Source organism: Streptomyces sp. NPDC032822 (assembly GCF_055578825.1).
Genome location: NZ_JBVIOL010000003.1, coordinates 1 through 56,788, shown reverse-complemented (window position 1 = coordinate 56,788; position 56,788 = coordinate 1). Strand labels below are relative to the sequence as shown.

General features: G+C 72.2%; 50 protein-coding genes and 1 pseudogene (1 of these 51 cut by a window edge). 22 read left to right on the top strand and 29 right to left on the bottom strand.

The genetic code is table 11. The annotated features are described in order from the left end of the window. The 4 genes from ACZ5VD_RS09365 to ACZ5VD_RS09350 all read left to right on the top strand — a co-directional run. Positions 1–491, top strand: partial view of an ROK family transcriptional regulator gene (locus ACZ5VD_RS09365; protein ID WP_468681748.1) — the 3' end only. Its footprint begins 682 nt before the window's first position; only the last 491 of its 1,173 coding nucleotides appear in the window; its start codon lies beyond the left edge, outside the window; its stop codon occupies positions 489–491. Between the two features lie 64 nt (positions 492–555). Next, positions 556–2,352, top strand: coding sequence for an alpha-galactosidase D (locus ACZ5VD_RS09360; protein ID WP_468681746.1), 1,797 nt, complete (start codon positions 556–558; stop codon positions 2,350–2,352). A 20-nt stretch (positions 2,353–2,372) separates the two neighbouring features. Beyond that, the gene (locus ACZ5VD_RS09355; RefSeq protein WP_468681744.1) at positions 2,373–4,739 is read left to right on the top strand and encodes a glycosyl hydrolase family 95 catalytic domain-containing protein; all 2,367 of its coding nucleotides are present in this window, start codon (positions 2,373–2,375) and stop codon (positions 4,737–4,739) included. A gap of 107 nt (positions 4,740–4,846) precedes the next feature. Next, complete coding sequence (locus ACZ5VD_RS09350) at positions 4,847–6,028, top strand: SGNH/GDSL hydrolase family protein (RefSeq protein ID WP_468682191.1); 1,182 nt, start codon at positions 4,847–4,849, stop codon at positions 6,026–6,028. Here ACZ5VD_RS09350 and ACZ5VD_RS09345 read toward each other — a convergent pair. The 5 genes from ACZ5VD_RS09345 to ACZ5VD_RS09325 all read right to left on the bottom strand — a co-directional run bounded on the left by ACZ5VD_RS09345 (position 5,998) and on the right by ACZ5VD_RS09325 (position 13,095). Continuing rightward, on the bottom strand, positions 5,998–8,985 hold the full coding sequence (locus tag ACZ5VD_RS09345) for an ATP-binding protein (RefSeq protein ID WP_468681742.1): 2,988 nt from the start codon (positions 8,983–8,985) through the stop codon (positions 5,998–6,000). The two genes, ACZ5VD_RS09350 and ACZ5VD_RS09345, sit on opposite strands and share 31 nt — an antisense overlap. 47 nt (positions 8,986–9,032) lie before the next feature. Continuing rightward, positions 9,033–9,392, bottom strand: coding sequence for a UBP-type zinc finger domain-containing protein (locus ACZ5VD_RS09340; RefSeq protein WP_468681740.1), 360 nt, complete (start codon positions 9,390–9,392; stop codon positions 9,033–9,035). Positions 9,393–9,449: 57 nt separating this feature from the next. After that, positions 9,450–10,904 carry an ATP-binding protein gene (locus tag ACZ5VD_RS09335; RefSeq protein ID WP_468553611.1) on the bottom strand — a complete coding sequence of 485 codons (1,455 nt, stop codon included), beginning with the start codon at positions 10,902–10,904 and terminating at the stop codon, positions 9,450–9,452. Further along, entirely contained in the window at positions 10,901–12,577 is a 1,677-nt protein-coding gene (locus ACZ5VD_RS09330) for an NAD(P)/FAD-dependent oxidoreductase (protein WP_468553612.1), read from the bottom strand. The genes ACZ5VD_RS09335 and ACZ5VD_RS09330 overlap by 4 nt, the downstream gene beginning before the upstream one ends. 164 nt (positions 12,578–12,741) lie before the next feature. Continuing rightward, complete coding sequence (locus ACZ5VD_RS09325) at positions 12,742–13,095, bottom strand: VOC family protein (RefSeq protein ID WP_468553613.1); 354 nt, start codon at positions 13,093–13,095, stop codon at positions 12,742–12,744. A gap of 63 nt (positions 13,096–13,158) precedes the next feature. On the opposite strand from ACZ5VD_RS09325, the gene ACZ5VD_RS09320 reads away from it, so the two are divergent. Beyond that, positions 13,159–14,031 carry a universal stress protein gene (locus ACZ5VD_RS09320; RefSeq protein ID WP_468553614.1) on the top strand — a complete coding sequence of 291 codons (873 nt, stop codon included), beginning with the start codon at positions 13,159–13,161 and terminating at the stop codon, positions 14,029–14,031. A 10-nt stretch (positions 14,032–14,041) separates the two neighbouring features. Here the strand turns inward: ACZ5VD_RS09320 and ACZ5VD_RS09315 are convergent, their stop codons facing one another. The 4 genes from ACZ5VD_RS09315 to ACZ5VD_RS09300 form a co-directional block, all read right to left on the bottom strand. Beyond that, on the bottom strand, positions 14,042–15,280 hold the full coding sequence (locus ACZ5VD_RS09315; RefSeq protein WP_468553615.1) for a DUF4032 domain-containing protein: 1,239 nt from the start codon (positions 15,278–15,280) through the stop codon (positions 14,042–14,044). A gap of 59 nt (positions 15,281–15,339) precedes the next feature. Continuing rightward, positions 15,340–16,086, bottom strand: coding sequence for an MBL fold metallo-hydrolase (locus ACZ5VD_RS09310; RefSeq protein ID WP_468681739.1), 747 nt, complete (start codon positions 16,084–16,086; stop codon positions 15,340–15,342). 49 nt (positions 16,087–16,135) lie between these two features. Further along, entirely contained in the window at positions 16,136–16,450 is a 315-nt protein-coding gene (locus ACZ5VD_RS09305) for a hypothetical protein (protein WP_468681737.1), read from the bottom strand. Positions 16,451–16,664: 214 nt separating this feature from the next. Next, entirely contained in the window at positions 16,665–17,291 is a 627-nt protein-coding gene (locus tag ACZ5VD_RS09300; RefSeq protein ID WP_468553618.1) for an alpha-ketoglutarate-dependent dioxygenase AlkB, read from the bottom strand. 126 nt (positions 17,292–17,417) lie between these two features. On the opposite strand from ACZ5VD_RS09300, the gene ACZ5VD_RS09295 reads away from it, so the two are divergent. Further along, positions 17,418–18,044, top strand: a complete 627-nt coding sequence (locus ACZ5VD_RS09295) for a TetR/AcrR family transcriptional regulator (RefSeq protein ID WP_468553619.1) — start codon at positions 17,418–17,420, stop codon at positions 18,042–18,044. 17 nt (positions 18,045–18,061) lie between these two features. Continuing rightward, complete coding sequence (locus ACZ5VD_RS09290) at positions 18,062–19,735, top strand: FAD-binding dehydrogenase (RefSeq protein ID WP_468553655.1); 1,674 nt, start codon at positions 18,062–18,064, stop codon at positions 19,733–19,735. Positions 19,736–19,773: 38 nt separating this feature from the next. On the opposite strand, the gene ACZ5VD_RS09285 is transcribed toward ACZ5VD_RS09290, so the two are convergent. Continuing rightward, a complete protein-coding gene (locus ACZ5VD_RS09285; RefSeq protein WP_468681735.1) occupies positions 19,774–20,124 on the bottom strand; it encodes a DUF488 domain-containing protein in 351 nt (116 codons plus the stop codon). 159 nt (positions 20,125–20,283) lie between these two features. Here ACZ5VD_RS09285 and ACZ5VD_RS09280 point away from each other — a divergent pair, with 159 nt between their 5' ends. The 4 genes from ACZ5VD_RS09280 to ACZ5VD_RS09265 all read left to right on the top strand — a co-directional run bounded on the left by ACZ5VD_RS09280 (position 20,284) and on the right by ACZ5VD_RS09265 (position 25,084). Beyond that, a complete protein-coding gene (locus ACZ5VD_RS09280) occupies positions 20,284–21,693 on the top strand; it encodes a M1 family metallopeptidase (RefSeq protein ID WP_468681733.1) in 1,410 nt (469 codons plus the stop codon). Positions 21,694–21,767: 74 nt separating this feature from the next. After that, positions 21,768–22,526 (top strand): hypothetical protein, encoded by a 759-nt coding sequence (locus ACZ5VD_RS09275; RefSeq protein ID WP_468681732.1) that lies wholly within the window; start codon positions 21,768–21,770, stop codon positions 22,524–22,526. 39 nt (positions 22,527–22,565) lie between these two features. After that, a complete protein-coding gene (locus ACZ5VD_RS09270; RefSeq protein ID WP_468553623.1) occupies positions 22,566–23,267 on the top strand; it encodes a response regulator in 702 nt (233 codons plus the stop codon). Further along, positions 23,264–25,084, top strand: a complete 1,821-nt coding sequence (locus ACZ5VD_RS09265) for a sensor histidine kinase (protein ID WP_468681730.1) — start codon at positions 23,264–23,266, stop codon at positions 25,082–25,084. Before ACZ5VD_RS09270 ends, ACZ5VD_RS09265 begins: the two co-directional genes overlap by 4 nt. A 19-nt stretch (positions 25,085–25,103) precedes the next feature. On the opposite strand, the gene ACZ5VD_RS09260 is transcribed toward ACZ5VD_RS09265, so the two are convergent. Next, complete coding sequence (locus ACZ5VD_RS09260) at positions 25,104–25,355, bottom strand: WhiB family transcriptional regulator (protein ID WP_468681728.1); 252 nt, start codon at positions 25,353–25,355, stop codon at positions 25,104–25,106. A 163-nt stretch (positions 25,356–25,518) separates the two neighbouring features. Further along, a complete protein-coding gene (locus ACZ5VD_RS09255; RefSeq protein WP_468681726.1) occupies positions 25,519–26,739 on the bottom strand; it encodes a saccharopine dehydrogenase family protein in 1,221 nt (406 codons plus the stop codon). Positions 26,740–26,909: 170 nt separating this feature from the next. On the opposite strand from ACZ5VD_RS09255, the gene ACZ5VD_RS09250 reads away from it, so the two are divergent. Further along, positions 26,910–27,614: a TetR/AcrR family transcriptional regulator gene (locus tag ACZ5VD_RS09250; protein WP_468553627.1), complete on the top strand. Its 705-nt coding sequence runs from the start codon at positions 26,910–26,912 to the stop codon at positions 27,612–27,614. Here the strand turns inward: ACZ5VD_RS09250 and ACZ5VD_RS09245 are convergent. Further along, a complete protein-coding gene (locus ACZ5VD_RS09245; protein ID WP_468682190.1) occupies positions 27,611–28,510 on the bottom strand; it encodes a LysR family transcriptional regulator ArgP in 900 nt (299 codons plus the stop codon). The genes ACZ5VD_RS09250 and ACZ5VD_RS09245 overlap by 4 nt on opposite strands. Before the next feature lie 69 nt (positions 28,511–28,579). Here ACZ5VD_RS09245 and ACZ5VD_RS09240 point away from each other — a divergent pair, with 69 nt between their 5' ends. Then, the gene (locus ACZ5VD_RS09240) at positions 28,580–29,194 is read left to right on the top strand and encodes a LysE/ArgO family amino acid transporter (RefSeq protein ID WP_468681723.1); all 615 of its coding nucleotides are present in this window, start codon (positions 28,580–28,582) and stop codon (positions 29,192–29,194) included. Between the two features lie 156 nt (positions 29,195–29,350). Beyond that, positions 29,351–30,647 (top strand): annotated as a pseudogene (locus ACZ5VD_RS09235) (MFS transporter). Between the two features lie 9 nt (positions 30,648–30,656). Here ACZ5VD_RS09235 and ACZ5VD_RS09230 read toward each other — a convergent pair. Continuing rightward, positions 30,657–31,112, bottom strand: a complete 456-nt coding sequence (locus tag ACZ5VD_RS09230; RefSeq protein ID WP_468681720.1) for a cyclic nucleotide-binding domain-containing protein — start codon at positions 31,110–31,112, stop codon at positions 30,657–30,659. 329 nt (positions 31,113–31,441) lie between these two features. Further along, positions 31,442–31,672, bottom strand: a complete 231-nt coding sequence (locus ACZ5VD_RS09225; protein WP_468553631.1) for a hypothetical protein — start codon at positions 31,670–31,672, stop codon at positions 31,442–31,444. A gap of 251 nt (positions 31,673–31,923) precedes the next feature. Here ACZ5VD_RS09225 and ACZ5VD_RS09220 point away from each other — a divergent pair, with 251 nt between their 5' ends. The 5 genes from ACZ5VD_RS09220 (at position 31,924) to ACZ5VD_RS09200 (ending at position 35,151) form a co-directional block, all read left to right on the top strand. Further along, positions 31,924–32,370 carry an ATP-binding protein gene (locus tag ACZ5VD_RS09220; protein ID WP_468681717.1) on the top strand — a complete coding sequence of 149 codons (447 nt, stop codon included), beginning with the start codon at positions 31,924–31,926 and terminating at the stop codon, positions 32,368–32,370. Between the two features lie 178 nt (positions 32,371–32,548). After that, positions 32,549–33,406, top strand: coding sequence for a SigB/SigF/SigG family RNA polymerase sigma factor (locus tag ACZ5VD_RS09215; protein ID WP_468553633.1), 858 nt, complete (start codon positions 32,549–32,551; stop codon positions 33,404–33,406). A gap of 11 nt (positions 33,407–33,417) precedes the next feature. Further along, positions 33,418–33,660, top strand: coding sequence for a DUF5133 domain-containing protein (locus ACZ5VD_RS09210; RefSeq protein WP_468681715.1), 243 nt, complete (start codon positions 33,418–33,420; stop codon positions 33,658–33,660). Between the two features lie 197 nt (positions 33,661–33,857). Next, a complete protein-coding gene (locus ACZ5VD_RS09205; protein WP_468553635.1) occupies positions 33,858–34,691 on the top strand; it encodes a DUF1206 domain-containing protein in 834 nt (277 codons plus the stop codon). A 28-nt stretch (positions 34,692–34,719) separates the two neighbouring features. Continuing rightward, positions 34,720–35,151, top strand: coding sequence for a hypothetical protein (locus ACZ5VD_RS09200; protein ID WP_468553636.1), 432 nt, complete (start codon positions 34,720–34,722; stop codon positions 35,149–35,151). A 36-nt stretch (positions 35,152–35,187) separates the two neighbouring features. Here the strand turns inward: ACZ5VD_RS09200 and ACZ5VD_RS09195 are convergent, their stop codons facing one another. From ACZ5VD_RS09195 to ACZ5VD_RS09150, 10 genes are all read right to left on the bottom strand, one after another. Then, complete coding sequence (locus ACZ5VD_RS09195; RefSeq protein ID WP_468681713.1) at positions 35,188–37,437, bottom strand: FUSC family protein; 2,250 nt, start codon at positions 37,435–37,437, stop codon at positions 35,188–35,190. A gap of 81 nt (positions 37,438–37,518) precedes the next feature. Further along, positions 37,519–38,886: an NAD(P)/FAD-dependent oxidoreductase gene (locus ACZ5VD_RS09190; RefSeq protein ID WP_468553657.1), complete on the bottom strand. Its 1,368-nt coding sequence runs from the start codon at positions 38,884–38,886 to the stop codon at positions 37,519–37,521. A gap of 96 nt (positions 38,887–38,982) precedes the next feature. After that, complete coding sequence (locus ACZ5VD_RS09185) at positions 38,983–40,701, bottom strand: PP2C family protein-serine/threonine phosphatase (RefSeq protein WP_468553638.1); 1,719 nt, start codon at positions 40,699–40,701, stop codon at positions 38,983–38,985. Continuing rightward, the gene (locus ACZ5VD_RS09180; protein WP_468681710.1) at positions 40,698–41,741 is read right to left on the bottom strand and encodes a SpoIIE family protein phosphatase; all 1,044 of its coding nucleotides are present in this window, start codon (positions 41,739–41,741) and stop codon (positions 40,698–40,700) included. Before ACZ5VD_RS09180 ends, ACZ5VD_RS09185 begins: the two co-directional genes overlap by 4 nt. Beyond that, positions 41,741–42,181, bottom strand: a complete 441-nt coding sequence (locus tag ACZ5VD_RS09175) for an anti-sigma regulatory factor (protein WP_468553640.1) — start codon at positions 42,179–42,181, stop codon at positions 41,741–41,743. The genes ACZ5VD_RS09180 and ACZ5VD_RS09175 overlap by 1 nt, the downstream gene beginning before the upstream one ends. Beyond that, on the bottom strand, positions 42,181–42,600 hold the full coding sequence (locus tag ACZ5VD_RS09170) for an STAS domain-containing protein (RefSeq protein WP_468553641.1): 420 nt from the start codon (positions 42,598–42,600) through the stop codon (positions 42,181–42,183). Before ACZ5VD_RS09170 ends, ACZ5VD_RS09175 begins: the two co-directional genes overlap by 1 nt. Further along, on the bottom strand, positions 42,597–43,496 hold the full coding sequence (locus ACZ5VD_RS09165; protein ID WP_468681708.1) for an STAS domain-containing protein: 900 nt from the start codon (positions 43,494–43,496) through the stop codon (positions 42,597–42,599). Before ACZ5VD_RS09165 ends, ACZ5VD_RS09170 begins: the two co-directional genes overlap by 4 nt. A gap of 54 nt (positions 43,497–43,550) precedes the next feature. Beyond that, a complete protein-coding gene (locus tag ACZ5VD_RS09160; protein WP_468553643.1) occupies positions 43,551–43,952 on the bottom strand; it encodes an STAS domain-containing protein in 402 nt (133 codons plus the stop codon). A gap of 121 nt (positions 43,953–44,073) precedes the next feature. Next, the gene (locus ACZ5VD_RS09155; protein WP_468682189.1) at positions 44,074–46,419 is read right to left on the bottom strand and encodes a SpoIIE family protein phosphatase; all 2,346 of its coding nucleotides are present in this window, start codon (positions 46,417–46,419) and stop codon (positions 44,074–44,076) included. Between the two features lie 208 nt (positions 46,420–46,627). After that, positions 46,628–50,908 carry a HAMP domain-containing protein gene (locus ACZ5VD_RS09150; RefSeq protein WP_468553644.1) on the bottom strand — a complete coding sequence of 1,427 codons (4,281 nt, stop codon included), beginning with the start codon at positions 50,906–50,908 and terminating at the stop codon, positions 46,628–46,630. 408 nt (positions 50,909–51,316) lie between these two features. Between ACZ5VD_RS09150 and ACZ5VD_RS09145 the strand changes: the two genes are divergently transcribed. Together ACZ5VD_RS09145 and ACZ5VD_RS09140 are read left to right on the top strand one after the other, a co-directional pair. After that, on the top strand, positions 51,317–51,688 hold the full coding sequence (locus ACZ5VD_RS09145; protein WP_468553645.1) for a PRC-barrel domain containing protein: 372 nt from the start codon (positions 51,317–51,319) through the stop codon (positions 51,686–51,688). A gap of 84 nt (positions 51,689–51,772) precedes the next feature. Beyond that, a complete protein-coding gene (locus tag ACZ5VD_RS09140; RefSeq protein ID WP_468553646.1) occupies positions 51,773–52,210 on the top strand; it encodes an ATP-binding protein in 438 nt (145 codons plus the stop codon). A gap of 56 nt (positions 52,211–52,266) precedes the next feature. Here ACZ5VD_RS09140 and ACZ5VD_RS09135 read toward each other — a convergent pair whose 3' ends face one another. Further along, entirely contained in the window at positions 52,267–52,701 is a 435-nt protein-coding gene (locus tag ACZ5VD_RS09135; RefSeq protein ID WP_468553647.1) for an ATP-binding protein, read from the bottom strand. A 198-nt stretch (positions 52,702–52,899) separates the two neighbouring features. Here ACZ5VD_RS09135 and ACZ5VD_RS09130 point away from each other — a divergent pair, with 198 nt between their 5' ends. Next, positions 52,900–53,076 (top strand): hypothetical protein, encoded by a 177-nt coding sequence (locus ACZ5VD_RS09130; RefSeq protein WP_468553648.1) that lies wholly within the window; start codon positions 52,900–52,902, stop codon positions 53,074–53,076. Between the two features lie 56 nt (positions 53,077–53,132). Here the strand turns inward: ACZ5VD_RS09130 and ACZ5VD_RS09125 are convergent, their stop codons facing one another. The 3 genes from ACZ5VD_RS09125 to ACZ5VD_RS09115 form a co-directional block, all read right to left on the bottom strand. Then, positions 53,133–55,040, bottom strand: coding sequence for an AMP-dependent synthetase/ligase (locus ACZ5VD_RS09125; RefSeq protein WP_468553649.1), 1,908 nt, complete (start codon positions 55,038–55,040; stop codon positions 53,133–53,135). 244 nt (positions 55,041–55,284) lie between these two features. Next, positions 55,285–56,373, bottom strand: a complete 1,089-nt coding sequence (locus ACZ5VD_RS09120) for a glutamate--cysteine ligase 2 (RefSeq protein WP_468681706.1) — start codon at positions 56,371–56,373, stop codon at positions 55,285–55,287. Between the two features lie 106 nt (positions 56,374–56,479). Further along, positions 56,480–56,788: alpha amylase C-terminal domain-containing protein (locus ACZ5VD_RS09115; RefSeq protein WP_468553651.1), on the bottom strand; the 309-nt coding region annotated here is incomplete at its 5' end.

Below are 56,788 nucleotides of genomic sequence, written 5' to 3'. Positions count from 1 at the left end.
TCGTGCACGGCCGGGTGGTCTCCGGAGCGCACGGTGTGGCCGGCGAGATCGGCCATGTGACCGTCGACCCGGCCGGCCCCCGATGCCACTGCGGCAACCGCGGCTGCGTGGAGGCCATCGCGGGGGACGCCGCGATCCTCCGGCGGATCCGCGAGAGCACGGGCGTCGACGTCACCGACACCGCGGAGGCCGTACGGCTCGCCCGGCAGGGCGTCCCCGGCGCCCGCGAGGCCTACGCGCGCGCCGGCGAGGCGATCGGCCGCGGCATCGCCACCGTGGCCAACCTGCTCGGCCCCGAGCGCGTGATCATCTCCGGCGAGGGCCTGGCCGCCCACGACCTGTTCGCCGAACAGATCCGCGACGCCTTCGCCGCGACCGCCTTCGGCTCCGCCGCGCAGTGCGACGTCCAAACCCGCCCGCTGCCCTTCGAGGAGTGGGCGCGCGGGGCCGCGGCCACCGCGATCCAGTCCTTCATCCGAGCCGACACCTAGAGCCTGATCCGCCGGACAGGCCCCGCCACACCCACCCGCAGAGCCGACCCGGGAGGTACGACCCATGCGGTCATCCTCGTACTCCGTCCTGCCCGCACGCGCCCTGAGAGCGACGGTCGTCCTGGCCCTCGCCGCGGGCCTCGCCACCACCGCCCCGGCCGCCCACGCCGCCGACTCCGCGCCCGCACTCGCCGCCAAGCCCTATATGGGCTGGTCGAGTTGGAGCATGCAGTCGTCCAAGTACCCCGGCCTCAACCCGGACGGCGACTACAGCTACCTGACCGAGGCGAACGTCCTCAAGCAGACGAACGCGCTCGCCGCCAAGCTCAAGAAGTACGGCTACGAGTACGTCAACATCGACGCCGGCTGGTGGATGGACAACGCCTGGAAGCCCGGGTTCGACCGGTACGGGCGCCAGCGGCCCGACCCGGTCCGCTTCCCCAGCGGCATGAAGGCCGTGGCCGACCGCATCCACGCCAAGGGCCTCAAGGCCGGCATCTACCTGCCCGTCGGCCTGCAGAAGGAGGCGTACAACGACGGGAAGACGCCCCTGTGGAACGCCGACGGCTGCACCACCGCCGACATCGTCCACGGCGACCTGCGCACCACCAACGGCTGGGACAGCGCCTACAAGATCGACTTCTCCCGCCCCTGCGCCCAGAAGTACATCGACTCCCAGGCGCGGCTGTTCGCCGACTGGGGCTACGACTTCCTCAAACTCGACGGCGTCGGCCCCGGATCCGGCAAGAGCGGCGACCAGTACGACAACGTTGCCGACGTGGCCGCCTGGCAGCGGGCCATCGCCGCCGCGGGCCGCCCGATCCACCTGGAGGTCTCCTGGTCCCTCGACATCGGCCGGGCCGCCGACTGGAAGAGGTACTCCCAGGGCTGGCGCATCGACACCGACGTCGAGTGCTACTGCAACACCCTTGTCAGCTGGGAGAACTCCGTCGACGACCGCTGGGACGACGCCCCGGCCTGGACCCGGCACGCCGGCCCGGGCGGCTGGAACGACCTCGACTCCCTCGACGTCGGCAACGGCGAGATGGACGGCCTGACCAAGGCCGAACGGCAGAGCTACGCCACCCTGTGGGCCATCGCCAAGTCCCCCCTCTACACCGGCGACGACCTCACCCGCCTCGACTCCTACGGGCTGTCCCTGCTGACCAACCGCGAGGTCATCGCGGCCAACCAGGGCGACACCCCGCCCGCGCGCCCCGTCACCGCCTCCGACCCCCAGCAGGTGTGGGCGGCGAAGAACCCCGACGGCACCTACACCGTCGCCCTGTTCAACCTCGCCGACAGGCCCGCCGCGGTCACAGCAGACTGGAGCACCCTCGGCTTCACCGGCAGGGCGGCCGTCCGCGACCTCTGGAACCACGAGAACCTCGGCCCGTACCGGAACAAGGTCACCCAGGCCCTGCCCGCCCACGGCTCACGGCTGTTCACCGTCACCCCGCACGGCAGCGCGCTCACCACGACCGCCTATGAGGCCGAGTCCCCGGCGAACACCCTGAGCGGCAACGCCACGCCCACCGACTGCGCGGCCTGCTCCGGCGGCAAGAAGGTCGGCAACCTCTACCTCGGCGGCAAGCTCCGCTTCAACGACGTCGTCGTCGCTCGGGCAGGCACCTACTGGATCAAGATCGCCTATGTGAGCGGTGATGCCCGCTCGGTCGACGTCTCCGCCAACACCGGCGCCACCACCCGCCACAAACTCCCCTCCACCGGCGACTGGGGAACCACCGGCACGGTCGGCGTGCCGGTCGGCCTGAAGGCGGGCAGCAACACGATCACCTTCGACAGCGGCACGGGATACGCCCCCGACCTCGACCGCATCGACGTCCCGAAGTCGTCCTGACCCCCTCCCAGGAGCCCTCCATGGACATCGACCGCCCGCCGGGCCGGCCCCCCAGACGCGACCTCCTCGCCCTCGCCGCGACGACCGGCACCCTCGCCGCCCTGCCGACGTACCACGCCACCGCCGCCCCGCGGCGACCCGCCGACTCACCCGAGCCCGAAGGCGACGCGCGCCACGAACTGTGGTGGCAGGCCCCCGCCGACGACGGCTCGATGATCGAACAGGGCCTGCCCGTCGGCAACGGCCGCCTCGGCGCCCTCGCGAGCAACGACCCCGGCCGCGAGGTCCTGCTGATCACCGACGCCACGATGTGGACCGGCGGCCTCAACGACTCCCTCGACGCCGACGGCCAGTTCCCCTACGACCGCGACGACTTCGGCTCCTTCACCCTGCTGGCCCGCCTCACCGTCGAACTCCCCGACCACGACCTGTCCACCGTCTCCGGCTACCGCCGCGCCCTCGCCCTGGACCAGGGCGTGCTGACGACGTCGTACGTGCGCTCCGGGGTGACCTACCGCCGGCAGATCTTCGCGAGCCGCCCCGACGACGTGATCGTGCTGCACTTCACGCAGAGCGGCGGCGGCCGTCACACCGGCACCGTCACCCTGGCGGGCACCCACGGCGAGGACCCGGCGACGTCCTTCGGCGCGACCCTGGCGGGCGGTCTGCGCTACGGCGCCGCGGTCACGGCATACGGCGGCGGCGGCCGGGTGGCCGTCGACGGGGCACGCGTCTCCTTCGCCGGCTGCCGGGAACTCACCGTGGTGGTGAGTGGCGGCACCAACTACAAGCCCGACGCGGCCACCCACTACCGCGACCCCTCCCTCGACCCGGAGCGACTGGCCCGCGCCAAGGTCCGCGCCGCCGCCGCGCACCCCGCGGGCGTCCTGCTGCGCACCCATGTCGCCGACCACCGCGCCCTGTACGGGCAGCTGGACGTCAGCCTCGGAACCTCCTCGGCCCGGCAGCGCTCCCTGGACACCTGGGAGCGACTGCGCGCGCGGGCCCGGGACGACGTGCCCGATCCCGAACTGGAGGCCGCCTACCTCCAGTTCGGCCGCTACCTGATGATCTCCGGGTCGCGGGGCAGTCTGCCGCTCAACCTCCAGGGACTGTGGCTCGACGGGAACGACCCCGACTGGATGGGCGACTACCACACCGACATCAACCTCCAGATGAACTACTGGATGGCCGACCGGGCGGGCCTGTCCAGCTGCTTCGACGCGCTCACCGACTACTGCCTGGCCCAACTGCCGTCCTGGACGGACCTCACCCGAAGACACTTCGACGACCCGCGCAACCGCTACCGCAACTCCAGCGGGAAGAACGCCGGGTGGACCGTCGCCATCTCCACCAACCCCCATGGCGGCAACGGCTGGTGGTGGCATCCGGCGGGCAACGCCTGGTTGTGCGCCACGCTGTGGGAGCACTACGAGTTCACCCGCGCGACCACTCACCTGAAGCGGATCTACCCCCTGCTGAAGGGCGCCTGCGAGTTCTGGGAGGCGCGACTGCTCACCACGACCCTGCCGGGCACCTCGCGGGAGGTCCTGATCGCCGACAGCGACTGGTCGCCGGAACACGGACCGCTCGACGCGAAGGGCATCACCTACGCCCAGGAACTGGTGTGGGCGCTGTTCGGCACCTACTGCACGGCCGCTGCCGAGTTGAAGAGGGACGCCGGCTACGCCGACACCGTCGCCGCGCTGCGACGCAGGCTGTACCTGCCGCAGGTGAGCCCGACGACGGGCCGGCTGCAGGAGTGGATGTCCCCCGACGACCTCGGCGAGACCACCCACCGCCACCTGTCCCCACTCGTCGGTCTGTTCCCCGGCGACCGCATCCGTCCCGACGGCTCCACCCCCGCCGCCCTCGTCGCCGGTGCCGCCGCCCTGCTCACCGCCCGCGGCATGGACAGCTTCGGCTGGGCCAACGCCTGGCGCGGGCTGTGCTGGGCCCGTCTGAAGAACGCGGAGAAGGCGTACCGGCTGGTCGTCAACAACCTGCGCCCGTCCACCGGCGGCGGCAACGGCACCGCCCCCAACCTCTTCGACATCTACGAGGTGTCGCGGGGCCGGGGCATCTTCCAGATCGACGCCAACCTCGGCACCCCGGCGGCGATGATCGAGATGCTGCTGTACTCCCGCCCGGGCCACATCGAACTCCTTCCGGCCCTGCCCGACGCCTGGGCCGAGTCCGGCTCCCTGACCGGGGCCGGTGCCCGCGGCGGCTTCGTCGTCGACCTGCGCTGGCAGGACGGAGAACCGACCTGGGTACGGATCCGCAGCGTCGGCGGCCGGACCACGACGGTCGCGTACGGTGGCAGGGACCTGACCGTGCGCCTGAAGCCCGGAGAGTCCGTCACGTTGAAGGAGATCGCCCGGTGAAGGCCCGGTTCGGGAGTGCGGGACGTCCGGCCACAGGCGGGTTCAGGTGCGGGGGCCGCCCGGCTGCCGCCCGGTTCGGGCGGGCCGGCCGCCCCGTCGCCGTCCTGCTGCTGGCCACCGCCTGCCAGACCACGTCCACGCCCGCCGGGGCGTTCGACATCCCCGCCGGCGTGGTCACCTGGGGAGCTAGCGCCGACCGGTTCGGGGACGCCGCCGCCGACCGGGGCTACCGGCTCGTCGTACGAACCAGCGTCGGCGGGAGTGATCCGCGGATCCGGCTCTCCAATGCCTTCGGTGACCGGCCGGTCACCTTCGACAGCGTGTACGCCGGCCTCCGGAAGGAAGGCGCCGCGCTGGTCCGCGGCAGCAATCGGCGGCTGACCTTCGGTGGGGCCCGCTCCGTCACCGTCCCCGCCGGGGAGACCGCACTGAGCGACCCGCTTCCCGGCAGGCTGCCCGCCGCGAGCGATCTGGTGGTCAGCATCCACACCCCCGACGCGGCGGGCCCGGCGACCGGCCACTGGATGGCGATGCAGACGTCCTACGCCACCTGGGGCGACCACACCGCGGAGGAGGGCGCCGCGCACTGGGCCGAGACCATCGGCTCCTGGATCTACCTGGACGCGGTCTCCGTCCGGGCGAGCCCGGACACCGGAGCCGTCGTCACCCTCGGCGACTCGATCACGGACGGCTGGCAGTCCACCGGTGACCGGAACCGCCGCTGGCCCGACTACCTCGCGCGCCGCCTCCGACAGGCCGACACCGCCGTCAAGGGCGTCGCCAACGAGGGCATCTCCGGGAACAAGGTCCTCGCCGACGGCGCCGGGCAGAGCGCCCTGAACCGGCTGGACCGGGACGTCCTGACCCAGCCCGGCGTACGCACCGTGTTCCTCTTCGAGGGCGTCAACGACATCAAGGCCCACACCGGGGTCACCGCGGACGATCTGATCGAGGGCTACCGCGAGATCATCGACCGCGCCCACGCGGCCGGCAAGTGCGTCACCGGGGCCACCGTCGCCCCCTTCAAGGGCTGGTCCGAGTGGGATCAGGACGCCGAGACCGTACGCCGGGAAGTCAACGACTTCATCCGCACCAGCGGCGAGTTCGACGCCGTCACCGACTTCGACCGCCTCCTGCGCAGCCCCTACGACCCCGAGCGCATGCTGCCGGTCTTCGACGGCGGCGACCACATCCACCCCAACGACAAGGGAATGCAGGCCATGGCCGACGCCGTCGACCTGGCGAGTCTCGACTGCGCCTACCCGCCGGACAGCGCGCCGCCGCCGTAGCTCCCCGAGCCGTGGGGTGCCTTGATCAGGCCCTGGCGGTAGGCGACGGCCACCGCCTCCGTACGGCTCGCCGCGCCCAGCTTGGCGAGGATGTTGGAGACATGGACGCTCGCCGTCTTGCCGCTGATGAACAGCTCCTCGCCGATCTGCCGGTTGCTGCGGCCGAGGGCGAGGAGCCGCAGCACGTCCTGTTCGCGGGCGGTGAGGATCGCGGCACGGTCCGCGCCGGCCGGGGTGTCCGACAGCCGGCCGCGGCGGATCAGCGAGTCGAGCTGCGCGAGGAGCGGTGCCGCAGCGAAGCGGACGGCCGTCTCCCGGGCGGCACGCGCCGGTCCGGCCGCCTCCGCGCGCCGCTCCGCCGCCAACAGGGCCTCGGCCAGACGCAGTTGGCAGCGCGCACGCTCGTACACGTCACCGAAGTCGAACGCCTCGACCGCCTTCGCCCAGGCCTCCGGGTCCGGCCCGGTCACGGCCCGCGCCCACTCCGCCTCCGCGCGGGCCAGCCAGGCCTGCCCCTCCGGGCCCTGGGGCGTGCCGTCGTCACCGCGCACGGCCGTGATCCGGGCCAGGTCGCGCAGTTCGGTCGCCGTGTCCGCCCAGCCGCCGGCCCCGGCCTCGTCGCCGCTGCGACGCAGCGCGGCGGCCCGGTCGGCCACCGCGGAGAGCGCCAGGGCGGCCAGCCGGACCGCCACGTCCGGAAGGGTGCCCGCGTCGTCGGTGAGGGCCGAGACGGTCGCCCGCATCCGCTCCACGGCCGCCTCCGGCTCACCGCGCTGCGCCGCCGCGTCGGTCAGCACGATGCCCGCGACGAGCGTGGCCATCCAGTCGAACGGCCCCTCCAGCAGGGCGCCGGCCCGATCGGCGGCCTTGAGGTCGCCGCGCGCCAACGCCACGTACAGGGCGGGCGCGACCGTGTACCCACCGACCGCCGGCAGCACCTCGGCGTCGGCGCTCGCCGCCGCGACGCACTCGTCCCAGCGGCCCAGCGTGTACAGCACCAGCAGTTGCAGATAGCGCAGTTCCAGGGGATACGGCGAGGACAGCAGCCCGGCGCGCCGGGCCCGGTCCAGGCCCTCGGTCAGCCACGGCAGACACGCGTCGAGATCGCCGGACTCGAAGCAGCCGACGGCGAGGTTGAACAGGGCCCGCAGTTCCACGGACGCGTTGCCCGCGGCCCGCGCGAGGTCCCGGGCCTCCCGGAGCCGCTCCCGCCCTTGCGGCGTACGCCGGTTGCCGCCTTCGAGGCTGGCCAGGGAGACCAGCAGATCGGCCCGGGCGTCCGTCAGGTCCAACCGCTCGGCGACGGCCAGGGCTTGGCGGGCGACGCGCAACGCGGTCTGGGTCTCGCCCACTTGGCGTGCTGTCATCACATGGGTGGCCGCGGCCCACACCCAGGTCGGTGACGGCGGTTCGGCCGGGATCAGGGCGAGCGCCTCGCTGCTGTAGGCGAAGGCGGCCGTCAGGCTGTCGACGCCCAGCAGGTTCCCGGCGAGCGTGTACCGCACCCGGGCGGCCAGTTCGGAGTCCGCGTCCTGGTCGATGCCCGCGAGCGCGGCCCGGGTGAGGGAGACGGCCCGGTGCGACTCACCGGCGTGCGCGGCCGCCGCCGACGCCCGCAGGGTGAGCGTCACCCGGTCGACGCCCTCGCCGGTGGGCCGGGCGGTGCCGTCCACGGCCGGCCACAGGTCGAGGGCCGCTTCGAGGTGGCGCAGTTCCTCGGCGGGCGCGCCGACCCGCTGGGCGTGGTCCGCGGCCTCCAGGGAGGCGGCGAGCGCCTCGGGCAGGTCGTGGCTCTCCCGGTAGTGATGGGCCCGCTCCGCCGCGCTCTCGGCCCGGTGGCCCCGGCCGGCGAGCAGTCGGGCGAACGCGCCGTGCAGCCTGGACCGTTCGCCCGGGAGCAGGTCCGCGTAGACCGCCTCGCGCGCCAGGGCGTGCCGGAAGGCGTACGTGTCGCCGGCTCCGGGCGTCAGCAGTTGCCGGCCCACGGCCTCGCGCAGCGCCGCCTCCAGTGTGTCCTCGGGCAGCCCCACGGCCTCCCGCAGCAGGTCGTGCTCGACCCGGCGACCGGCGACCGCGGCCGTGCGCAGCACCTGCTGGGCGGTGTCGGAGAGTTGCTCGAAGCGGATGAGGAGGACGTCCGCGAGGCCGCTGGGCACCCCGCCGACATCGGTCTCCGTGGCGGCGACCAGTTCCTCCGCGTAGAAGGCGTTGCCCTCGGCCCGCTCGACGATCCGCCGGACCGTGGCGTCCGGCAGCGGGCGGTCCTCGACGGCCCGCACCAGCCGGGCCACCTCGGCGTCGCCCAGGGGTCGCAGTTCCAGCCGCTCCACGGAGGGCAGCCGGACCAGTTCGGCCAGCAGGGGGCGCAGGGGGTGGCGGCGGTGCAGGTCGTCCGCGCGGTAGGAGGCGAGCACCGCGAGCCGGTGGGTGGGCGCACCGCCCGCGGCCCGCTGCAGGATGCCCCGGCTGAGCAGGAATCTGATCAGGTCGCGGGAGGACTGGTCCGCCCAGTGCAGATCCTCCAGGACGAGCAGCAGGGGAGCGATGTCCGCCAGGTCGGCCAGCAGTCCGGCGATGCCCTCGAACAGGTGCAGCCGTCCGCCCGGGTCCCGCGCGGCGTCGCTGCCGCCGCCCAGCAGCCGGTCGAGCACGGGATGGGCCGCGAGGGGCCGCGCGAACCGCTCGTCGGCGGCGAGGGCCCCGAGGACCTCGGTGAACGGCAGATACGGCAGGCCGACGTCACCGAGGTCCACGCAGTGCCCGGTGAGCACCGTCATCCCCGCGGCGGCGGCCTGCCCGGCCACCTCGTCCAGCATCCGCGTCTTGCCGACCCCGGCGTCCCCCGCGATCAGCGCCGCCCCGGACTCACCGCCCCGGGCCCGCTCCAGCAGCCCGGAGAGGCGGGAGAGCTCTTCCTCCCGGCCGATGAGCGGTGTGGTGAACGAGATCTGCGGCACCCGTCCATCCTGGCACGTGGCACCGACAACGCCCCTGGGGAAGCGGATCAGCGCAGTGTCTGCGCCCAGTTCTCCGGCACCCGCCCGGCCGGCCCCGGCGTCGGCTGTTCCTTCGGATGGCTCGTCGGCGGGGCGAGTTCGGGTCCGGCCTCGTACATCTCGTCGCTCGCGTAGTTCCAGTACCACTCCTCGCCGGGTTCGAAGCTCTGCACCAGCGGGTGGCCGCTGTCCCGGAAGTGGGAGGTGGCGTGTTTGGCGGGGGAGGAGTCGCAGCAGCCGACGTGTCCGCACCGCGCGCAGCGCCGCAGGTGGAACCACCAGCCGCCGGCCGCGTCGCAGTCGACGCAACCGCTGCCGCTCGGTGGGACGGCGGGGTCGACTCCGTCGATGGCGTGGTCACTGGTCATGCCGGCTCCTCGGGTGCTTGTGTCGGACACGGACTGGGGTGCTGGCCGGGGCTCGGCCTAGGTCTGGGCCTCGGCCTCGGGCTCCGCCGCCGTGAGCGGGAGGAGGACCTGGAAGCGGGTGTCGCCCGGCTCGGACTCGACCTGGAGCGTGCCGTGGTGTTTGTTGACGACGATCCGCCAGGAGATGTCGAGGCCGAGACCGGTGCCCTCGCCCACCGGCTTGGTGGTGAAGAACGGGTCGAAGATACGGCCGCGGATCTCCTGCGGCACCCCCGGCCCGGTGTCGCGGAACTCCACCAGCAGCCGGTCGTGGTCGAGCGCCGTGCGGACGGTCAACGTACCTTGCCCGCCCGAGCCGTTGATGGCGTGCACCGCGTTGTCGATCAGGTTGGTCCACACCTGGTTGAGCTCCGCCGGGTAGGCCGGAATCCGCGGGAGCGCACGGTCGTACTCCTTGACGACCCTGATCTGCGGGCCGATCTTGCCCGACAGCATCAGCAGGGTGCTGTCGAGGAGTTCGTGCACGTCGGCGACCTGGTAGGGGGCGCGGTCGAGCTGGGAGTACTGCTTGGCGGCGTCGACCAGGTGCGAGATGCGGGCGGTGGAGTCGTTGATCTCGTCCATCAACAGCTCGGTCTCGACGGTGTAGTTGAGCCAGCCGATCGCGTTCGGCAAGATCTCCTCGTCCACGGCGGCCACGACCTGGTCCAGCCAGTCCGTGTCCAGACCGGCCTGGACGAAGGTGGGCGCGATCCGCCAGCCGTCCGCGATGCCGTGGTCGTCGAGCCAGTCGGTGAGGGTGTCCTCCCGGTCGGAGGCCTCCAGCGGGCTCAACGCGGGGGCCTTGGCGACGCGTTCGGCGGTGCGTTCCTGGAGGTCGATGAGGTTCGCCATGACCTCGGGGGAGTAGGAGCCCTGGGCGATGATGGCGAGTTTGTGCCGCATCTTGCCCACGCGTTCCCGCAGCGACGCCGTGGCCCGGACGGCCGCCGCCGCCGGGTTGTTCAGCTCGTGCGTCAGCCCGGCGGACAACGAGCCGAGCGCCAGCAGCCGTTCGCGCTGCCCGATCACCTGCTGGGTGTTCTTCGAACCGAAGAACACTCCCTCCAGCAGATGGACCGCCATCGGGAACCACTCCTGCATGAAGCTCGCGAAGGTGTCCGCGGGCAGCACGAAGAACCGCGTCCGCTCGGTCACCCGCATCGAGTTGTTGTACACCTGGCGCACCCGGTCGCCCAGGAACGCCTGCATCGAGCCCGAGTACACCCCGGGCTGGGAGGTCCGGCTGACCTCCACGTCGTCGTCGCCGACCCGGCGGGAGAGCACGACGGTGCCCTCGATCATCACGTAGAAGCAGGTGGCGGCCTCGCCCTCGGCGTAGACCGGACCGGGCTCGAACCGCTCCACCCGCCCCTCGCTGCACAGCCGCCCGAGCTGCTCGGCGGACAGCTTCTCGAACAGGAACAGCGCCCCGATCTCCTGCGGGCTGCACGGCATGGGCAGGCCGCTCACGACTGCTCCAGATACCGGTGGACGAGCATCACTGCCATGGCTCCCTCTCCGACGGCGGACGCGACCCGCTTCGCCGACTCGGCACGGGCGTCGCCCGCGACGAACACGCCGGGAATGTTGGTCTCCAGGTGGTACGGCGGCCGGTCCAGCTCCCAGTCCGCGGGCGGTCGCCCGTCCGCGGTGAGGTCGGGCCCGGCCAGGATGAATCCGTGCTCGTCGCGCAGCACCGTGCCGTCCAGCCAGCCGGTGAGCGGGGCCGCGCCGATGAACACGAACATCCACTGCGCGTCGACGAGTTCGGTCGCCCCGCTCGCGATGTCGCGCAGGGTGAGCTGCTCCAGGTGCTCGGTGCCGTGCGCGGACTCCACGACGGTGCCGCAGCGCACCGAGATGTTGGCCGACTCCTCGATCTGCTGGATCAGGTAGTGCGACATCGACGCCGTCAGCGACGCCCCGCGCACCAGCAGCGTCACCGACTTGGCGCCCCGGGCCAGGTACATCGCGGCCTGCCCCGCGGAGTTGGCGCCGCCCACGATGTACACGTCGTGGCCCTGACAGGACGCCGCCTCGGTGAGCGCGGAGCCGTAGAAGACCCCGCAGCCCGTGAGGTCGGCGGTGCCGGGCGCCTCCAGCTGCCGGTACGACACCCCGGTCGCCAGGATCACGCTGTGCGCGGCGACCGTGGAACCGTCCGCGAACCGCACGACCCGCGCGGGACCGTTGATCTCCAGTCCCGTCACCTCGCGCGCGGAGAGGATCTCGGCGCCGAACTTCGTCGCCTGGCGGCGCGCCCGGTCGGTGAGCTGGCCCCCCGACACACCGTCCGGGAAGCCGAGGTAGTTCTCGATGCGGGAGCTCTGCCCGGCCTGGCCGCCGGTCGCCGACCGTTCCACCAGAACCGTCCGCAGCCCCTCCGACGCCCCGTACACGGCCGCGCCGAGTCCGGCCGGGCCACCGCCGATGACGACGAGGTCGTAGAAGTCCGCCGCGGGCGTGGTGGCCAGGCCCACCCGTGCGGCCAGCTCCGGGGCCTCCGGTTCGACCAGGGGCGTGCCGTCCGGGGTGATCACCAGGGGCAGCCGCAGCCCGTCCTGCCCGGCCGCCGCCAGCAGGCGCCGTCCCTCGGGCTCGTCCGCCGAGTACCAGCGGTAGGGCACCTGGTTGCGGGCCAGGAACTCACGGACGTCCGAGGAGCGAGCCGACCAGCGGTGTCCGACCACCTTGGTGGCGGGCACCGGCCGGTGGTCGCTGCACCGCCACGCCTCCAGGAGGTCGTCCAGGACGGGGTACAGCTTCTCCTCGGGCGGGTCCCAGGGCTTGAGGAGGTAGTGGTCGAGGTCGACGACGTTGATCGCGTCGATCGCCGCGCCGGTGTCCGCGTACGCGGTCAGCAGCACCCGCCGGGCCCCCGGGTAGACGTCCAGGGCCTGTTCGAGGAACTCGATGCCGTTCATCTGCGGCATCCGGTAGTCCGCCAGGATCACGGCCACCAGATCGCCGCGCAGCTTCAGCTCGCGCAGCGCCTCCAGCGCCGACTCGCCGGACTCCGCGCGCACGATCCGGTACGACTCGCCGTAGCGTCGCCGCAGGTCCCGGGCGACGGCCCGGGAGACTCCCGGATCGTCGTCCACGGTCAAGATGACGGTCCGCGCTGCGTCCGCGGCCTGTGCCATACGTCTCCCACCCCGAGGTCGGACTCTCGGCACGGCGCTCCCGCGGTCTTGCGGCCGGTCGGGAGGCCACCGGGCCGGTTCCCGCCCATCGTATGTTCGATCGTCCCGCTTCGCTCAGGTATGCGGGAGCCGGAAGCGGACGGCCGGACGGACGCCCGCCGAGGTCAGCCGCGGCGTGGCCCCAGTACGCAGAACTCGTTGCCCTCGGGATCGGCGAGCGTCACCCAGGGCTGCTCGCCCTGCCCGACGTCCGCGTGCCGTGCGCCCAGCCGGAGCAGACGGGCGACCTCGGCGTCCCGGTCGACGGGCCGGAAGTCGAGATGGAGGCGGTTCTTGATCGTCTTGGCCTCCGGCACCGGCACGAAGAGCAGCCCCGGAAGACGGTCCTTCTCCGGCCGGATCTCGAACTCGTCGGGGAGGTCTCCCACGACCACCCACCCAAGGGCCTCGGCCCACCAGCGGCCGAGCCCCACCGGGTCGGCCGAGTCCACGACGACCTGCTCCCATTCCAAAGCCATGTCGTCACCCTAGTGAAGACTGGGTACCGGTCACGGGACCACGACAACAGGGAGGCCGGCAGGATGACGCGCCCGATCACGGCAGGGGTCGACGGAACCGAGGAGAGCCTGGCCGCGCTGGCCTGGGCGGCCCGGGAGGCGGTGCGCCGGAAGCTCGCGCTGCGGGTGGTGCACGCCTGGCGCCACGAGCCGCACGAGGTGATCGAGGCGGTGGACGCCGAGGTACAGGCCGGCTGGGCGCGGGAGGCGGTCGGCGAGGCCGCCCGTACCGTCACCGAGAACCATCCCGAGCTGGAGGTGTCCACCGACGTGGTGGACGGCGACGGCGTGGAGTCGCTGGTCGCCGCGGCGGCGGAGGCCGAGCTGCTGGTCCTCGGCTCGCGCGGGCACGGCCGGCTGATGGGCTTCCTCCTCGGCTCGGTCGGCCAGCAGGTGATCGTCGAGGCGACCCGCCCGGTCGTCCTGGTCCGGGCCGGCGACGAGCCCGCCGGCGAGGCCGCGGGCCGCGAGATCGTCGTGGGCCAGCAGGGCGACGCGCAGGACAGCGCCGAGGTGCTGCGGTTCGCGTTCGAGACGGCGGCGACGCGCGGTGCGACCGTGCGCGCGGTACGGGCCTGGACGCTCCCGCCGGTCTTCGCCTACAGCCCGGGTTCGATGAAGCTGCTCGACGAGGCCGGTGGTCTCGAACCGTACGAGAAGAAGGCCCTGTCCGACGCGCTGGAGCCGTGGCGGGACCGCTTCCCCGAGGTGCCGGTCGTCGAGCACGTGGAGATGGGCAGCGGCGGACAGGTGCTGCTGTCGGAGGCCGGAGGGGCCCAGCTGGTGGTCGTCGGGCGCCGGGCCCGCCGTACGGCGGTCGGTGCCCGCATCGGCTCGGTGGCCCATGGGGTCCTGCACCACGCGGGCTGCCCGGTGGCCGTGGTGCCGCACACCTGAGTCGCGCCGGTCAGTCGGCGGAGGGGGTGGGCCGGAGCGTCTCGCGTGCCGTGGGGAGGATGTTCTTGAGGTAGTCGTCCACCGCCGTGTCCAGCCCGATGTCGTGCTGGGCGCGCTCGGACAGGTACCAGCGGTGTTCCAGCAGCTCGTGGTAGATCTCGGCCGGGTCCATCGAGCCGCGCGTTTCGAGGGGCACGGACCGCACGGTGGGGCGGAAGACGTCCCGTACCCAGCGGTGGGCGAGGACCTCGGGGCGGGCGGCGAGGGGGTCGCCCGGGGCGTAGTCGTCCTGGGTGGCCATCCAGGACTCCAGGTCGTTGAGGAGCCGGCGCGCCTGGTTCTCCTCGGTGTCCAGGCCGGTCAGCCGCAGCAGCTGGCGCTGGTGGTGGCCCGCGTCGACGACCTTCGGCACGAAGGTGACCGTGTCCCCGTTGGAGGAGTGCTGGATCTGCATCTCGGCCACGTCGAACCCGAGTTCGTTCAGTCGCCGGATCCGGCGTTCGATGTAGTGGTACTTGCCCGCCGGGTAGACGGAGACGCGGGTCAGCTCCTCCCACAGGCGCCCGTAGCGGGCGCAGATCTCCATGCCGAACTCGATCGGGTCCACGGAGGGGTGCAGCGCCCCGGACGCCTCCAGGTCGAGCAGTTCGCCGCTGATGTTCACCCGGGCCAGGTCCAGGTCGTAGTCGCGCTGCCCGCTGCTGAGCTGCGGGTGCAGGTCGCCGGTCTCCGCGTCGACCAGATAGGCGGCGTACGCGCCCGCGTCGCGCCGGAAGAGGGTGTTGGACAGCGAGCAGTCGCCCCAGGCGAACCCGGACAGGTGCAGCCGCACCAGGAGCACCGCCAGCGCGTCCATCAGCCGGTACATGGTCGCGGGCCGCATCGTCGTCTCGAACATCGAGCGGTACGGCATCGAGCCGCCCAGGTGCCGGGTGACGAGAACCGACTCCAGGGGGCTGTCGTCCTCGGTGGTGCGTCCGGTGACCACGGCCAGCGGGTCGACCGCGGGGATGCCGAGCCGGTCGAGGTCGCGCAGCAGCTCGTACTCGCGCAGCGCCGGGCGTTCGGCGAGTTCCTTGACGGCGATCACCTCGTCGCCGGCGCGGGCGTAGCGCACGACGTGGCGGGAGATGCCGCGCGGCAGTGGCACGAGGTACGACTCGGGCCACTCCTCCAGGGGGAGGTGCCACGGCAGTTCGAGCAGGAGCGCGGGGTGCTCCGGGTTGGTCGCGCTGATCTGCAGTGCCATGGGCCGGGTGTCCTTAGGTGCGTGCCGCGTACCGCGTCGCCGGTGATCGTCACCTCACCTTAGAGCGCGCGCTCCCTGGCCTGAAGAGCCGCCTCACGGACCGGACCGCGGTGCACGGGTCCGTGGCCGGGCAGCAGGGTGTCGCCGGCCAGTCCTTCGAGGATGTCCAGAGAGGCCACGGCACGGGCCCGCTCGTGGTGGAACATGTCGGGCAGCAGCTGTGGTCCCTCGGCCCGAGAGGTGGGGTGGGCGCTCACCAGGGCGTCGCCCGAGATCACCACCCCGGCGTCCGGGAGGTGGTAGGCGGCGTGCCCGTCGGTGTGGCCGGGCGTGTGCACGGGGACGGGCCGGCCGGGCAGGTCCAGGGCGCCCGTGGCGGGGAAGGGCTGGGGCGAGGCGACCGGAACGTGCGCGGTGCCGCCGGAGCGGATGGCGTGCAGGGCCCAGGGCAGGACCCCGGGCCGCCAGCCGTTCCTCAGGACCGTCCCGACGTCCACCTGGTGCAGGAACTCCCGCCTGGCGTGCGGCACTTCGGCCTCGTGCAGATACACGGGCATGCCGTACGTGGCGCGCAGGTACTCGGTGGAGCCCAGGTGGTCGTTGTGGGCGTGCGTGATCAGCACGGCCGCGACCGCCTCCGGTGAACCGCCCACCTCCGCGAGGGAGGAGAGCAGTTGCTCCCGGTCGCCGGGGTAGCCGGTGTCGACCAGGGTGACGGCGTCCCCTTCCTTGAGGATCACCCAGTTGGTGTTGCTGCCGTGCACCAGATAGGTGCCGACGGCTACTTGCCGCACAACTGCCCGCATGATCGTCCCGGTGATGAGGTCCCTGACCGACGCACCCCAGCAAAGCAGATCAGGGGGGAGGCGGACCGGGCGGGTCCGGACGCATGCCGAACAGGAAGCGGGTGACCCGGGTGCGGCGTACGCCGTACTCGTACAGGACGAGGATCACCGCCAGGGAAGCGGCCGCGATCGCCGGGTACTCGACCGCGATCGGCGCCGGCCACCCCACCACCGCGTAGGCGAACGCGACGACCACGGGCCGGTGCGGGACGTACAACGCCAGGGCGGCGACGGCGAGATACGGCAGCACGAGTGAGGCGGGCCCGTCCGGCCGCCGTTCGCGCTCGCCGGCCCGGGGCCGGTCCGGCAGCCCCGGGATCGCCACCACCCGGCACCAGCCCGCCGCCCCGAACAGCGCCCGGGTGGACAGGGCGAGCGCGCTCCTGGCGATGAACGGATCGTCCTCGGAGAGGAACCCCGGCGAGGTCGCCAGGAACAGGGCGATCCCGAGGCCGCCTCCGGCACCGTCCGCCGGAGGCGGCCCCCGCGCACGTCCGGAGCGGCCGCCTCTCCGCCTCGGCGCACGCCGTCCGTGGGCCTCAGTGCACGTCGTGCGGCCGGAACTGGATGCTGATGCGCGGCCCCGAGGCGCGGGCGGTCTTCGGTACCGCGTGCTCCCAGGTCCGCTGGCAGGAACCGCCCATCACGATCAGATCGCCGTGGCCCAGTGGCCGTCGGACCGGGTCGCCGCCACGCAGCGGACGCAGCAGCAGGTCCCGGGGTGTGCCCACGGAGAGGATCGCGACCATGGTGTCCTCGTGGGCGCCCCGCCCGATCCGGTCGCCGTGCCAGGCCACGCTGTCCCGGCCGTCGCGGTAGTGGCACAGCCCCGCCGTGGTGAACGGCTCGCCCAACTCCTCGGCGTAGTGCGCGGACAGCGCGTCGCGGGCCTCGGTGAGCAGCGGGTGCGGCAGCGTGTCGCCGGCGCCGTAGAACGCCAGCAGGCGCGGTACGGCGACGACCTGGTCGTACATCTTCCGGCGCTCCGCGCGCCACGGGACCTCCGCGGCCAGCTGTTCGAACAGGGTGTCCGAGCCGCTCAGCCAGCCGGGCAGCACGTCGATCCAGGCGCCGGGGCCGAGTGCGGTCCTGCGGATCCCGTCGAGGGTGCCGAGCCGCGGCCGGTCGGTCTGGTCGAAGAGGGAGCCCTGGAGGTGCGTGGTCATGCGTCCAGCGTACGCCTTAATCGAAAGTATGTTCCCTTCAGTGCCTCCCGTGTTCTCCCGCGACTCGGGCCCTTTCGATACATCGATGTATCGGATACATTCGCGTATCGAACGGAGGGCCGGATCATGGCGGTGGAGGAGACGACCAGGCGCGTCACCAGGCGCCGTGTCCGCACGCGGGCCAATCTCCTGGACGCCGCCTTCTCGGTCTTCGCGGCCAAGGGCTTCGGCCGCGTCTCGATCGAGGAGGTCTGCGAGGCCGCCGGTTACAGCCGGGGCGCCTTCTACTCCAACTTCGACAGCCTGGACGAGCTGTTCTTCGCGCTGTACCGGCAGCGCGCCGACCTGATCGCCGAGCAGGTGGCCGGGGCACTGGCCGTCGACGGACCGGGTCTGGACGTACCCGCCGCCGTCGACCGGGTCGCCGAGGTGCTGCTCCTCGACCGGGACTGGCTGCTGGTGAAGACGGACTTCCTGGTGCACGCGGCCCGTGCGGCGGAGGTCGCGCAGACCCTGCTGGAGCACCGCGCGCGGCTGCGCCAGGCCATCGCGGACCGGCTCACCCTGGCCCAGGGGCACACCCGGCTGCCCGCCGTGCTCGGCGACGTCGACGGTGCCGCCCACGCGGTGGTCGCCGCCTACGACGGGGTCACCACCCAACTCCTGCTGGACGGAGACGTCGAGCGGGCCCGTGTCTGGCTCAAACAACTGCTCACCGCGCTGCTCACCGACGGCAGTGACACCACCGTATGAAGGAAGGGACGGTCGCCATGGACGCCGACGTCATCGTCGTCGGAGCCGGACTCGCGGGTCTGGTCGCGGCACACGAACTCACCAGCCGGGGCCGCCGGGTCGCGCTGGTCGACCAGGAGAACGCCGCCAACCTCGGGGGGCAGGCCTTCTGGTCCTTCGGCGGGCTGTTCATCGTCGACTCCCCGGAACAGCGGCGCCTGGGCATCAAGGACTCCTTCGACCTGGCCTGGAACGACTGGCAGGGCAGCGCGCGGTTCGACCGGATCGACGACGAGGACTCCTGGGCGGTGCGCTGGGCGCGCGCCTACGTCGAGTTCGCGGCGGGCGAGAAGCGGTCCTGGCTGGAGGGACACGGCATCAAGTTCCTGCCCACCGTCGGCTGGGCCGAGCGCGGCGACCTGACGGCCCACGGGCACGGCAACTCCGTACCCCGCTTCCACATCGCGTGGGGCACCGGCACCGGGGTCGTGGAGCCGTTCGTCGAGTACGCCAAGCAGGCCTCGCGGGACGGGCTGCTCACCTTCCACCACCGCCACCAGGTCGACGAACTGGTCGTCGAGGAGGGCACCGCGCGCGGGGTGCGGGGCACCGTGCTGGCCGAGGACGACTCCCCTCGCGGTGTCGCCTCCAACCGCGACCGGCTGGGCGACTTCGAGCTCACCGCCCGGGCCGTCGTCGTCACCACCGGCGGCATCGGAGCCAACCACGACATCGTCCGCCGCTACTGGCCCGAGCGGCTCGGCACCCCGCCCGCCGAGATGGTCACCGGCGTACCCGCCTACGTGGACGGCCGGATGCTCGACATCAGCGCCGACGCCGGGGTGCGTCTGGTCAACCGCGACCGCATGTGGCACTACACCGAAGGCCTGCAGAACTGGGACCCGATCTGGCCCGGCCACGGCATCCGCATCCTGCCCGGCCCGTCCTCGATGTGGTTCGACGCCCTCGGCCGCCGCCTGCCCAACCCGTGCCTGCCCGGCTACGACACCCTCGGCACCCTTGAGTACCTGCGCACCACCGAGGACATCGCCGAGCACGACCACTCCTGGTTCGTCCTCACCCAGAAGATCATCGAGAAGGAGTTCGCGCTGTCGGGCTCCGAGCAGAATCCCGACATCACCGCCAAGGACCGCGCCGGCTTCCTGAAGACCCGGGTGCTCGGCAAGGGGGCGCCCGGCCCGGTCGACGCGTTCCTGCGCAAGGGCGCGGACTTCGTGACCGCCGCCAACCTGGAGCAGCTCGTCGAGAAAATGAACGGGCTCACCGACAAGGCGCTGCTCGACGCGGCCGGCATCCGGCGCCAGATCGAGGCCCGCGACCTCCAGATCACCAACGCCTACAGCAAGGACGCCCAGGTACAGGGCATCCGCAACGCCCGCCGCTACATCGGCGACCGGCTCGGCCGGGTCGCCACCCCGCACCGCATCCTCGACCCGGCCGCCGGGCCCCTCATCGGCGTCAAGCTGCACACCCTCACCCGCAAGACCCTGGGCGGCATCCAGACCGACCTGGACTCCCGCGCCCTCGGCACCGACGGCAAGCCCCTGGACGGCCTGTACGCGGCCGGCGAGGTGGCCGGCTTCGGCGGCGGCGGCGTCCACGGCTACAACGCGCTGGAGGGCACCTTCCTCGGGGGCTGCCTCTTCTCCGGGCGGGCCGCGGGCCGCGCGGCGGCCCAGCAGACCGCCTGAGGGGACCGGCTCGTCTCCCTTCCGGTCGGCCCGCTTCCTCATCCCTGGAGGAGGCGGGCCAACACCGAGGCGTGACTCACCTCGGGGGACTTCGAGGCGGTCAGCAGGGTGACGGTGCCCCGGCCCGCCGACTCCCGCACCCGGTCGAGGAGTTCGGCAGCCTCGGGCGCGGCCAGCTCGGCCTCGTAGCGTTGCTCGAACTCCTCGTACGTCCCCTCGCCCGCGTGGTACCAGCGGCGCAACCCGGTCGACGGGGTCAGCGCCTTGGGCCACTCGTCGATCCGCGCCGCCTCCTTCGACAGACCGCGCGGCCACAGCCGGTCGACCAGGACCCGGACGCCGTCGGCGGGCTCGGGCGGTTCGTGGACGCGGCGCACGCGCACGCTCACGGGCGGGCCTTTCTCCAGGGGACGGGGGTGCCGGGAGCGTATCGCCGTGTCCCGGCGCCGCCCGGGCGGCACGGCACGGCTTGACCTGATCAAGGGCGATACGCGGGGAGGACGGCCCCTAATCTGAGGCCGTCGGCACCCCCACCCGTAGGAGCGCATGTGACGCAGCCCGCCAGACGCACCGCCGTTCTCCGCCGCGAAGCCGTGCTCGCCACCGTCCCCGTCGCCCTCGCGGCCCTCCTCCTGTCCGCCGGACCCGCGTCCGCGGGCAGCGGCGCGTCCGGCGCCGGCGACCCGTACTTCCCGCTCGCCGGCAACGGCGGATACGACGTCGGCCACTACGACCTGACGCTCCGCTACGACACCGGCACCGGCCGGCTCGCAGGCCGGGCCGTCCTCACCGCCCGCGCCACCCAGCGGCTCACCCGCTTCGACCTGGACCTCAACGGGCTCAAGGTCACCGGCCTCACGGTCGACCACGTCAGGGCGGACCACCGGCGGGCCGGCCAGGAACTCGTGGTCACCCCTCGGCACGCCCTGCGCAAGGGCCAGGAGTTCCGGGTCTCCGTCACCTACGAGGGCAGGCCCGCGCCGGTCACCGACCCGGACGGCTCGCTCGACGGCTGGATCCCCACCGACGACGGCGCCTTCGTCGCCGGGGAGCCCCAGGGCGCCATGACCTGGTTCCCGGCGAACAACCACCCCACGGACAAGGCGTCGTACGACTTCACGATCACCGTCCCCAAGGGGCGGACCGCCGTCGCCAACGGCGTCCTCCTCGGCGAGCGCACCGCGAACGGGAAGACCACCTTCCGCTGGCGTCAGCGGGAACCGATGGCCGCCTACCTCGCCACCGCCACGGTCGGGACGTTCAAGGTGAAGCAGTACACCACCCGCGACGGCATCCGGGTCTACGACGCCGTCGACCCCCGCGAGGCCGAGGCCGCCGCCCCCGTCCTGAAGAAGCTGCCCTCCGTACTGGAGTGGGAGAGCAAGCTCTTCGGCCCCTACCCGTTCCGCGCCGCGGGCTCGATCGTGGACCACGCGCCGAACGTCGGCTACGCGCTGGAGACCCAGACGCGTCCCGTCTACGACGCCGCCCCCTCTCTGAGCACCCTCGTCCACGAGAGCGCCCACCAGTGGTTCGGCGACTCGGTCGGCCTCACCTCCTGGAAAGAGATCTGGCTCAACGAGGGATTCGCGACCTACGCCGAGTGGCTGTACAGCGAGCAGCACGGCGGCACGAGCGCCCAGCAGACCTTCGACGCGCTCTACGCCCGCACGGCGAACGACGGTCTGTGGGAGTTCCCGCCCGGCGACCCGGGCAGCGGCGCGAACATCTTCGGCACGCCCGTCTACGCCCGCGGCGCGATGACCCTGCATGTCCTGCGCAAGGCGGTGGGCGACCGGACGTTCTTCCGGATCCTGCGGGCCTGGGCGGCACAGCACCGCGAAGGCCACGGCACGACACCGCAGTTCGTACGCCTGGCGGAACGGGAGTCCGGCAAGGACCTGGGCGGCCTGTTCCACACCTGGCTCTACACGAGCGGCAAACCGGCCACACCCTAGGAACGGGCGGGTCGGCGACCGAAGAGGTGCCGGAACCTGACGAGTTCCTCACAACTCTCGGTCACTCTCGATCCGTGAACGGACCCAGACCTGCCGCCGCGTTGCTCGCCGTGTCCCTGCTGCTCACCGGATGCGGCGGTGGCGCGGCGGCGGTCTCGGACCACCGCCCCGAGACCGCCCCGACGACGCGGACGCCCTCTCCGTCGGCCCCTGCCTCTCCGTCGACCTCCGTCGAGGCGGCCCCGCGGCAGCTCCCCGGCCTCGGACCCAGGACCCTGTCCCAGGTGCCGTCCCGCACCCGGCAGGCCGTCGTGGTCACCGGCCGCGGGAAGGACTCCCCCCTGTCCACGGTCGTGCTGTACGAGCGCACGGCGACCGGCTGGGAGGCCGCCGGGGACAGCTGGCCCGCACACAACGCGTTCAAGGGCTGGACCGACCACCACCGCGCGGGCGACCTGCGCTCGCCCATCGGCGTCTACGGCCTCACCGACGCCGGCGGTCTCCTCCGCGACCCCGGCACCGGGCTGCCGTACGACCGTGGCCCCGCCTTCACCGCGAGAGGCACCGGGTTCGAGGGGGAGTCGCTGGCCGGGTCCTTCGACTACGTGATCGCCGTCAACTACAACCGCAAGCCCGGCACCACACCCCTGGACTGGACCCGGCCGCTCGGCGCCGGCCGCGGCGGAGGCATCTGGCTGCACGTCGACCACGACGGGCCCACCCAGGGCTGCGTCAGCATCGCCCGCACGCACATGAAGGAGCTGCTGCGAGCGCTCGACCCGGACCTCCACCCCGTCGTCGTCATGGGCGACGCCAAGTCCCTGGCCCGCTGACCCCGCCCCCATCCCCTCCAACCGCTTAGGATCCGCCGGGTGTGCGCACATGTGCTGGTCGCCGAGGACGACGAGATGCAGGCCGAACTCATACGCCGCTCCCTGCTGGCGGAGGGTCACACCGCCACGGTGGTCCACGACGGGCGGGCCGCCCTCGACGCGGCCCGCGCGCTGCGGCCGGACCTCCTGGTGCTGGACCTGATGCTGCCGGTGATCGACGGCTTCGGCGTGTGCCGGGTGCTGCGCCGGGACGACGACATCCCGGTCCTGATGCTCACCGCCCGCGCCACCGAGGACGACCTGCTGCTGGGCCTGGAGCTGGGGGCGGACGACTACATGACCAAGCCGTACAGCCCTCGCGAGCTGATGGCCCGCATCCGCACGGTCCTGCGGCGCGGCGGACGCGCACCGGCCGAGCGACGGGACGGCGAGCCCGTCGTACGCGCCGCAGGGATCACCGTCGATCCCGTACGGCACGAGGTGCGCTGCGACGGAGAGCCCGTGGAGTGCACGCCGGCCGAGTTCGAGATCCTCCTCGCCATGGCCACCGAGCCCGAACGGGTCTTCTCCCGGCGGCAGTTGCTGGAGGTCACCCGCGGCACCGACCGCGCCTCCACCGAACGGGCCGTCGACGTCCACATCATGAACCTGCGCCGCAAGACGGAGGCGGACCCGCGCCGCCCGGCCCGGCTGCTGACCGTCTTCGGAGTCGGCTACAAGCTCAGCGGCGGTCAGGGATGAGCGGCCGGATACCGCTGCGCAAGCGCCTGCTGGTCCGGCTGCTGATCGCCTCCGGGCTGATCGCCGTGTGCTCGGTGGCCGCCACCGCCTGGCTGGCCGTCGAGACCACCACCCGCGCACTGCGCGAGGAACAGGGCCAGGTCCTCGCCGACGACATGGACGTCCTGGCCCGGCTCAGCGGCTACGCCGCGACCCACCCCGACTGGCGGGGAGTCGACAGGACGGTACGGGAGCTGTCCGCGAAGACCGGGCGGCGCATCGCCCTCACCACCACCGACCGCACCCCGATCGCCGACTCCGCGCCGCGCGGCACCGCCCTTCCGCGGAGCGCGGCCGCCACCGTGGACCCCCTGCGCACCGACACCTACAGCGAGCGCGGCGCCCAGCTCGGCGGCATGGACCCACGGGTGGTGGGCCCCTACCGGCTCACGGCCGCGGAGCGCGCCAAGCTCGATGTCCGGGCCCGGGCCCGGCAGCGCTGCTTCGCCCGCTACGGCATCGACGCCGACGTCACCCACGCACCGAGCGGCCGTCCGGTCCTCACCCGGTCGGAGGGCTCCGCCGAGCCCGGCTATCTGCCCTACCAGTGCGCCGACGACCGGCTCGACACACCGATGCCGACCGAGGTGAAGGCGCTTGCCGCGCTGGAGACGGGCGCCCACGACTGTCTGCCCCGGGAGGGCCTGCAGCTGGACGTGCCGCTGTCCCTCGGGTCCCACTACAACGACCTGCCCGACGTGGCCTTCGACGCGCGGCCCACCTTCGCCAAGGGCGGGGACTCCAAGGAATGGCGAGCGGCCCGGGACTGCCTCGACGACGCCCGCCGCACCCAGCTCGATCCGTATGTCGCCCCCGCCGCCGAACTCTTCCTCGGCGGCGACGGGGACGCCCCCGCCGTGCGCTTCGACATGTCCCCGGCCAACAAGACCAAGGTGGTCGGCGCCGCCGGGCTGGTGCTCGCCGTCACCGTCGCCGTGACCGCCGTGGTCGCCACCCGGCTCGTGAGGCCGCTGCGCGCACTCACCGAGGCGGCCCAGCAACCCCCGGAACGGCATGTCCGCGTCCCCGTCACCACCCGGGACGAGACGGGCATCCTCGCCGCGGCCTTCAACGAGCTGACCGAACGCCGGGAACGACTGGAGGTCCAACGCCGGGCGATGGTCAGCGACATCGCCCACGAACTGCGCAGCCCGCTCACCAACATCCGCGGCTGGCTGGAGGTCACCCGCGACGGACTCGTCGACCCCGACCCGGCGCTGCTCGCCTCACTGCACGACGAGGCACTCGTGCTCCAACGCGTCATCGACGACCTGCGCGACCTCGCCGACGCCGACGCCGGCACCCTGCGCCTGCACCGGGAACCGGTGCGTTGCGACGAACTCCTCGACCAGGTCGCGGCGGCCCACCGGGTGGCGGCCGACGCCGCCGGTGTCGTCCTGCGCACCGCGGTCGACGGCATGCCGTGGCTGGACGCCGACCCGGTGCGGATGCGGCAGGCGCTCGGCAACCTGGTGTCCAACGCGCTGCGCCACACGCCCGAGGGCGGCACCGTCACCCTGTCGGCGCGCGCCGACGGCGACGCCGTGCTGCTGGAGGTCGCGGACACCGGCACCGGCATCGCGCCGGACGATCTGCCGCACGTCTTCGACCGGTTCTGGCGCGCGGAGAAGTCCCGCAGCCGCCGTACCGGCGGCAGCGGTCTGGGGCTGCCGATCGTCCGTCACCTCGTCGTCGCGCACGGCGGAACGGCCGAGGCAGCGAGCGGCCCCGGCGCCGGCAGCGTCTTCACGCTGCGGTTGCCGGGGACCTCGCCGTGACAGCGGTCCGGCCCTTGGATCACCCGGATTTCCGCCGGGCACCCGCACGCCGCCGGAGCGCGCGGCGTTCGTCCTCGCCGGTGCCGCCCCAGACACCGATCGTCTGTCCGGTGTCCATCGCCCACCCCAGACACTGCTCCTGCACCGGGCAGTGCTGGCAGACGGCCTTCGCCTGCTCCTCCTGCACCAGCGCCGGGCCGGTGTTGCCGATCGGGAAGAAGAGGTCGGGGTCCTCTTGGCGGCACGCGGCATGGTCTCGCCAGCTGTCCATGAAAGTCACCTGCGATCGAAAGTCGTGTGCCCTCGGGAATGCCTTACTCCTTTCCGGGTCACCTGTCGATGCGCCGGTGAAACAACCGAGTCGTGTGAGACGTGTCGCGAATCGGTGAAGAACGATGACGGCGGCCACCGCCGGCCGGGCCGCGCGGGCGCCGTCACTGCTCGCGGACGCCCCACGGGGAGCCGTACGCGGTCAGCAGATCCAGGAAGGGACGGGCCTCGAAGGCCTCCGGTCCAAGGACGCCCGCGCCGGACCAGACGCCGGTGGCGAGGAGTTCGAGGGCGACGACCGGGTTGACTGCGGTCTGCCACACCACGGCCTGAGAGCCGTACTCCGCCATCGACCACTGGTTGTCGACCACGTGGTAGAGGTACACCTCGCGCGGTGCCCCGTCCTTGACGCCCCGCACCCAGGTGCCCGCGCAGGTCTTGCCGTGCATCCGTTCGCCCAGCGTCGCCGGGTCCGGCAGACAGGCGGCCACGACGTCCCGCGGCGAGACGGAGACGGGCCCCGCGGCGCCCGGCACGGTCACCGGCTCGGTGCGGTCCAGGCCCAGCAGGTGCAGGGTCCGGAGGGTCTCGATGAACTCCCGGCCCAGGCCGTACTTGAAGGTGACGCGGCGCGCGCCGACCCAGCGCGGCACGAGCAGCACCTCCTCGTGCTCCACGTTCACGCACTCGACCGGACCGATCCCCTCGGGGAAGTCGAACACCTCGGGCTCGCTGAACGGCTCGGTGGTGAACCAGCCGCGGTCGGCCTCGTAGACGACCGGCGGGTTGAGGCACTCCTCGATCGTGGTCCAGATGCTGAAGGAGGGCGCGAAGTCGTAGCCGTCGACCGTCAGGTTCGCCCCGTCGCGGATGCCGATCTCCTCGATCTCGTCGAAGAGCTCGTCGGCCGCGTACCGGGCGAAGACGTCCGAGAGCCCCGGCTCCACGCCCATGCCGACGAGCGCCAGCACCCCTGCCTTCTCCCACTCCTCGGCCTGCGCGAACTGCTCGTCCCCGAGCTTCACCCCGCACTCCGTGTGCGGCCGCTCGGCATGCGGTCTGGACAGCGACATCGCCATGTCCAGGTAGGTGGCACCGGCCGTGCGGGCGGCCCGGAACAGCGGCATCACGAACCGCGGGTCGGTGGCGTTGAGCAGGACGTCACAGCCGTGCCGCTCCAGGAGCGCCGCCACGGCCGCCTCGTCGGCGGCGTCCACGCGTGCGGCCCGGAAGCGTCCCGCGTCCTCGCCGAGGGCCGCCACGGCCGCCTCGGCGCGGGACGGATCGTGGTCGGCGACCACCATCGTGTCGAAGAACGGCCGCCGGGCCGCGATCCGGGTGATGGCGGTGCCCACCCCACCGGCTCCCACGAGCAGTACACGCATGACAGGAACTCCCTCGGTCGGGAAACGGTCGAAGAGCGGGCCCGGGACCGATACAACGCCGCCGGCCGCCTTAAGGTCAATGGCGTTGGCATAAGACCGGGAGCCTGTGGACCGGAGGCGACGGACCTGACGCTGCGGACCGGAGGCCTCGGGCCAGGAGAGGAGACGTCGTGCCCAAACCCGTGGTCCCCGAGGAGAGGCGGCGGCGCCGCCGGCCCACCAGGAGCGGCACCGTGCTGTCCGAACGGCTCATCGTCGAGACCGCGCTGCGCCTGCTGCGCGAACACGGCAGCGCGGGCCTCACCGCCCGCCGTCTCGGCCTCGCCCTGGACGCCGACCCGTCCACGCTCTACCGGTACTTCCGCGGCATGGACGACCTGACCCTCGCCATCGGCGACGCGCTCCTCGGCCAGGCCCTGCGGGGCTGGCGGCCGACGGGGGAGTGGCGGGCGGATCTGCGGGCCGTCGGGCTGCGCATCCACGCCGAGTACGTCGCTCATCCGCAGGCCGCCCTGCTGACCACCAGCCGGGTCACCGGCCGTGCCAACGAACTGGCCGCGGACGAGGCCGTCCTCGACATCCTGCGCACGGCCGGGTTCCCGCTGCCGGACACCGTGCGCGTCTACCACGCCTTCATCGACCAGACCCTGGCCTTCGCCGCCCTCGACGCCGCCTCGCTCGCCCTGCCGCGCGACTCCCTCCACGCCGACGAGGACATGTGGCGTTCCACGTACGCCCGGCTGCCCCGCACCACCCATCCGCGCATCGCCGAGGCGGCACCTCTGCTGGCCGCCCGGATGGTCGCCAGCGCCTACCCGACGGCCCTGGAGATGCTGCTGGACGGTGCGGAGGCCCGGCTCCGGGCGTACGGCTAGCCGCGCAGCGCTCCGGCGGCGGCAGCCGCCACCGCCTCGGCCACGACGGCCAGCGCCGGGGAGTCCAGCTTCCACTGCTGCCAGTACAGCGGTACATCGACCGGGTGGTCCGGCGCCAGCGGGACGAGGCGGCCCTCGCGCATCAGCCGGTCCGCCTGCGCCTCCGGGACCAGGCCCCAGCCGAGGCCCGCCGTGACGCACTCGACGAAGCCCTCCGAGGTCGGGACGGAGTGCCGCAGGGGACTCGCCGCACTCCGGCCGCGCCGCAACCGGCGGACGAAGGCGTCCTGGAGGTCGTCGCTCCGGTCGAAGGTCATCACCGGCGCGCGGGCGAGGGCCTCGCCCAGTGGTCCGGCGAGATGGCGGTCGGTGAACTCCGGACTGGCCGCCGCGAGGTACCGCATCCGCCCCAGGGCCCGCACGGAACAGCCCGCCACCGCGTCGGGAGACGACGTCACCGCCGCCATGACCTGGCCCTCCCGCAGCAGCGCCGCCGTGCGCGTCTCGTCCTCGCGGCGCAGCTCGAAACAGAGCCGCGGCTGTGGCGGTACGCGGGTGAGCGCCCCCAGGAACCAGGTCGCCAGGGAGTCCGCGTTCACCGCGACCGACACCCGGGTCGGCTCCGTGTCGCTGCTCATGCCGAGCTCGGCGCGCGCGTCCCGCTCCAGCCGGGCCAGCTGGCGGGCGAACCGCACCACGACCTCGCCGGACTCGGTCGGGCGCACCGGCTTGGTGCGCACCAGGAGCACCCGCCCGGTGCGCTGCTCCAGAGCCTTCACCCGCTGGCTGACCGCGGACGGCGTCACATGCAGGGCGGCGGCCGCCGCGTCGAACGTGCCCTCGTCGATCACGGCGAGCAGTGTCCGGACCTGATCCAGCGGGAGTTCGGTCATCATCACGACAACTAAGGATACGTAAGAATCTTTAGCTGTACACGCGGTGATCGCTTCCTTAGCGTCGACGTCATGACCGCCTCCCTGACCGCCGCGGCCGCCGGATTCGGCACCGGCCTCTCGCTCATCGTCGCCATCGGCGCCCAGAACGCGTTCGTCCTGCGCCAGGGAGTCCGGCAGCACGCGGTCCTCGCCGTCGTCGCGATCTGCGCCCTGTCCGATGCCGTTCTCATCTCCCTGGGCGTCGCCGGCGTCGGAGCCGTGGTGGTGGCCTGGCCGGGCGCGTTGACCGCGGTCGGCTGGGTCGGTGGGGCGTTCCTGCTGAGCTACGGGGCCCTCGCCGTCCGCCGGGTGGTCAGGCCCGGCGGCGCCCTGGACGCCGGGGGCGAGGCGGAGGGCTCGGTCCGGCGTGCGGTTCTCACCTGTCTCGCGATGACCTGGCTGAATCCGCACGTCTACCTCGACACCGTGTTCCTGCTCGGTTCCGTGGCCGCCGACCGGGGACCGCTGCGCTGGACGTTCGGGCTCGGCGCGGTGCTCGCCAGCCTGTGCTGGTTCACCGCGCTCGGCTTCGGCGCCCGCCTCCTCGGCCGCTTCCTGGCCCGGCCGGCCGCGTGGCGGGTCCTGGACGGCCTGGTCGCCGCGATGATGCTCGCCCTCGGCGCCACGCTCATCGCGGGGGCGTGAGGAGGACGAGGCGCGAAGGCCGCGGGGTGGGGAGTCCGTGATCCGGGATTCCGGATCACGGATCACGGATCACGGATCACGGATCACGAAGACGGGGACGGTGCTGCGATAGTGATCCCCGGACCCGGATAGATGTAGCGAGCAACCAGGAAGCCCGTGGACACCAGCGAGAGCAGCACCGACCCTCAGACGCCGCCCGGGGACGAGGCTCGGCGGACCGGACGCGGCCGACGCCGCTGGGCCATGGACACCCGCCCCCTGCGCCGGCCGGCCTACCGGCGTCTGTGGTCCTCGACGATCGTCACGGCCGTCGGCAGCCAGCTCACCGCCGTCGCCGTGCCCAAGCAGATCTACGACATCACCGGCTCCTCGGCCTGGGTCGGCGCCGCCAGCCTCGCCGGCCTGCTGCCCCTGATCGTGTTCGCGCTGTGGGGCGGTGCGGTCGCCGACACCATGGACCGCCGCAAGCTGCTCCTGATCACCAACATCGGCATCGCCGTGACCTCCGTGCTCTTCTGGCTCCAGGCCGTCGCCGGGCTGGACTCGGTGGCCGTCCTGATGGTCCTGCTCGCCGTGCAGCAGGCGTTCTGGGGGCTGAACGCCCCGGCGCGCAACGCGTCCATCGCCCGGCTGGTCCCCAAGGAGGAGATGGCCGCCGCCAACGCCCTCGGCTCCACCGTCATGCAGACCGGACAGGTGGTCGGCCCGCTGCTCGCCGGGGTGCTGATCCCCGTCATCGGCCTCCCCGAGCTCTACCTCCTCGACGCCCTCGCGCTGTGCGTGACGGTGTGGGCGGTCTACCGGCTGCCCTCACTGCCGCCCCTCACCGGCACCGGGCCGCGCCGGGCGGGCGTACGGGAGATCATGGCGGGCTTCCGCTACATCGCCCTGCACAAGGTGCTGCTGCTGTCCTTCCTCGCCGACATCATCGCCATGGTCCTCGGCATGCCCCGCGCTGTTCCCCCAGCTCGCCTCCCAGACGTACGCGCCCTACGGCGAAGGGCTCGCCCTGGGGCTGCTGTTCGCGGCCATCCCCGTCGGCGCGGTCCTCGGCGGACTGCTGTCCGGCACGTTCTCCCGCGCCCGCCGGCACGGCTGGATGGTCATCGGGGCGGTCGTCGCCTGGGGCGCCGCCATCACCGGCTTCGGCCTCAGCGACAGTCTGTGGCTCGCCGTGGTGTTCCTCGCCCTGGCCGGGGTCGCCGACATGGTGTCCATGGTGTTCCGCGGGGCGATCCTGCTGTCCGCCGCCACGGACGAGATGCGCGGCCGTATGCAGGGCGTCTTCACCGTCGTGGTCGCCGGCGGCCCGCGGCTCGCCGACGTCCTGCACGGCTCGGCGGGCTCGGCCTTCGGTGCTCCCGCGGCGGTCGCGGGCGGCGGGATCCTGGTGATGGCCGTGATGCTGGGCCTGGCGTTCGCGGTGCCGGCGCTGCGTCGATACCGGGTCTGAGACCGGCGCCTACAGGACACCGCGCCGGTGGGCCGTGTACTGCTCCATGAGCTTGCCCCGGGTCGTCTCGAGCCGGTGCGCGAGGATCTCGGCGACCGACCGCACCAGGATCAGCCCCAATTGCTGGTCCTCCTCGCACAGTTCGAGCACGGCCGCCGCGTCGAACTCGTGGGCGCGGACCGGGCTGAAGGCCTCCGCCCCGAAGTCCCAGCGGTACGGCGGGAACAGCCAGGACCAGCCGAGGAGATCGCCCGCGCCGAGCCCGGCGACGGTCACCCGCTGCTGGACCGTCACCTGCTGGGTGAGGGAGACCGCTCCCGAGCGGACGACCCAGAAGCGGTCGGCCGTACCGCCCGCCTCGAAGATCCGGGTGTCCTCCGGGAACGAGACCTCGCGGGCGAGTGACATCAGATGCCGCCGCTGGGGCGGCGGAAGGGCGGTGAGCAGTTTGATCGCTTTGGTCATGACACGGGGCTCCTCGCCGGCGATGGTTCCGGTTTTTCCCTACGTCCATTTCAGCGGCTGTGACCGCGCCGGGCACCTCGGCGGACCGAAGAATGCCACGCGGGGTGCGTGGGGGCCGGATCCGGCAGGGGAGTCGAGGGCATGAAAAAAGCCCTGGCTGGACGGGGGAGGCCAGCCAGGGCCGTCATGGGTGGCACGCGGAGGACCGATACGGTCGACCCCACGACCACGTGTGTATGAACGGTAAACCATCTAGGGGGATACTGCGCAACCCAATCCGGGTCACGTGACCTGTTTCACGCCATTTTCCCCTCGGGTGCAGGGGATCTTCACGTGGGTTGCTCGCCGTTCGCCCGTCTGCCCGGCGTCAGGATCTCGTCCAGGACCCTGGTCACGCTCTCGTACGCGAGCGTCCGGACGGCCGCGTCGTGCGCCCCCTCGGGATCGGCTCGCCGGAGGTCGTCGCTGCGGGTCCGCCAGACCCGCTCCTCCTCCACGGCACAGGCCCGGGCGCGTTGGATGCGTCGCAGGAGTTCGTCGGAGTCCACCACATCGGTCATGTCCTGCGCGTACCCGCTCCGGGCGCGGGGATGGCCCCGACTTCCCGTCGGGAACGAGATGTTTGGCACGCCGGGGAAGGGTCAGCCGAAGAGGAGAGACCTGCGGAAGCCCACCCGACGTGCGGCGAAGACCGCTGCGGCCGGGGACTTCCGGCCGTCGGGTCCGCGGCGAGCCGGCGCCCTGCCACGAGCACCGCGGGCGTGGCCGGGTCCGGCAATTTTTTCGTTCAGCGATTCAGGGAGTTGCAGGCATGTGCGACGAGCGCGGGACCGAGTTCGCCCTCCAGTCGTCGTCCGTCGTGAACCAGCGCGGACAGCCCGGGCCCTACAAGCCCGCCGAGGCGCGCAGGGCCGTCGAACGGGCCGTGACCGAGCGCTGTCGCGCCACCCGCACCGCCTGCGACGCGGACACCCTCTCCGACGCCCTGCTCGTCGCCTCGGAACTCACCACCAACGCGATCTTGCACGGCGGGGGCATCACGGACTTCCGCGTCGACGTCGTGGGGCCCGGTGTCCGCGTCTCGGTGAGTGACCGCAGCGCCGAACTCCCGGTGGACCGAGGACCGGTGGACTTCCGCGAACCCCGACGCGCCGGCGGCCACGGCTGGCCGATCGTCTGCCGGCTCTCCCGTGACATCCGGGTGACCGACCTGCCCTCGGGCGGCAAGTGCATCACCGCCCTGGTGCCCCTGTCCTGAAGACTTCTCAGATCCGGAGTTTGCGCCCAGGGGCCCCGGGCAGACGCAATTTCGTGCTTCGGACCGGAGGCGCGCCAGCGGGAGCGGCATAGCTGCTCCGGGGCCCTCCTGGTCACCCGGGCAGTGTCTTTCCCTCCCGCGGTAATGACCTGAGACGACCGTTCAGGAGCGATTCCGCATGCTCATCGACATGTCGACAAACCGTCCCGGCACACCCGCTCGGCAGACCACCCCCACCCGGCGTCGGCACGACGACGCCCCCGACACCACCGTCCTCTTCACCCGACTGGCGGGCCTGGAGGACGGCCCCGAGCGCGATGCCCTTCGCGACGAACTCGCCGCGGCCTGGCTGCCGATGGCCCACCGGATCGCCGGCCGCTTCCGCGACCGCGGCGAATCCATCGAGGACCTGCGGCAGGTAGCCGCGCTGGGCCTGGTGAAGGCGATCGACCGCTTCGAGCCGGAGCGGGGAGCCTTCGAGAGCTACGCCGTGCCGACCATCACCGGAGAGGTCAAGCGCCACTTCCGGGACCGGATGTGGGCCCTGCGCGTGCCCCGCCGGGTGCAGGAACTGCGCAACAAGGTGCGGGTCGCCCGGCGCGAGCTGACCCAGAGCCCCGGCTCCCCGGAGCCCTCGGCCGCCGACATCGCCACCCACACCGGACTGACCGAGGAGGAGGTCGCCGCGGGCATGGAGGCGCTGGAGAGCTTCAGCACCCTCTCGCTCGACGCCGAACTCTCCGCCGGCGACGACGGCTACAACCTCGCCGACACCCTGGGCTCCTCCGACGAGTCGTTCGACACCGTCGTCGACCGCGAGTCCGCCAAGGAAGGGCTGCGCCGGCTGCCCGAGCGTGAGCGGGCCATCCTCTACATGCGCTTCTTCGAGGACATGACCCAGAGCCGTATCGCCGACCAGCTCGGCATCTCCCAGATGCACGTCTCCCGCCTGATCAGCCGCAGCTGTGCCCTCGTGCGCGACGAGGCGCTGGGACAGCGGGCGAACCGGCGGGGCCCCGGCAGCCGCGAGATGTGAGGGGAAGCGGGATGCCGATACCTCATCCGGCGTTCCCGCGCCGACTCGTCGAGGAGGACCAGTCGTTGCGGGCCGAGGAGGCCGCGCGGGGCCCGGCACATCCGAGCCCGCGGTCCCCGGACCCCGTCTGCACGCTCTGCGCGCCGACCGGCACGCGCGACGTGAGACTCGCGCTGGAGGCGGCGTACCGCCTGCAGGCGGGGGCACCGCAGGGCCGGCCCGCGCGAGGCGGGCGGAGGACGGGAACGGCGTGACGATGCCGCCTTGAGGCGGTGCGAGACAGGACGGACCGAGCGGTCGCGGGACGGTGTACGGCCCGCGGCCGCTCGGCCGAGACAGGCACGGCAGACGCCGTTGGCGGTCGTGAGCCCACGACCGCGCGCCGTGGAACACCATCACCGTGCCGGGTGTGCCCACCCGCGACCAGGGCATGCGATTGCAGGAGGTCCATATGAACACGGGTGCGAAGGCGCGCAGCGCAGGGAACGACGCCCACCGGGTCGCGAGGGGCTCGGGGCGTGAAGGGGCCGCGCGGGCGGGACTGACCGCGCGCGGAGTGATCTATCTGTTGGTGGGTGTCCTGGCCCTGCAGATCGCCTTCGGCGAGGGGCAGCAGCAGGCCGACCGCGGCGGCGCGCTCGCCGAACTCGCCGAGAAGCCGTTCGGTGCCGTGATGCTGTGGGCGCTGGGCATCGGCCTCGTCGGCATGGCCCTGTGGCGGCTCTCCGAGGTCGTCTTCGGCGCGGCCGGACAGGACGGCGGAAAGGCCAGCAAACGACTGATGTCGGGCGCGCGATGCGTCTTCTACTCGTTCGTCGCCTACTCCGTGCTGTCCTTCGCCGCGGGCTCGGGCGGCGGCGGATCCAGTGACAAGCAGTCCAAGGACGTCACCGCCCGGGTGCTCGAACTCCCGGCGGGACAGTGGCTGGTGGGTGCGGCCGGGGTAGGCATCGCCGGTGCGGGCGTGTGGATCGGCGTGCGGGCGGTGCTGCGCAAGTACCACGACAAGCTCAAGCTCGGCGAGATGTCCGCGCGTACCCGCCAGCTCGTCGACATCACCGGTGTGGGCGGCGGCGCGGCGCGAGGCGCTGTCTTCGCCGTGGCGGGTGCCTTCGCGGTGCGCGCGGCCGTCGACTACGAGCCCGACAAGGCCAAGGGCCTCGACGACACCCTCCGCTCCTTCGCCGACACCCCGCTCGGGCCGTGGCTGCTGGTCTGTGTCGCGGCCGGGTTCGTGCTCTTCGGACTGTTCTCGTTCGCGATGGCCCGCTGGCGTCGCGTCTGAGATCCGGCACACGGGGAACACGCACCTGATGAACGAACCCGAGCTTCCGCCCGATGGCCGGCCCGTGGACGTCTATCTCGACCTGTTGCGTGTGCGTATGGACACGGAGGACTACCGCCTCCTGCTCAGCGTGGTCGAACCCGTACTGCGGGCGATCGAGGAGCAACGCCTGCCCATGCTCGACTTCACCCTCGACGACGGGCCCGCCGAAAGACTGCCCCAGGAGGTCCGTGACGAGGCCGCGCTGGTGATCGCCACGGCCGTCACGGGCCGCCTCGACAACGAGGTGATCGAGCTGCAGATCGAGGACACCGGCCCGGTCCGGGTGGTCACCGACGCGGCCACCGCGTCCGACCCGGTGCGCCTGGGCGAGATCGCCGACTACATCCGCGAACGACAGCGGACGAACGACGAACTCCGCGGCATCGCCGAGGTCAGCGACCTGCCGACGGACCTCTGAGCGGGAAGCGCGCACCGGCCACGTGGCCCGGTGCCGCTACCTCTTGGGCGCGGCGACCGGCACCTTGAGCGGACGGGCCAGGCCCGCCACCGACTCGTCCAGGCGCTGCAGATGGCGCAGCACGCGATCGGTGACCCGCCCGAACCGCGGTGTGCCCGGCACGTCCGGTTCCAGCAGCGAGGCGATGCTGGAACCGGTCTCGATCTCCACGGCGGCCTGCGGATCGGCGACGAACCCGGCGATGGCCCCGATGTTGTGCGCGATACGCCGTCCCGCCCGCCGCAGCCGCGGGTCCGCCGCGATGGAGGGATGGGTCGGCAACAGCTCGGCCGTCGCGGCCAGGGAACGCGCGTGGTAGGCGCAGGTCTCCAGCAGCGCGACGACATAGCGGGCGGTGTCCCGGCGGGTCCGCAGCGGGGTCACCGGGTGGGTCAGCGGCTGGGTGGCGGCCCGCAGGTCGGCCAGCGCCTCGTCCAGGTCACGCGCCTTGTCCAGCAACTCCACCGGCGGACCGCCACTGAGCTGGTCCACGGCCGCCTCGGTGACGTCGGCCAGCCGGTCCAGGACGGTGACCAGCAGTTCGTTCGTACGCCGGTCCGTCCGCACCGGCAGCACGAACGCCGCCGCGACGATTCCGCAGGCCGCGCCGAGCGCCGTCTCCTCGATCCGCAGCACCAGCACCGAGGTGCTGTAGGTGTGCAGGAGGGTGTAGAGCACGCCCAGCGCCGCGGTCACGAAGAAGGACATCAGCGTGTACGACAGGGGCGCGGTGTAGAACATCGCGAACACGCACAGCAGCACCACCGCGAACGCCGTCCAGGTGTGCTGCCCGACCAGCCCCGCCAGCAGGATCCCGGCCACGACTCCGAACACGGTGCCCAGCAGCCGCCGGTAGCCCTTGACCAGGATCTCGCCCGTGGACGCGGTGTTGATGAACACGATCCAGCACGTCAGCACCGCCCAGTACCAGCGATGACTGGAGAGCAGCTCACCGCCGATCATGGCCAGCGCCGAACCCACGGCGACCTGTACGGCGGCCCGGGTGGTCGGACGGTTCAGCCCGGTGGGTTCCGCCTCGTCCCGGCTCTCCTCCTCGCCGGCGTCGATGGCGGCGTCCTCGGCGTCCAGCTCCTCGCGTGAACGGGCCGTCGTCGGGGTGTCGTCCGTGTCGTCCTGGGGCCCGTCCAGGGCGGTCCGCAGACCCAGCACCGACCGCGCGGCCTCACCGAGGCCCCGGAAGACGTCCTGGACGGCGGCCGGGGCGGGCGGCAGGTTCTCCTCGTCGCGGTAGCCGAGGAGCCGGTTGCGCACATGGGCCAGCGCGGTGCCGGACTCCCCGGTGACCGGGCGCAGCACCAGCATGCGCAGCGCCTCCAGGTCCCGGCGCAGGGTGGTCGCCGCCGTGTCGTGCGCGGGCAGTCGGCCGGCCGCCGGGACGGGGGCGCCCGGCAGATGCAGGGTGAGGGTGTCCGCCCGTTCGGCACTGCGTGCGGTCAGCAGCAGCAGGCCCAGCCGCTCGGCGGCGATCTCGGCGTCCGCGATACGCCGCTGCACGAGCCGCGCGGTCGCCTCGTCGGCGGTGCCCTCCTCCAGCCGGCTCTGGATCATCATGGCCGACTCGTGGAGCCGGGCGGTGCCGCTGCGCAGGTCCTCCAGCGCCTTCTCCACCTCGTCCGGCTGGGCGTCGAACAGCGCGAGCTGCGCGGTCACCAACTGGGCGAGCCGGGCGCGGAAGGCCTCGCGCAGCCGCACCAGGATGTGCGTCGGCGTCTCGGGCACCAGCACGAAACGCACCAGCGCGCTGCAGAGGAAGGCAGCGAGGATCGAGCCGGACAGGGCGGGCAGCGCGGAGACGGAGGCGCCGACGAACAGGGACAGGAAGTAGACCTGGAACCCGATCAGGCCGAGCGCGGTGCCGCGGTCGCCGAACCGGCGGCCGTAGACCGCGCAGAAGATCAGGGCGACGAAGAAGAGGTCGCCGGCCACCACACGGGAGCTGAGGAACGCGCCCAGCGACACGGACGCCAGCGCCACCGGCAGGCCCAGCGCGAGCGTCACCGCCTGCTGCCCGCGCTGCTTCTCGCGGATGGCGAAGGTGGCGACCATCGCGGCGATGGCACCCGCCACCAGATGCGTGACATCGGCCCCCAGGACGCTGAGCACGGCCAGCGTGAGGGCGATCGCCCCCACGGTCCGCAGCCCGGCGGTCAGCCGCAACAACCCCGGATCGGACGCGGCGACGCCGTCCCGCAACCGCACCCACACCGACCGTCCCGCTGCCTTCACGCCGCCGTACTCACTCCCGTGTCACGTCATGATCTCCACCCTCAGCATGGCACGGGAGTGAGTGCCCGGTGTCACCGGTCCTTATCGCTCGGTTCCCTCCACGTGCGCCCGCACCTCTTCCGGCTTCATGTACGCGTCCGTGTACTCGAAGTCCTTCAGCTTGGCGGCCTTGCGGGCCTGGAAGCCGGTCCGTACGAAGTCGTCGCCGGCGACCGCGTTCAGCACCCAGTTCGTCATCACCCGCGTCTTGGCGACGCCGGTGCGCAGCGCCGACCAGTGGTAGCCGCGGGCCACGGCCTGGGCGGGTACACCGCGCAGTTCGATGCCGAGCGGCTTGGACACGGCGTCCTTGCCGCCGAGGTCGACGACCAGACCGAGGTCCTTGTGGACGTACGGCGTCATCGTCCGCCCGCGCAGCGTGGCGATGACGTTGTCGGCGACGTGCTTGCCCTGGCGCATGGCGTGCTGGGCCGTGGGCGGGCAGATCGCGCCCTCCTCGCCCTTGGCGTCGTCGGGCACCGCGGCGGCGTCGCCGAGCGCGAACACCCCGTCGTGGCCCGGCAGGTTCATGTCGGTGGTGACCGCGAGCCGCCCGCGGACCGTCTCCGCGCCGAGCGTGGCGATGAGAGGGCTCGCGACCACGCCAGCGGTCCAGATCAGGGTGCGGGTGGGGACCACCCGCCCGTCGGTGAACGTGACCTCCTCGGGCCCCGCCTTGGCGATGGAGACTCCGAGCGAGATGTCGATGCCCCGCTTGCGCAGGATCTCCTGGGCGCTGCTGCCCAGCTTGTCGCCGAGTTCGGGCATCAGCTTGGGCGCGATGTCGATCAGATGCCACTTGATCAGGCCCGGGTCCAGGCGCGGGTAGCGCTTGACGGCGGCGTGCGTCAGACGCTGCAGACAGGCCGCGGTCTCGGTGCCGGCGTAGCCGCCGCCGACCACCACGAACTGCAGCCGGGAGGCCCGTTCCGCCTCGTCGTGGCTGGCGTCGGCGAGATCCAGCTGGGAGATGACGTGGTCACGGACGTAGGCCGCCTCGGCCAGCGACTTCATGCCGAAGGCGTGGTCGGTGAGGCCGGGGATGTCGAAGGTGCGGGTGATGCTGCCGGGCGCCAGCACGATGTAGTCGTAGGGCTGGTCGACGATCTCGTCGGTGATCGTCCGGACGACACAGACCTTGCTCTTGAGGTCCACGCCGATCGCGCCGCCCGGAATGATCCGGGTGCGGTACTTCTTGCTGCGGCGCAGGGACACGGCGATCGACTGCGGCGTGAGCACGCCGGAGGCGACCTGGGGCAGCAGGGGAAGGTAGAGCTGGTAGGCGAACGGCGTCACCAGGGTGACGTCGGCTTCGTCGGCGGAGAGCTTCCGCTCCAGACGGCGGACGCACTCCACGCCGGCGAAGCCTGCGCCCACCACCAGGATCCTGGGTCGTGTCACGGTGTTCATCCCTTTCAACGCGTCGAGCACCACCATGCCCGCCCCGCCGCCGAAGCGCACCGGGGCGATCGTGAAGATCGTGGTACGGATGTCGTGGACGGAGTCTCAGGCGGCCAGGTGACAGAGCAGCAGACATACGTCGTCGTCCCGTTCCGAGTCGCTCAGCAGGGGAGTGAGGATGCGGTCCGCCGAACCCTCCAGATCCTCCGCCAGTTCCTCGGAGCGGAACGACCCCAGGGCCGTCGCGAGGCGTTCGATGCCGGGATCTATGCCCTGGGCCCGCCGCTCCACCAGGCCGTCCGTGTACAGGGCCAGCGTCGAGCCGGGCGCGAGCGGCGCGGTGTGGTCGTGGATCTCCTGCCGCAGCGGGATGCCCAGCATGGCCCCCGGCTTGGCGTCCAGCGTGTGCACCCGGCCGTCCGGAGCGCGCAGCACCGGCGGCGGATGACCCGCGGCCGCCCAGGTGAGTGTCGGATCGCCCGGCCGGAACCGGGCGATGACCGCCGTGGCGTACAGGTCGGGCTGCAGGTGGTGCAGGAACGTGTGCAGACGGGTCAGCAGCTGGCCGGGGCTGCCGCCGTCGACGGCGTACGCCCGCAGCGCGGTGCGCAGTTGGCTCATCATCACGGCCGCGTGCAGACCGTGCCCGGTGACGTCGCCGATGACGGTGATCAGGCTGCCGTCGGGCTGCCGGAAGGCGTCGTACCAGTCGCCGCCGATGTTCAGCCCGTGCGTGGCCGGCAGATAGCGGGCGGCCAGGCTCAGGCCCGGTGTGGCGGGCAGGTCGGTGAGCAGGGCGCGCTGGAGCGTCTCGGCGATGTCCCGGTTGTGCTCGAAGCGCCGGGCGTTGTCGATGGCGGTGCTGGCCCGCCGGGTGAGCTCGATCAGCATCACCGCGTCGTCGGGGTCCCAGCGGTCACCGGGCGGCGACAGCGTCAGCACGCCCAGCGGGGTGCGGCGCGTCGGCAGCGGGATGCACAACACGGGCCGCCCGGGCTCCAGCGCCGAGGGCGGCTGGTCGGTGACCCCGGGCAGGCCGCCGGGATGGTCGGCGGCGTACTGCGGGCGCCCGGAGCGGGCGGCGAGCACGGCGGCGGCCGGGTGCGGGGCCGGGCGGTGCGGGTCCTCGTCGCCGTCGAACAGCCAGACGTCGACGCTGCGCGCGTACTCGGGCACCAGCAGTTCGGGCAGGCGGCGCACGATCTCGTCGTGGTTCAGCGACGTCGTCAGGACGGCACTGGCGTCCGCCAGGAACATCAGTCGGCGGCGGGCGCTCTCCGCCTCGGTGCGGGCCTTGCGCTCGGCGGCGAACGCGTCGCGCTGGGCCCGTCCGGCGGCGTCCAGCTCGGCGTGCAGGGCCAGGACGCCCTGGTTGGTCTGGTGCAGCTCCTCCCGGTGGAAGGCGACCAGTTGCTCCTGCTGGGTGAGCCGCTCCAGGACCAGCGCGGTGTCCTCGTCGGCGCCGAGCAGGGCCTCCGCCAGGACCGCCGGATCGTCCGCCACAGCGGCCGCGCCGGCCGCGTCCGCCGTCTCGGGGCAGCGGACCGTCGTACGCCACGGTGGTGTGGCGGCGACGGCATCCGGGTCGGGCGAGGGCGTCACCACGACGTGCAGCAGGCCCTCCTCGGCCGGTGCGGCCGTGGCGTCCAGCGTGAGCAGCCAGGTGCCGCCCTTGGTCAGGCACTGCCGCAGGTACGCGCTGAGGGCCGTGGTCAGCCGGGTGCGGTCGAGGGCGGGCACACCGTACGCGGCGGCCAGCCGGGCGGTCGCGATCCGGGCCCGGGCCGCGTCGACGACGGTGGTGATCTCCAGGCTGCGTGTCATGGACCCTCCGGCGGAGTCGGAGCCAGCACCGCCACGGCCGTGTCGTCCCGCACCGGCCGCGCGGAACTGCTCGCGTCGCGCACCGTCACGGCCGCCACCACGGCCGGGTCGGCCGCCAGCAGGCCCGGGTCGGACGGCGGCGTCCAGCGACTGGGCAGACCGTCGCTGTGCAGGATCAGCAGGTGGCCGGGCGACCAGGGCATACGGTCCTCCCGCAGCGTCGCGTGCCGGTGGACGCCGACGATGCCGGGCCGGGACAGCAGGGAACGCCAGCGGTCGCCCTCGTACAGCCGGGCCCCGATGTTTCCGACGCCGGCGAACCTCAGCACGCCGGTACCGGTCTCGACCTGGGCCACCGCGACGGCCGCCCCCCGGGTGCCGCGCAGCGCCGTGTCCAGATGGACCAGGGCTTCGGCGGGCGGCAGATGGGCGGCGCTGTGCAGGGCCTGGACCGCGGCCGTCGAGGCGCGGGCCGCCTCCGGGCCGTGCCCGAGCCCGTCGGCCATCATCAGGGTCAGCCGGTCGCCCGACCGGGCCCACGCCCAGGCGTCGCCCGAGTACTCGGCCCCGGCGAACGGGACGTTCACCCCGCCCACCCGTACCGCGGCGACCGGCGCCGGGTCCCTGGGGCGGGCTCCGACCCGGGCCAGGGCCACCGTGCCCCGGCCCGGGACGCTGTGCAGCCCGAAGTCGTCCGCCACCCGACGGCAGGTGCCGAGCCCGGCGCCCAGGGAACGCGTCGTGGTATAGCCGTCGCGCAGGGCGGCGGCGACATCGGGCATGCCCGGCCCGTGGTCGACCGCGGTGACCTGCACCAGCGAGGCGCCGCCCGGGAGCCTGGACGGGGCCACGACGTCGATGAGGAGCCGACCGCCCCCGGCGTGCTTGAGCAGGTTGGTGGCCAGCTCGGTCGCCACCAGCGCGGCGGCGGCCGTACGCGGCTCGTCCAGACCCGCCAGGGTGGCCGCGCTCTCCGCGGCGACCCTGGCGTCGCGCACCCGGGTCGAGTCGTGCACCGGGACATCCCATACACGGGGCATCAGACCTCCCCCCGCGGCCGGGGAGACGCCGCGGCCCAGGAGAGGACCGTGACCTTGGTGCCGACGCCCGGAGTGCTGTCGACGGCGAACTCGTGGACCAGCCGCCGGGCGCCTCCCAGGCCCATGCCCAGCCCGTCGCCCGAGGTGTATCCGTCGCTCAGCGCCCGATCCAGGTCCGGGATGCCGGGCCCTTCGTCGGAGAAGGTCAGCCGCAGCCCGTTGGACCGCCCGCCGGTCACGGGCGCCGTCTCCATCTCCCCGCCCCCGCCGTGCACGAGGGTGTTGCGGGCCAGCTCGCTGGCCGCGGTGACCAGCTTGGTCTGCTCCACCAGGCCGAAGCCCAGCAGCGCGGCCGACTGCCGCACATGCTGGCGCACCCACACCAGATCCATGTCCGAGCGGATCGGCAGGCAGGCCTCTACGCCCGCTTCCGTCCGCATCACCGGTTCTCCTGGCGCAGGCCGCCGGAGCGGGTGTCCCGATCGCGTCCCGCGAGCAGCTCCATGGCCGCCTCGGCGTTGAGGGCGGTGCGCAGCCCGGGCAGCTCCAGACCCAGTTCCACCAGGGTGATCGCGACCGCCGGCCGCATCCCGGCCACCACGGTCCGCGCGGCCAGCAGCCGGGCCTGCGCCGCGATCTCGGCCAGCACCCGCCCGAGGAAGGAGTCGACGATCTCCACTCCGGAGATGTCGATGACGACACCGGTCACCCCGGTGCCGACGATGGTCTCGCCGATGTCCTGCTGCAGTTGCTCCGCGGTGCTGTCGTACAGATCCCCCTGGAGGGTGACCAGGAGGACGTCGCCGAGCCGGAGCACCGGCACATGCCCCGTGACGGGGCGGGAGAAGTCGTGGTTCACCGTGGACCCGCACCGCCGGGTGTCGCGCTGACGATGTTGGCCCCCAGCTCGTGCAGCGCGTACGACAGGGCGTCGGCCAGGCTCGCCCGGGTCAGCACCGTGCCCAGGTCCAGCCCCAGATGCACGATGGTCTGCGCGATGGCCGGGCGGATCCCGGAGACGACGCACTCCGCGCCCATCAGCCGGGTGGCCGCCACCGTCTTCATCAGATGCTGGGCGACCAGCGAGTCGACCGTCGGGACACCGGTGATGTCGAGGATCGCGAACCGGGCGTGCTGGTCGACGACGGCCTCCAGCAGGGACTCCATCACCACCTGGCTGCGCGCACTGTCGAGGGTGCCGATCAGGGGGACCGCCACGATGCCGTCCCAGAGCTTGATGACCGGGGTCGCCACCTCCATCAGCTGCAGCCGCTGCCGCTCGATCAGGGCCTGCCCTTCGCTCAGCGCCGCCTCCAGGACGACCAGCCGCAGGGTGCCCATCAGCACCGTGAGCGAGGTGGTGCACTCCCGGACCCGGTCGGCCGGCTCCTCGGACAGGTCGGCGAGCAGCAGGTTCTCGACCGGCGGACGCAGGGCGTTCACGTCGTTGGAGACCTGCGAGGTGGTGAAACCGGCCCGGGAACGGGCCGCGCCCATCCGAGACAACTGCTCACGAACCACGGTGAATCCGGCGGCATCGGGATCGTGCACCTGGTTCGTGTCGGCGACCTGGGCCAGCGCGTCGACGACGATCTTGCCCGCTTCCACCGCCTCGTCCCGCGAGACGGTGAACACCGTACGGAAAAGGGGTTCGTCGGCCCATCGCTGGGCCACCTGCTCACCGCGGCGCCGCAGGAACTCCCCGACCTCCTGTGCCGGTGATCCGTGCTGTTTCATCATGTCCTGCTCCGGCACCCGTACTGCTCCTCGGTCTCATCGTCGATGTTCGCGTAGATCTCTCCCCCCGGATCAGGTCTGCTGCCCGTTCTGCTCGCCCGGTACCGCCTCGTGCGCGTCGGCGCGGGCCAGCGCCTCGTCCAGGCTCTCAGACACCGGAACCGTGATGCTCACGCCCGTCAGGTCCAGGATCCGCCGCACCGCCGGCGCGGGGGAGATGATGTGGACGCTGCCCGGTATGACGCGCGCCTCCTGGTAGACCCTCAGGATGATGTTCATGCCGGTCGAGTCCATGAACGGCACGGCCGACAGGTCGAGCAGGAAGTGCCGTCGCCCGTGGTGGAGTTGGTTGGCCAGGTGATGCTGGAACTCCGTCGCGGTGTCTATGTCCAAATACCCCTCGACCGTGACCAGCGCCACATCCTCCCGGGGCAGCGTGACCTCCACGGACAAGGGGTTCTGGGCTGGGGACACGAAATACCTCCACAAGTCTTACGGCCAGGGCTGGTTACCCCTGCGGGCGGTTTCGATGCACACCGATTCCGGCGGTGCTCCGCCACCGCGCCTGCGCTTACCCCCGAATCCAGCAGGTATGTCAGCCGACCCGGATGCCCACGATGCACGTGTCGTCGTCCGTGTCCGACCTGCTGTAGGTCAGCAGGCGGTCCAGCTGCTGGTCGAGCCTGGTGGGAACGGCCGTACGGGCGGTGGTCAGCAGCTGCCGGAGCGACTCCTCCAGGGACCGGTCCCGGCGCTCGATCAGGCCGTCGGTGTACAGCAGCAGGGTGTCCTCGGCCGCCAGCTGGACCTCGGCCTCCTCGTAGAGCGCCTCGGGAACCGCGCCGAGCAGCATGCCCTTGAGCAGGGGCAGCGTCGAGGCCTCCGCGTCCCGCACCAGGACCGGCGGCAGATGACCCGCCCGCGCCCAGCGCAGGGTGTGCAGGGCGGGGTCGTACAGTCCGCAGACGGCCGTGGCGGTGACGGCACCGGTGAGGTGGTGCGCCACGATGTTGAGCCACGACAGGAGCTGGCCGGGCCCGGCACCGGTGACGGCCAGCCCCCGCAGCGCGTTGCGCAGCACGACCATGCTGGTGGCCGCCTCTATCCCGTGTCCCGCCACGTCACCGACACACACCAGGACCATCCCGGAGGGAAGCACGACGGCGTCGTACCAGTCGCCGCCCACGAGCTGCTCGGTCTCGGCGGGCCGGTAGCGCACGGCCACCTGAAGGTCGGGAACCCGGAGCGGGGCCTGCGCCGGCGGCATGATGGCGTGCTGCAACTGCAGGGTCAGCCGGTTGCGTTCGGTGGCCTGCTGCTCGGTGTGCGCGAGCTGGTCGCGGGTGGCCGCGAGCGCGACCTCGGTCCAGTGCTGGGCCGAGATGTCCTGGTAGGCGCCCCGGACGGCGATCAGCCGGTCGTCCATGTCGAGCACCGGTTCGGCGACGACCCGGATGTGGCGGGTCACCCCGTCGGGCCGTTGCAGCCGGAACGCCGTGGAGGCGGGACGCTGCTGGTGCAGCACCGTGCGCAGGAACCGGCGGATGGCCGCGGTGTCGTCCGGGTGGGCGTGCGCCGGCAGCTCTTCGAGCGGCACCGGGACACTGGTCGGGGAGCGGCCGTAGAGGTCGAAGAGCTGCCCGTTCCAGGTGATCTCGCCGGTCAGCAGGTCTTCCTCGAAGCCGCCGATCCGGCCGAGCCGCTGCGCGTGCTGCAACAGACTCGCCAGCCGGGCCCTCTCGTCCTCGATCCGCCACAGCAGCAGGACGCCGGTGCCGTGGCGGCTGACGCTGATGTCGGCGACCGCCGACAGCGGGACCTGGTCGACCAGCGCGGTGAGGTTCATCCGCCGGGCACGGAAGGGCTCGCCGGTCGCGTAGACGCGCTCGACGCTCTGGAAGAGCTCGCTGTCCCCGGCGACCATCGGGTAGGCCTCCAGCAGCAGGGCTCCGCTGACCAGGGCCCGGGGCCGGCCCGCGGGATCGAGGAACCTGCTGTTCACATGCTGGATGCGGAAGTCCACCAGGTGGCCGGAGTCGTCGAGGTGCGGTGCGAGGACGAGAGCGGGGTCGTGCAGCCCGTCGGCCAGGTCCATGAGCTCCGTCGCGTCCGGCAGCATGCGGGGTTCCGGCTCGGAGCCCCGGCGGAGCGTGTACGTCTCCAGCGTGTGGGCGCACAGTTCGGCCAGGGCCTCCAGCTGGCGGACGATCCGCGGCTGCTGAGGCGCCATGGGACCGGGCCACACGATCTCCAGGACACCGTGCAGGCGCCCACCGGTACCCGCCGGCAGCGCGGCCCGGGCGCCGTCCGGGTACTGGTGCCGGCCGATGCTGGGCAGACCGGTCCGGGCGAGGGAGCTGATCCACTGGACGTCGCGCTCGGTGAGGCCGCGTCGCGCCACCGTCGCGACGTCCGGCGGTACATAGCGCCAGCGGGTCGCCTCGACCGGGGCGAACCCGGCGTTGCCCGCCAGGGTGAGGGACCCGTCGGGGCCGGCCGCCCAGATGGCCACGGCCACCGCCCCCAGCGGCTCCAGGGCCTGGTGCAGCAGGGAGTCCGCCACGGCCTGGGTGTCGTCGGCGGCCAGCGCACCGCTCTCGGCGGCCCGCAGCCGTACGGCCGCGGAGTCACCCACCGGTTCCGCGGTGTCCGAGGTGGCGGTGAGGAAGGCGTCGGCGATCTCGGACACCCGGTCCCGGGCCGCCTGGTTGATGACCTCGACCGCCAGCTCCAGGGGGGTCACCCGGGCCTGCTCGGCCAGCTCCGAGAGCTGGTGGGCGGCCTGGGCGGGACCGCACCGCAGGCGTTCGACGAGGATGCCCTTGGCGAGTTCGATCAGGGCCCGCCCCTCGGCCTCCACCTGGGCCGCCCGCACCTCGCGGCGTAGCCGCTCGACGGTCGCGGCCAGCCGGCCGACGGAGGAGGCGGGCGGCGCGGACAGGCCGTCGGCCTCGGCCGGTGGTTCGTTCTGTGGTTCGGCGGGGGGAGTGCGGGGAGAGGCGGGTTCGATCGGTGCCTTCCCGTCGTCGGATGAGTGCGGGGGCTCGGAGATGCTCACGGTGCGAAGGCTCCTCGGCCGGCAGGCCCTGGGGTGCGGATGAGGGGACGCGAGCCCGCCCGGCCGGTGGGCCGGGCGGGCGTCGGCGTCCTCACACGGGCAGCCAGCGTCGGACGCAGGCGATCAGGTCCTGGGTGTCGACGGGCTTGGTGACGTAGTCGCTGGCGCCCGAGGCGAGGGACTTCTCCCGGTCGCCTGGCATCGCCTTCGCGGTGACGGCGATGATGGGCAGCTCGGCGTACTGCGGCATCCTGCGGATCTCGGCGGTGGCCGCGTACCCGTCCATCTCCGGCATCATGACGTCCATCAGGACGAGGGCGATGTCCCGGTTGTCGATCAGGGCCTCGATGCCCTTTCGGCCGTTGTCCGCGTGCAGCACCCGCAAACCGTGCAGTTCGAGGATCCCGCTGAGGGCGAAGAGATTGCGCGCGTCGTCGTCGACGACGAGCACGGTACGGCCCACCAGCGGATCGTCGACCGGCCGCGGTGCCGGCTGCTGCGGTCCCTCGGGGCGCACCAGCGACAGCACGTCCCCCGGTTCCTCGGCCGACAGATGCAGCGCGATGCGCTCACGCAGCTCGTCCAGGCTGGACAGGAACTCCAGCGCACCGACCTCCGAGCGGGACCGCAGACTCTCCTCCATGGCGAAATCGGCGCGGTGGCCGCTGTGGACGAGGACCGGGACGCCGGCCAGCGCGGAGTCACCCTGCAGCGCCTCCAGGAAGCGGGAGGCCTCGCCGTCCGGCATGCCCAGTTCCAGGACGACGCAGTGGCACGGTTCGTCGGCCAGCGCACCCGCGGCCTCCTGGGCGCCGACGGCGGTGATGATGTCGACCACCGCCCCGGGACCGCTCCCGACCCCGCCGTGGGTCACGTCCGTGACCACGCTCTCGGCGACCAGGGTGAGCAGACCGCGGGACCGCTCCTCCACCACGAGCAGCCGGCGCCGACGGTGACCGGCCCCGGTCGGCGGGCCGCCCGCCGACTGCCGGCTGTTCCCGGCGTCCAGTGCGAGGGCGTCGTCCGGCGCCTGCTCCAGGGACCGGCCGCGGGCCAGCAGTTCCTCGAAGTCGGGGCGGGTCACCGGCAGGAAGAGCGTGAACGTGCTGCCCTGGCCGGGTGTGCTGTCCACCGTGACCGCACCGCCGAGCAGATGGGCGATCTCCCGGGTGATGGACAGGCCCAGACCGGTGCCGCCGTACTTGCGGCTGGTGGTGCCGTCCGCCTGCTGGAACGCGCCGAAGATGGTCTCCAGCTGCTGCTCCTGGATGCCGATCCCGGTGTCCTTCACCCGGAACGCCACGATGGTGCCGCCGCGCAGCACACCCCTGGGCACCTCGTCGTCGGCCGCGGGCTCGATCCGCAGCTCCACGCTGCCCTGTTCGGTGAACTTGACCGCGTTGGACAGCAGGTTGCGCAGCACCTGACGCAGCCGGGAGTCGTCGGTCAGCAGGTCCGCGGGTGCGCCGGGGGCCGTGGCCACCGTGAAGTCCAGGCTCTTCTGTGTCGTCATCGGCCGGAAGGTGACCTCCACGTACTCGATGAGCTGCCGCAGGGAGACCAGCTCCGGCGCGACATCCATCTTTCCGGCCTCGACCTTCGACAGATCCAGGATGTCGTTGATCAGCTGGAGCAGGTCGGAGCCCGCGGAGTGGATGATGCCCGCGTACTCGACCTGCTTGGGGCTGAGGTTGCGCGAGGGGTTCTGGGCGAGCAACTGGGCGAGGATCAGCAGGCTGTTGAGCGGGGTGCGCAGCTCGTGGCTCATGTTCGCCAGGAACTCCGACTTGTACTTGGAGGCCAGCGACAACTGCTGGGCGCGGGCCTCCAGTTCCTGCCGGGCCTGCTCGATCTGCAGGTTCTTCGCCTCGATGTCCCGGTTCTGCGCCACCAGCAGAGAGGCCTTCTCCTCCAGCTCCGCGTTGGAGTACTGCAGTTCCTCCTGCTGTGCCTGCAACTCCGCCGACCTGGCCTGGAGTTCGCCCGTGAGGCGTTGTGACTCGCCGAGGAGTTCGTCCGTCCGGGCGTTGGCCACGATCGTGTTCACGTTGACGCCGATGGTCTCCATCAGCTGTTCCAGGAAGTCGTGGTGGATCTGTGTGAATACCGTGACCGAAGCCAGTTCGATCACCCCGAGGACCTGGCCCTCCACCACGATGGGAAGCAGTACGAGTGCCGTCGGCACCACCTGACCCAGTCCCGAGGAGATGATCACGTAGCCCGGGGGCAGTTCGTCCACCGTGATGGTGCGCCTGCTGCGCGCCGCCTGGCCGACCAGGGTGCGGCCGAAGGCGATCCGGGTCGGCCGGGTGTCGTCGTCGGGATAGCCGTAGGAGCCGACCAGCCGCAGTTCGGGGCCGTCGGCGCCGTCCTCGGCCAGGTAGAAGGCCCCGTACTGGGCCGACACCAGCGGCACGAGTTCGTTCATGATCAGCTCGGCCACGACGGGCAGATCGCGGTGGCCCTGCATCAGGCCGGAGATCCGGGCGAGGTTCGTCTTGAGCCAGTCCTGCTCCTGGTTGGCCCGCGTGGTCTCGCGCAGCGAACCGACCATGGAGTTGATGTTGTCCTTGAGTTCGGCGACCTCGCCGGACGCCTCCACCGTGATGGAGCGGGTCAGGTCGCCCTCGGCGACGGCACTCGCCACCTCGGCGATCGCGCGCACCTGCCGGGTCAGGTTGCCCGCCAGTTCGTTGACGTTCTCGGTGAGGCGCTTCCAGGTGCCCGAGACACCCTCCACCTCGGCCTGGCCGCCGAGGCGTCCCTCGGTGCCGACCTCGCGGGCGACCCGGGTGACCTCGTCGGCGAACGCGGAGAGCTGGTCGACCATCGTGTTGATCGTCGTCTTGAGTTCGAGGATCTCGCCCCGGGCGTCGACGTCGATCTTCTTCGACAGGTCGCCCTTGGCCACCGCGGTCGTCACCAGCGCGATGTTGCGCACCTGGCCGGTGAGGTTGTTCGCCATCGAGTTGACGTTGTCGGTGAGGTCCTTCCAGGTGCCGGCCACGTTCGGCACGTGCGCCTGGCCGCCGAGGCGTCCCTCGGTGCCGACCTCGCGGGCCACCCGGGTCACCTCGTCGGCGAACGCGGACAGCGTGTCGACCATGGTGTTGATGACGTCGGCCAGGGCCGCGACCTCGCCCTTGGCCTCGACGGTGATCTTCTGCGAGAGGTCGCCCCGGGCCACCGCGGTCGCGACCTGGGCGATCGAACGGACCTGGCCGGTCAGGTTGGACGCCATCACGTTGACGTTGTCCGTGAGGTCCTTCCAGGTGCCCGAGACGCCCCGGACCTGGGCCTGCCCGCCGAGGTTGCCGGCGGTGCCGACCTCGCGGGCCACCCGCGTGACCTCCTCGGCGAACGACGACAACTGGTCGACCATCGTGTTGAGGGTGTTCTTCAGTTCCAGGATCTCGCCACGGGCGTCGACGGTGATCTTCTGGGAGAGATCGCCCTTGGCCACCGCCGTCGCCACCTGGGCGACGTTGCGGACCTGGGCGGTGAGGTTGCCCGCCATGAAGTTCACCGAGTCGGTGAGGTCCCGCCAGGTGCCCTTGACGCCCTTGACGTCCGCCTGTCCGCCGAGGCGTCCCTCGGTGCCGACCTCGCGGGCGACGCGGGTCACCTCGTCGGCGAAGGCGGACAGCTGGTCGACCATGATGTTGATGGTGTTCTTGAGTTCGAGGATCTCGCCGCGGGCGTCGACGTCGATCTTCTGGGAGAGATCGCCCTTGGCCACCGCGGTCGTCACCTGGGCGACGTTGCGGACCTGGGCGGTGAGGTTGCCCGCCATCAGGTTCACCGAGTCGGTGAGGTCCCGCCAGACGCCGGCGACCCCCGGCACCTGCGCCTGGCCCCCGAGGCGTCCCTCGCTGCCGACCTCGCGGGCCACCCGGGTCACCTCGTCGGCGAACGCGGACAGTTGGTCGACCATCGTGTTGACGGTCTCCTTCAGCTGAAGGATCTCGCCCCGCGCGGGAACGTCGATCTTCTGGGAGAGATCGCCCTTCGCCACCGCCGTGGCCACCTGCGCGATGTCACGCACCTGGGTCGTCAGGTTGCCCGCCATGGCGTTGACGGAGTCGGTGAGGTCGGCCCAGGTGCCCGAGACGCCCGGCACCTCCGCCTGTCCGCCGAGTGTTCCCTCGGTGCCGACCTCGCGGGCCACGCGCGTGACCTCGGAGGTGAACACCGACAACTGGTCGACCATGCCGTTGAAGACCGTGGCGATGTCACCCAGGAGGCCGTCCCCGTCGGCAGGCAGGCGGGTGCCGAAGTCCCCGTCCCGCACCGCCGTCAGCCCCGCCAGGAGTTGTCTCAACTCGTGGTCCCCCGGGACCGCATCGGTGACCTCGATGCTGTTGCTGGTCATGCCCACCCTCGTTCCGCTCCCCAGGAGCCCTCGTGCACGAGGACTCGGAACCGAGCGGGGCCGCCGGGTGGCCCCGCCAGTAGTGCATGCATTTCCGCAGTTCACGGATCTGCGCGATGAGAAAGACGAGGCAGGCTAACCCAAGGGCCGAGCGGCTCACAAAGCCTCACGTCAACTTCCGGTCCGCGGAGGGATCCTGGCCGGGGAATATGCATGGTGGGACGGAACAGGGGTACCGGTAACAGTTTCCCCTCGGGTCCACGACCCGGTTCCGCCCCCGGAACGCGATGGGGCGCGATGCTCGGAGTGCGAGCGCCGCGGGAGGGTAATTGCTGGTGTGGAGCGAGCGGACGCGAAGTCGGTCCGCCTGCTCGTGACTCGTCATCGGCACCAAGCGAAGGGAGCGGTGTGGCCATCGAGACAATCTGGTCGTACGCACCGGACAGCGGTCATGTGGAGGGACAGGACCTCACGGGGTACACCGTGGCGGCCCCCGACGGCACCATCGGTCATGTGGACCGGCAGGCCGACCACTTCGGGATGCGGCACCTGGTCGTGGACACCGGAGTCTGGGTCTTCGGCCGGAGTGTGCTGGTGCCGGTCGGCGTCATGACGGCCGTGGACACCGAGGGCCGGAAGATCACGCTGTCCTGCACGAGGGGCGAGGTGAAGGCCGCGCCCCGGTTCCACACGGACAGCGAGACCATGGACCGGTCGTATCTGGCGAGGGTCGGCGAGTACTACCACCGGCTGCCGCCGCGCGAGACGACCACCACCTGACCGGCGTCCGGCGGGACCTGGTGAGCAGAGCGGGGAAAGGCTGATGGATGTGACAGGAGCGGTGCCCCGGGCAGTGGCGGAGCCGTGAGGCCGGCGGACCCGACACCGGACGGGATCCTGAGCGATCCCCGGGTGACGACCGCGGCGGCGGCCCGCGCACAGGTGCGGGCGGTGGTGCGCGAGAAGTGGACCGCGGCCTCCCGCCCCGTGCGGGAGACGGACGTCATCGATCTTCTGCTGGTCGTCTCGGAACTGGTCACCAATGCCATCCGGCACGGCGCCGGCCTGGCCGGGTTCGACATCCTGCCCCTGCCCCAGGGGATGCGGCTGGCTGTCCACGACAACAGTGAGGTCGTGCCCGACGTCGCGTACGGACCGGGGATCCTGCCCGCCGGGCACCACGGCAGCGGCTACGGCTGGCCGTTGATCATCCGGCTCGCCCGCGAGATCGCCATCGAGCCGCGTCCCGGGGGCGGCAAGACGATCAGCGTGTTCGTGCCGCTGCGCGAGGTGTCCGCCTGAGGTTCCGGGCACGTCGTCCCACCGGCCCGGCGGTCGTGCCCGGTCTCCCCGGGGTCTCACCAGGGCAGGAAGACATGGATCTCCTTGCCGCTCTCCAGGGGTACGACACTGACCTGGTCGCAGAGGGTGTGGACCAGGTGCCAGCCGATCCCGCCACCGCCCTTGCTGGGATGGAAGGGGCGGGGCGCCGGTGGCTCGGGGTTCGTGTCCCGCACGACCACGTGCACGCCGTCGAAGGTGCGGCGCACGGACAGTTCGAAGGGGCCCGGAGCGTACTGGACGGCGTTGGCCGCCAACTCGGTGACGACCAACAGGATGTCGTCCCAGTACTCCGGCGCGGCCGGCGGGGAGGTGCGGGCCAGAGCGAAGAGGAATTGCTCAGCCTCAAGGCGCGCACCCGTCACATTGCGCAGTTCTCCTGAGAAACGGGTGCTGCGACTCGGGATCTCCTTGGAAGCCAGTGTGTTGTCCCTGTGCGGCTCGGTTGACATCTCGCCTTCCCATCCCTGCGTCAGCAGGGCTGTAGCTCTCTCCCGTGCGCCCCCACGGTCTGCGAGTTCCCAGGCGTAAAGAGCCTACGCGTCCGTGCGCGATCAAACTGGCGGATCAGGGGAGCGCCCTCGTGCCTGTCACCGCGGATCGGGGGCATGGGGACTGGGTAGCAGAAACCGACCAAGGGAGGGTGACCCGTGCTAGCCATAGCCGCGGCCGTACTGTTCTTCATCGCGTTCCTGATCAACGCCGCCGACATCTCGACCAACGATGTCTTCACCTCGACGAACATCATGCTGCTCGGCCTGATGGTGCTGGCCCTGCAGATGGCCGGTGTCGGCAGTTCCTGGGCCGCGCGAGGCCGCAGGCGCTGACGAACGGGCGGAGGCGTACCGCATCCGCTTCCGCCCGCGTCGGCCCCTCCTGTTCCTCACCGGAACACGTTGTCCGCCTCGTCCCAGCTCGCCACCTCGTCCCGCAGGTCCTGCCGCCCGCCGCGTGAGCGCGCCTGGTACATCGCGTCGATCTCGAACGCGTAGGTCTTGACGATGAGATCCCGGCGCAGCTTCATCGAGGGGGTCATCAGCCCGCTGGCCAGGTCGAACGGTTCCGGGAGCACCCGGAAGACGCGGATCGACTCCGAGCGGGACACGGCACTGTTGGCGGCCGCGACGGCCCGGGTGATCTCCTCCCGCAACGCGTTCTCCTCCCGGGCCTCGCGGCCGGGCGCGTCGCTCTGCAGCGCGAGCCCGGCCCGCCAGTGCGCGAGGAACTCCGGGTCCAGCGTGATCAGGGCGCCCACACAGGGCCGGTTGTCGCCGACCACCACGGCCTGGTGGATCAGCGGGTGCATGCGCAGCCGGTGCTCCAGTCCGGCCGGGGCGACGCTCTTGCCGCTGTTGGTGATGATGACGTCCTTCTTGCGCCCGGTGATCGTCAGATAGCCCTCGGGGTCCAGCCGTCCCAGGTCCCCCGTAGCCAGCCAGCGGCCTTGCAGCAGCGCGGCCCGGGTCGCCGCCTCGTCGCCGATGTAGCCCTGGAACACCGACGGCCCGCGCACCAGGATCTCGCCGTCGTCGGCGACGTGGATGGCGGTGCCCGGCAGGGCCTGCCCGACGGTGCCGGACTTCTCCCGCCCCAGCGGCTGCATGGTGACGCCGCCACTGGTCTCCGTGAGGCCGTATCCGTCGTGGACGTAGAGACCGATGCCCTCGTAGAAGAGGCAGAGTTCACGGTTGAGCGGTGAGCCGCCGGACACTGCGCGGCGGGCCCGGCCACCGAAGGCGGCCCGCAGTTTGCGGTACACCGTGCGCTCGTACAGGGCGTGTTGGAGCCGCAGGTCGAAGCCGGGCCCGGGGCCCTCGCCCAGCCGGTGCCGCTCTTCGGCGGCGGCGTAGTCGCGTGCCGTCTCGGCCGCCCGCTCGAACAGCGCGCCGCGGCCCGACTGCTGGGCGGTGCGCAGGAAGGTCTTGTACATCTTCTCGAAGACCGACGGCACGCCGTAGAAGTAGGTGGGGCGGAAGGTGCGCAGCGCCGACGACAGCGCCTCCGCGCTCAGGTCGGGTTCGTGGGCCATGAGCAGGCCGCCGCGCACGCACATGCCCTGGATCATGAGGCCGTAGACGTGGGAGAACGGCAGGAAGGCGAGGACGGAACCCTGTTCTCCGGGCGGCGAGGCGGTGTGGCCCCAGCCTGCGAGGAGGGTGTCGCAGGGGCTGGCCATGCTGCGGTGGCTGAGCGCGCAGCCGAGGGGGTTCCCGGTCGTGCCGGAGGTGTAGGCGACGACGGCGGTGGAGTCCGGCAGCACGATGCGGCGCAGCGAGTCGACGGTGGCGATCGGGATGAACTCACCGCGCTCCACCAGTTCCTGGAGGGAGCCGGAGTCCAACTGCCAGACGTGGCGCAGCCGAGGCAGCGTCGCGCACACGGAGCCGACCGTCATCACGCTCTGCTCGTCCTCGACGGCCACGGCCACACAGCCGGCGTCGCGCAGGATCCACTCGACCTGGTCGCGTGACGCCGTCGAGTGGATCGGCACGACCTCGGCGCCCACCGCCCACAGCGCGTAGGCGAGGACCGACCACTCGTACCGGGTGCGCGCCATGATCGCCACGCGGCTTCCCGGCGAGATCCCCGAGGCGACCAGCCCCTTGGCCACGTCCACGATCTCGTCGCGCAGTTCCACGGCGGTCACCACCTCCCATCCGGCGGCGGAGGGGTTCGGGCGGCGGGCGATCATCGGCAGGGTCGGGTTACGGAGGGCCGCTTCGAAGATGCTGTCCGCGAGTCCGCCGGTCAGCGACGACGTGGCCGAGGGAGCGAGGGCGAAGTCGCGCATGCGCTGCTCCTGTGGTGTACGGGGTGTGACTCCGCCGACGGGCAGGGTTGTCTCCGGCTCGAATCTAGCCGAGGCGAGGGCGCGCGGTGCCGGGATCGGGGAACTGACCGGCCCTCGATGATCTCGGCGCGTTCCCTGGGGAGTCGGACGGTACCGGGCCGGCGGCCGGGACGGTATCCGGCCGGGGGATGTGGACGGTGTGCGAGCGGCGGACCCGGACGACGGGCCGGGGTGTACGGCCCTCTCACGTCTGGGTGATGCGCGCGCACTCGGTGACGACGTCCCTGAGGCTCCCGGACCGCTCCAGCAGCGCGCGCTGCACCGCGGCGCCGCCGCCGTGCCGCAGGAGTTGGGCGCAGGTGTCGTGGGCCCGGTCGAAGTCGCCGCTCTCGGTGAGGGCGTCGCCGACCCGGTCCAGCAGGGCCCGCACGACGGTCGCCGCGGGCATGCGCCGCATCGTCTCGGGATGCAGGAGTTCCTCGGTGGGTCCGGAGCGGGCGGCACGCCAGGCGGCCATCCGGAGCAGGCTCACGCTGTGTCCCAGGGGCTCCCGGCCCGCCCGCCAGTCGCGCGCGGCGGTCTCCACCAGGCCTCGGGCGAGGGTCGCGACCAGCACGGCGGTGTCGGCGTGCAGACAGACGTCCGAGACCCTGATCTCCACCGTGGGGTAGGTCCGGGACAGCCGGGCGTCGAAGTAGATCATCCCCTCGTCGAGGATCACACCGGTGGCGACCATGTCCGCGACCCGGCGGTGATAGCGCTCGGCCGAACGGAAGGGCTCGGTGGGACCGGCCGACGGCCACCGCTGCCAGACCCGGCTGCGGTAGCTGCTGTAGCGGGTGTCCTTGCCCTGCCAGAACGGGGAGTTGGCGCTGAGCGCGGCCAGGACCGTCAGCCAGGGCTGGATCCGGTCGATGACGGCGACGCCCTCCTCGTCGGACTCCACGGACACGTGCACATGACAGCCCATGACGAGCTGTTCCTTGGTGGCGATCCCGTACTGCTCCTCCATCCACCGGTACCGGTCGGTGACGCCCACGGAGGGGCTGACGGGCAGCGGTGAGGTGGCGAGCGCGGCGACGGTGCAGCCGATGGCCCCGGCGTGCCGGGCGGCTTCCTTGCGGCAGCGGACGATCTCCGCCCGCAGCTCCGCCATGCCCGACTGCGGATGGGTCGCGAACTCCAGCATCTGGTTGTGCAGTTCCTCCTCGAAGACGTCCTGCTGGGCGTCGTCCTGCGCGGCGCGGGCGAGGACCGCGGCGGACAGTGCCTGCGGTTCACCGGTGTCCGGGTCGACCAGGAGGAGTTCCTCCTCCACTCCGACGGTACGCACCTGATGCAGCCTCTCTGCGGTCCCTGGCGGCGACGAGGAATGCTCGCTCTGTACGCCCCGACTGCCCCCATCGGGTCGTTCGAACACCTGTTGTCGCCGTGGGTCCTCAGCCGGGCTGCGGTACCAGCCACACCGTCGCGAGCGGCGGCAGGGTCAGCCGGAGGGTCCCGTCCTCCGGCTTGACCGGGTCGGGCCGGGTGAGATCGCCGCCGCCGAACTGTGCGGCGTCGGTGTTGAGGGCCTCCTGCCAGGCGGGCACGGACCCGGGAACGTCGAGACGGTAGTCCTCGCGTACGACAGGGGAGAAGTTGGAGACCGCGAGCAGCGGGGTGCCTTCGGCGTCGTAGCGCAGGAAGGCGAAGACGTTGTCCTCGGCCGCGTCGCCGAGGACCCATCGGAAGCCCGCCGGGTCGGT

What these genes read in the sequence shown, in the direction of transcription:
- ACZ5VD_RS09360 (WP_468681746.1), top strand. Translation starts at nt 556, where the DNA reads ATGCGGTCATCCTCGTACTCCGTCCTGCCCGCACGCGCCCTGAGAGCG.
- ACZ5VD_RS09355 (WP_468681744.1), top strand. Translation starts at nt 2,373, where the DNA reads ATGGACATCGACCGCCCGCCGGGCCGGCCCCCCAGACGCGACCTCCTC.
- ACZ5VD_RS09340 (WP_468681740.1), bottom strand. Translation starts at nt 9,392, where the DNA reads ATGACCAGTGACCACGCCATCGACGGAGTCGACCCCGCCGTCCCACCG.
- ACZ5VD_RS09330 (WP_468553612.1), bottom strand. Translation starts at nt 12,577, where the DNA reads ATGGCACAGGCCGCGGACGCAGCGCGGACCGTCATCTTGACCGTGGAC.
- ACZ5VD_RS09325 (WP_468553613.1), bottom strand. Translation starts at nt 13,095, where the DNA reads ATGGCTTTGGAATGGGAGCAGGTCGTCGTGGACTCGGCCGACCCGGTG.
- ACZ5VD_RS09320 (WP_468553614.1), top strand. Translation starts at nt 13,159, where the DNA reads ATGACGCGCCCGATCACGGCAGGGGTCGACGGAACCGAGGAGAGCCTG.
- ACZ5VD_RS09315 (WP_468553615.1), bottom strand. Translation starts at nt 15,280, where the DNA reads ATGGCACTGCAGATCAGCGCGACCAACCCGGAGCACCCCGCGCTCCTG.
- ACZ5VD_RS09310 (WP_468681739.1), bottom strand. Translation starts at nt 16,086, where the DNA reads ATGCGGGCAGTTGTGCGGCAAGTAGCCGTCGGCACCTATCTGGTGCAC.
- ACZ5VD_RS09300 (WP_468553618.1), bottom strand. Translation starts at nt 17,291, where the DNA reads ATGACCACGCACCTCCAGGGCTCCCTCTTCGACCAGACCGACCGGCCG.
- ACZ5VD_RS09295 (WP_468553619.1), top strand. Translation starts at nt 17,418, where the DNA reads ATGGCGGTGGAGGAGACGACCAGGCGCGTCACCAGGCGCCGTGTCCGC.
- ACZ5VD_RS09290 (WP_468553655.1), top strand. Translation starts at nt 18,062, where the DNA reads ATGGACGCCGACGTCATCGTCGTCGGAGCCGGACTCGCGGGTCTGGTC.
- ACZ5VD_RS09265 (WP_468681730.1), top strand. Translation starts at nt 23,264, where the DNA reads ATGAGCGGCCGGATACCGCTGCGCAAGCGCCTGCTGGTCCGGCTGCTG.
- ACZ5VD_RS09260 (WP_468681728.1), bottom strand. Translation starts at nt 25,355, where the DNA reads ATGGACAGCTGGCGAGACCATGCCGCGTGCCGCCAAGAGGACCCCGAC.
- ACZ5VD_RS09255 (WP_468681726.1), bottom strand. Translation starts at nt 26,739, where the DNA reads ATGCGTGTACTGCTCGTGGGAGCCGGTGGGGTGGGCACCGCCATCACC.
- ACZ5VD_RS09245 (WP_468682190.1), bottom strand. Translation starts at nt 28,510, where the DNA reads ATGATGACCGAACTCCCGCTGGATCAGGTCCGGACACTGCTCGCCGTG.
- ACZ5VD_RS09240 (WP_468681723.1), top strand. Translation starts at nt 28,580, where the DNA reads ATGACCGCCTCCCTGACCGCCGCGGCCGCCGGATTCGGCACCGGCCTC.
- ACZ5VD_RS09230 (WP_468681720.1), bottom strand. Translation starts at nt 31,112, where the DNA reads ATGACCAAAGCGATCAAACTGCTCACCGCCCTTCCGCCGCCCCAGCGG.
- ACZ5VD_RS09225 (WP_468553631.1), bottom strand. Translation starts at nt 31,672, where the DNA reads ATGACCGATGTGGTGGACTCCGACGAACTCCTGCGACGCATCCAACGC.
- ACZ5VD_RS09220 (WP_468681717.1), top strand. Translation starts at nt 31,924, where the DNA reads ATGTGCGACGAGCGCGGGACCGAGTTCGCCCTCCAGTCGTCGTCCGTC.
- ACZ5VD_RS09215 (WP_468553633.1), top strand. Translation starts at nt 32,549, where the DNA reads ATGCTCATCGACATGTCGACAAACCGTCCCGGCACACCCGCTCGGCAG.
- ACZ5VD_RS09210 (WP_468681715.1), top strand. Translation starts at nt 33,418, where the DNA reads ATGCCGATACCTCATCCGGCGTTCCCGCGCCGACTCGTCGAGGAGGAC.
- ACZ5VD_RS09205 (WP_468553635.1), top strand. Translation starts at nt 33,858, where the DNA reads ATGAACACGGGTGCGAAGGCGCGCAGCGCAGGGAACGACGCCCACCGG.
- ACZ5VD_RS09200 (WP_468553636.1), top strand. Translation starts at nt 34,720, where the DNA reads ATGAACGAACCCGAGCTTCCGCCCGATGGCCGGCCCGTGGACGTCTAT.
- ACZ5VD_RS09190 (WP_468553657.1), bottom strand. Translation starts at nt 38,886, where the DNA reads ATGAACACCGTGACACGACCCAGGATCCTGGTGGTGGGCGCAGGCTTC.
- ACZ5VD_RS09185 (WP_468553638.1), bottom strand. Translation starts at nt 40,701, where the DNA reads ATGACACGCAGCCTGGAGATCACCACCGTCGTCGACGCGGCCCGGGCC.
- ACZ5VD_RS09180 (WP_468681710.1), bottom strand. Translation starts at nt 41,741, where the DNA reads ATGCCCCGTGTATGGGATGTCCCGGTGCACGACTCGACCCGGGTGCGC.
- ACZ5VD_RS09175 (WP_468553640.1), bottom strand. Translation starts at nt 42,181, where the DNA reads ATGCGGACGGAAGCGGGCGTAGAGGCCTGCCTGCCGATCCGCTCGGAC.
- ACZ5VD_RS09150 (WP_468553644.1), bottom strand. Translation starts at nt 50,908, where the DNA reads ATGACCAGCAACAGCATCGAGGTCACCGATGCGGTCCCGGGGGACCAC.
- ACZ5VD_RS09135 (WP_468553647.1), bottom strand. Translation starts at nt 52,701, where the DNA reads ATGTCAACCGAGCCGCACAGGGACAACACACTGGCTTCCAAGGAGATC.
- ACZ5VD_RS09125 (WP_468553649.1), bottom strand. Translation starts at nt 55,040, where the DNA reads ATGCGCGACTTCGCCCTCGCTCCCTCGGCCACGTCGTCGCTGACCGGC.